This is a genomic window from Photobacterium sp. DNB23_23_1, assembly GCF_052873815.1.
The window spans coordinates 1-56,992 of record NZ_JBNNXT010000003.1; the positions used below are offsets into that span (position 1 = coordinate 1).

A 56,992-nucleotide genomic window follows, 5' to 3' on the forward strand; every position below is an offset into this window, starting at 1 on the left:
AGCGGTAGTTCAGTTGGTTAGAATACCGGCCTGTCACGCCGGGGGTCGCGGGTTCGAGTCCCGTCCGCTCCGCCACTTATTCAGACAGAGTTAAGTCTTTAAAATAACTACAGGGGTATAGCTCCAATTGGCAGAGCAGCGGATTCCAAATCCGCGTGTTGGGAGTTCGAATCTCTCTACCCCTGCCACCTTCGAAAGCCTCGACAGAAATGTCGGGGCTTTTTTGCATATGTTGCTTCTGCAAAGCAATGTTGGGAGAACTAGGCGTCCCCTTTCTCGTCGCGCGCTCAAATCTCCGGATTGCCGGCCCAGTCCCTCTATCACATTCAAGGCTCTACACTGCGTGTCACGGCGGAAATACTGGAGCCTTTATTGTTTTGGCTGTGAGGGCTAAAGCAGCGATACTCTTCTTTCAGTAACTTTCCTCTATTTATCAATACTGTGATTCGGTTTTGGAAATTCAGTTTGATCTCCAGTGTTTTGGCAGTAGAATGAATAATGTATTAGGGGTGTAGCTCCAATTGGCAGAGCAGCGGATTCCAAATCCGCGTGTTGGGAGTTCGAATCTCTCCACCCCTGCCATATACCGAAGCCTCAGTCGAAAGACTGGGGCTTTTTCGTATCTAAACGATTATTTCCACTTGTTGTTAATAGGGATAAGCGATAGCATTTGTCCATTGTCATCGCTTCAAGGCGTTGACGGGTGATGGAGTTCCACCTTTAACCGCTCAACCGAGATAATGACTCCTGCTGTAGTAGGATAGATCCGTCTATGGTGGGGCTTGTTATTTGCCATAGCATCTATCCTTATGAGTAATCCGAGATAAAGATAGAGATGGTATGGCACACCCATTAAGTTCAAATCCTAAAATTTTCGTCCAAATCCTTCGTTGGACACTTCTTATTATTCCGGTTGCCGTTATTGTCGGCTCGCTGAATGCATTTTTCCTGTGGATCCTCAGTGTTGCGACTGCAACACGTATCGATAACCCGTGGCTTATTTATCTATTGCCCTTGGCGGGAATTGTGATTGTCTATTGCTACCGTAATTTGGGAAAAAACTCCGAGGGTGGTAACAACCTTATCATGGATGAGATCCACGAACCCGGTGCAGGCATTCCAGCACGTATGGCACCTTTAGTATTAATTACAACCGTACTAACCCACTTGTTCGGTGGCTCGGCTGGCCGTGAGGGGACTGCTGTGCAAATTGGTGGCGCATCGACTCACTGGTTGGCACGTAAATTTAAGTTAAATGAGTCTGATACCCGCCTTATTTTAATTGCTGGCGTAGCCGCTGGCTTTGGAGCTGTATTTGGTACCCCTCTGACTGGTGCTATTTTTGCCCTTGAGGTGTTAGCTATAGGTCGCTTGCGTTACGATGCAATCATTCCTGCCTTGTTCGCTGCAATACTGGCAGATGTGGTTTGTTCTGCCTGGGGCGTGCACCATACTCATTATCGAATCGATTTTCTTGAAAACATCACCTTGTTTGAGCATGCGGTTAAAGTGGACTTGTGGATAATTGCCAAGATTGTTGTTGCAGCGGTAGCATTTGGGTTGGCGGGGTATTTGTTCGGTGAACTAACCCATGCCTTCAAAGATATCTTTAAGGCTACCCTGAAAAATCCGTATCTGATTGTAATGGTCGGTGGTTTAATCGTTATTGGTGCTGTGCAGCTAATTGGTAACTATGACTATATTGGTCTGGGTGTTTACTCAAGCCGAGAAGGTGGTGTCAGTATCTTAACGGCCTTCCAAGAGGGAGGTGCCGAATGGTATAGCTGGTTAATCAAGCTGTTGTTGACGGCAATCACCCTTGCTGCTGGTTATAAGGGCGGTGAGGTCACACCGCTGTTTTTTGTTGGCGCAACTCTGGGTAATACCATGGCTTGGGTGCTAGGTGCTCCGGTTGACTTGTTTGCTGCTCTTGGTTTCTTGGCGGTATTTGCCGCTGCGACCAATACGCCATTGGCTTGTACCATTATGGGCGTTGAGCTATTTGGGGCCGAACATATGTTGTATTTTGCCATTGCTTGCTATACCGCTTATTTCTTCAGTGGCCACACCGGGATCTATTCATCGCAACGAGTGGCGGTACCTAAGTTGCTTGACTTGGATGGTGCGCCGAAGATCACCCATAAGCTGGGCGAGTTGAGAGAAACCCATTCCTCATTGCTTAAATTACTTGTGAAACGCTTCAAATAATTTTGTTTTAACGTGGCGTGTTATGCAAAGGTAACAATGTTTTTGCCAATTAAGTATTAATTTTGTGGGTTCTATCTTGCCGTGGTTGAACCCCTTTCATATACTGCTATTTCAACTTGTCGGAGTGCCATTTGGCTGAGACCGCATTGCGGGATCCGTAGAACCTGATCAGGCTAATACCTGCGAAGGGAACAAGAGAGACTCTTCTGTATCACTGTATCCACAGTATCAGACGAAACTATACACCCTACGTATAGCCTCTTGTTTACGCACCCATCCGCCAAGCAACTTCCCCTTTATGGACAAAAAAGGAAATTGCTATGTCGAATCGCAAACAAGCGAGACTGGAAGCGAAACAATTTATCGATTCACTGACCATTCAAGCCTACCCTAACTCCCGGAAAGTTTATGTTACCGGTAGTCGCGAAGATATTCGTGTACCAATGCGTGAAATTACTTTGGCTGATAGCTTAATTGGTGGTACCAAAGACGATCCCGTTTTTGAGCCCAATGAAGCAATCCGTGTTTATGACACTTCAGGCTTTTATACGGATCCGGATCAACCCGCAGATATCTATGCTGGCCTGCCCAAATTGCGTGAGGCATGGATTGAGGATCGGGGGGATACCGAGCACCTTGATGAGCTAAGTTCGCAATATTCCAAAGCCCGTTTGGCCGATGACACACTTGATGAACTGCGCTTTGAACAGCAGGCGCGTATCCGTCGCGCCAAGATCGGTACCAATGTCACCCAGTTGCACTATGCCCGCCAAGGGATCATTACGCCCGAAATGGAGTTTATCGCCATTCGTGAAAACATGGGGCGTGCGAAATATCGCGATGAGGTGCTAAACCAACAGCATCCGGGCATGGCTTTTGGTGCTAACCTTCCTGAAGAAATCACGCCTGAATTTGTCCGCCGCGAAGTTGCCGAAGGCCGGGCAATTATCCCTTGTAATATCAATCATCCGGAATCTGAACCGATGATCATTGGCCGGAATTTTTTGGTCAAGGTTAATGCCAATATCGGCAATTCGTCGGTTAGTTCATCTATCGAAGAAGAGGTTGAGAAGTTAGTGTGGTCTACCCGGTGGGGCGGCGACACGGTGATGGATCTCTCAACCGGCCGAAATATTCACGAAACCCGCGAGTGGATCATTCGTAACAGCCCGGTTCCGATTGGTACCGTACCTATGTATCAGGCACTGGAGAAGGTCAATGGTATTGCTGAGAGCCTCAACTGGGAGGTGTTCCGCGATACCCTGCTTGAGCAAGCGGAGCAGGGCGTTGATTACTTCACTATCCATGCCGGTGTCTTATTGCGCTATGTCCCAATGACGGCCAAAAGGCTCACTGGTATTGTCTCGCGCGGTGGTTCGATCATGGCCAAATGGTGTTTGGCTCATCATCAGGAAAGCTTCTTGTATGAGCATTTCCGCGAGATTTGTGAGATCTGTGCTCAGTACGATATTGCCCTATCGTTAGGGGATGGCCTGCGTCCGGGGTCGGTGGCTGATGCCAATGATGAGGCGCAGTTTAGTGAGCTACGTACTCTGGGTGAGCTGACCAAGATCGCGTGGGAATACGATGTCCAGGTAATGATCGAAGGGCCTGGCCATGTACCGATGCACATGATTAAGGAAAACATGGAAGAGCAGCTCAAGCACTGCGATGAAGCGCCGTTTTATACCTTAGGACCTCTGACTACTGATATTGCTCCGGGCTATGACCATATTACCTCAGGCATCGGTGCTGCCACGATCGGCTGGTACGGTTGTGCCATGCTGTGCTACGTCACTCCTAAAGAACACCTCGGCTTACCGAATAAAGAAGATGTAAAGGTGGGGCTGATCACGTACAAGCTGTGTGCCCATGCGGCAGACTTAGCAAAAGGCCACCCTGGCGCTCAAGTACGTGATAACGCCTTGTCGAAGGCTCGCTTTGAGTTCCGTTGGGAAGATCAATTTAATCTGGCTTTAGACCCTGAAACGGCTCGAGCCTACCATGATGAAACACTCCCTCAGGAATCCGGCAAGATCGCGCATTTCTGTTCAATGTGCGGACCGAAATTCTGCTCGATGAAGATTTCACAAGAAGTTCGTGACTATGCGAAAGGGCTGGAAAAAGAAGGTGATTTAGCAGTGAAGGTGTTGGATGACCCACTTGAAGGCATGCAGCAAAAAGCCGATGAATTCCGGGCCAGGGGAAGTGAGCTTTATCACCCAATTAAAGAGGAAAGTTAATGAACGCGTTGTGTTTACCCGATCACTTAGCGCCATTGCTGATGCACATTGAGCCATTGTTGGCCGCTGCTGAAAAATATCAGCTCGGTGAGGCCGTTAGTATGGAGTGGAGCGGATCGGAGGTGGTAGACATTCACTTAGAAGGCATCGCCTTCACGGTGGCGTTTAATCCGTCCGAAGCGATGAACCATGAAGTAGAGGTGCGTGATCAGTGGATCGCCCCTTACCCATCATTGGCAGAGATGCAGCAGTTGGTGGCGGAGAATCCGGCGCTGGTTGTTTGTGGGCTACCGACAGAGCGGGGTTGTGTCGATATGTGGCACCATCTCGGTGAAGCCCGTGCCGTGTATTGTCATCATGCAGGCGCCAGTGAGCCGCAGCGGGCGATGTTGCTGGCTGCTCTAGCATTGGACTACCCGCTTGAAGATGCGGTAACCCTGTCGCGCGCCCATGCCCGTGGCTATTTGGAAAGTCACTCGGATGGCTATGGTGAAACCGGCTGGCCGATGGTGCGCTCGCTTTTCCCGCGCCCACTTACTGTCAATCATCCAGAAAGCAGCGCGCTTGGCTGGGTAAGCAGAGAAGTTGCTGTGCCGCCGTTTGCCACGGTCGAGCGCGATAAGCTGGCGTTGTATCCAGTTGTCGATACCGCTGATTGGGTAATCCGCTTGCTCGATTTGGGGGTGAAGACGACCCAGCTACGGATCAAAGATCCGTCCGAGCCGACACTGGCCACCCAGATCAACTGTATCGTTGAGGCTGGCAGGCAACATGGTGCTCAGGTATTTGTGAATGATTACTGGCAACTGGCAATCGATAATCAGGCTTATGGTATCCACTTGGGGCAGGAAGATCTGGAAACGGCTGATCTGGCGGCTATCCAACAAGCTGGACTTCGTCTCGGCCTGTCAACCCATGGTTACTACGAGATCCTTCGAGCGGCCGAATTTGCCCCAAGCTATATTGCATTGGGCCATATCTTTCCGACTACAACCAAAGACATGCCATCCAAACCGCAAGGGTTGAACCGTTTAGCGCTATATCAGAAGTTAATTGGCGATGCTTTCCCGACTGTCGCGATTGGCGGTATTGATTTATCGCGTGCCGAGCGGGTGTGGCGTACAGGGGTGAGCAGTGTAGCGGTTGTACGCGCCATTACCCAAGCGGATGATCCGGCACAGGCTGTTGCGGCATTTGATGACATCTTGGTCCGTAACCCAGCCGAATAGGAAGGCAATCATGCTCAGTGATCAGGAATTTCTGCGCTATAACCGTCAGATCATGCTGCCGCAGATCGGCGAGGCTGGTCAGCAATCATTGACCAGCGCTCAGGTGTTGTTAGTCGGTGCGGGCGGCTTGGGATCGGCGGCGGCTTTATACCTTGCTGGTGCAGGGATCGGGAATCTAGTGATTGCCGATGATGATACCGTCGATAGCTCTAATCTGCAGCGTCAGGTTATTTACCGCGATAGCGATCAAGGCAAAGCCAAGGCTGCTATGGCGGCAGAGCAGTTGCAGGCGTTAAACCCACATATTCGTATCCGGGCCGTTAAGGCTCGACTGGCTGATCAACGGTTGGCAATGGAAGTCTCGTTGGCTGATGTTGTCCTTGATTGTTCCGATAACCTAGAGACCCGCTATGCCGTCAACCAAGCCTGCTTCAAAGCCAATACACCGCTGATCTCGGGGGCAGCTATTCGCTGGCAGGGTCAACTGATGGCGTTTGATTTTCGCCAGGGTAAGGGGCCGTGCTACCACTGTTTGTTCCCGCGTCAGGAAGGGGCTGTTGATGAGCCACAAAATTGCAGCAATTCAGGGATTGCCGGGCCGGTGGTTGGCACCGTGGGTAACTTGCAGGCACTGGAAACTATTAAATTACTGACCGGTGCTGGCGAAGTGGGCTTTGGCTCCCTGCGTCAGTTCGACGGTCTGACGATGGGCTGGCAAGCCTTTCAATTACCAACAGATAGATCGTGCCCAGTTTGCGGGACGGGAGAATAAAACCACTATGACAACAGCAACTCTGATCCAAGTTCGGGTCAATGATAAACCGGTTGAGGTGCCTGAAGGGCAGTCTCTCGGTGCCCTGCTGATCCAACTGGAAATGCCGCTTCAGGCCACTGCGGTAGCGCTTAATGAAGATATTGTTGCCCGCAGTGAGTGGGACGTAACAGTACTAAGCACCGGCGATCGCATCGCCTTGTTCCAAGCGATTGCAGGAGGATAAATGCTAACTATCGCTGATAAGACGTTCTCGTCACGGCTGTTTACCGGTACCGGTAAGTACGCCAACCGCCACGCGATGGCGGAATCGATCATTGCCTCCGGCTCTGAGCTAGTCACCATGGCCTTGAAACGTGTGGATATTGAAAGCCGCGATGATGATATTCTTGCCCCGTTGGTTGAGGCAGGGGTCAATCTATTGCCAAATACTTCCGGTGCAAAAAATGCCAAGGAAGCGGTATTCGCAGCCAAACTGGCCCGTGAAGCTCTGGGGACTAATTGGCTCAAGCTGGAAATCCACCCAGATCCTAAGTACTTGATGCCTGACCCGATAGAGACCCTGGCGGCTGCCGAAGAGCTGGTGCGTGAAGGTTTCATTGTTCTACCTTATTGCCATGCCGACCCGGTATTGTGTAAGCGTTTAGAAGAGGTTGGGTGTGCTGCGGTCATGCCACTAGGAGCGCCGATTGGTTCCAATAAAGGGCTGGCCTCGCGCGATTTTCTTGAAATTATCATTGATCAGGCAAGAGTACCTGTGATTGTTGATGCCGGTATTGGCGCGCCGTCCCATGCAGCTGAAGCGATGGAGATGGGAGCGGATGCGGTATTGGTGAACACGGCGATAGCGGCTGCTGCTGATCCGGTTGTGATGGGGCGGGCCTTTAAGCTAGCAGTCGAGAGTGGCCGGATGGCGTATGAGGCCGGTTTGGCGGGGACGGTTAACCATGCTATAGCCTCAAGCCCTTTAACCGCTTTCTTGGATCAGCCTGCTTAAGGAGCCTGCAATGAGTTTCGTGGATGAGTGGAAGCAGTTTGATTGGGATGACATCCGGCTGTCTATCTATGGCAAGACAGCGGCGGATGTTGAGCGGGCGCTGCGCAAACCAAAACGCGATCTGGAAGATTTCAAAGCCCTGATCTCGCCGGCAGCAGAACCTTATCTCGAGCAGATGGCACAGCAGTCGGCGGCGTTGACCCGTAAGCGGTTCGGTCATACGGTGTCGTTTTACATTCCGTTATACCTGTCCAACCTGTGCGCCAATGCGTGCACCTACTGTGGTTTTTCGATGGAAAACCGTATCAAGCGCCGTACTTTGAATATGGCTGAAGTAGAGCGTGAATGTGAGGCGATCAAGGCTAAACAGTTCGACAGTATCTTACTGGTTACAGGTGAGCACGAGCGTAAGGTCGGGATGGAATACTTCCGAGAAGCACTGCCGGCGATCAAATCCCATTTCAGCTATTTGGCAATGGAAGTCCAGCCGCTGGAGCAGGATGAATATGCTGAGCTGAAAACCCTTGGTTTGGATGCGGTGATGGTCTATCAAGAAACCTACAGCGCGCCGACTTATGCCCAGCATCACTTACGCGGCAACAAAATGGATTTTGAGTACCGGTTGGCCACGCCTGATCGCTTGGCAAAAGCCGGGATTGATAAGATCGGGATCGGTGCCCTGATTGGCCTGGAAGAGTGGCGTACTGACTGCTTTTTTGCCGCTGCGCATCTTGACTACCTTGAGCGTACCTACTGGCAAACACGTTATTCGATTTCCTTCCCGCGACTGCGTCCGTGTGAGGGCGGCTTGCAGCCCAAATCGGTGATGAATGATCGCCAATTGGTGCAGCTGATCTGTGCTTACCGACTGTTTAACCCGGAGGTTGAGCTGTCGCTGTCGACCCGAGAATCGGCACAGTTTCGTGATAATGTGTTGCCATTGGGGATCACCACTATGTCGGCCGAGTCCAAGACCCAACCGGGTGGTTATGCTGACGATGTACCGGAGTTGGAGCAGTTTGCGATCAGCGATGAGCGCCCGGCAGCCGACGTCGCCGCAGCGGTCAAGCAGCGTGGATTTGAGGTGGTGTGGAAGGACTGGCACCACGCGTATTCTGGCTAACAGGCAGATCGAGTGGTTTAAATTAAAGATAAAAAAACACCCGCACAGGTTATCTGTGCGGGTGTTTTTCATTTTGTTGTTAGCGTTATGTCATTAACGCAATTATTAACGCGTTAGCGGCGCTGTCGCTTGTTCTAGCCACGCCAGATCGTCACCTTGCAGCGATGGGCTAAGCACATCGAAAACGCTCTGGTGGTAGTTGTTTAGCCAGTTAAGCTCAGCGTCAGTCATCAGCGCCAGATCAACCAAGCGACGGTCGATAGGGGCACGGGTCAGAGATTCAAAGCCCATCACTGTCATGTCACCCGCGGTTTCCACTTCCACAACCAGCTCCAAGTTTTCGATGCGGATCCCAAAAGCATCAGCCCGGTAGTAGCCCGGTTCGTTTGACAGCACCATGCCCGGAAGCAGGGCGGTTGGGTTGTATACTTTGGCAATACGTTGCGGGCCCTCATGGACACTCAGGAAGTGACCGACACCGTGACCGGTACCGTGGTCGTAATCAAAGCCATAGGCCCACAAATGTTGGCGGGCAAGGGCGTCTAGCTGTGAACCGGTAGTGCCTTTCGGGAAGCGAGCAGATGCCAAACCAATATGGCCTTTCAATACTAGGGTAAAGGTTTGCTTCACCTCGTCACCCGGCTCGCCGATAGCGATAGTACGGGTGATGTCGGTCGTACCGTCTGGATACTGGCCGCCTGAATCAACCAAGTAGACGTTGTCCATCTCCAGCACACTCGGCTCTGGCTGGTTATTGTGGTTGTAGTGACACATGGCTGCGTTACCGGCTGCGGCAGAAATCGTATCGAAGCTGACATCGGTACAGCTGCTGTCTTCGCTGCGGAATTGCCACAGTTTGTCCGACAGGGTGCCTTCGTCCAGTAAGTTGCCTTGAGCCACTTGGCTATCTACCCAGGCAAGGAATTTGCTGACTGCCACGCCATCGCGGATGTGGCAGGCTTTCATACCGGCAATTTCCGTTGGGTTCTTGGCGGCTTTCGGCAGTAGGCAAGGATCGGCAGCTTCTAGCAGTGTGGCATTTGTATCACGCAAGGTTTGGCTCGCCCAAGCATTGCTGGTGGCCGGATCAACCAACACTGTTTTACCGGATAGCTGTTGGAGGCCGGTTTCCAGTGCTTCCGGAGTATTGACGCGTACGCCTTCGCCAACATGGGTGGCGAAGCCTTCTGGCAAGCGATTTGGATCAATATAGAAGTCGACGCTTTGATCGGCGTGAAGTAGTGCCGTTGATAGTAGAACCGGCAGGCTAGGTACATCACTACCACGAATGTTAAGCAGCCAAGCAATGCTGTCTAGCTGGGTCAGCAGTACTGCATCGGCTTTTTGTTTGGTGATCTCGGTGGCAATCAGCTCTCGCTTGTCGCTGCTGCTCTGGCCGACAAAATCTAGTCCCATCAGTTTGGCCTGCGACAAGGTCGCTTCAGGGCGATCTGACCAAAATAGCTCGATTGGGTTTTCGCCAATGCTGACCAACTCCAGTTCACCCGCAACTTGTATTTGGGTGCGGGTTAGCCATGCCGCGTTGTGCAGACGCGGGTCAATCGCCACTTTGCTGTTTGGTGACAGGTTGTCCAATGCCCATTGAACGGGAGGCTCGTCAATCAAGTGGCGGTATTCGTATACATCACCCGGTACTTGCTTGCGGACCTGAACGACATAGCGGCCATCGACAAACATGGCTGCCTTGTCGCGGGCAATCACTGCCATACCTGCCGAGCCAGTAAAGCTGGTTGCCCAGTGCAGGCGCTCGTTATGGGCCGGGATATATTCGCCCAGGTATTCATCTTCGTGGGGGATCAAAAGGGCGTCGAGCTGGTTTGCTTCCAGCCACTGACGGATCTGCGCGACGCGTTGCGAGATAACTGCTTGCATGTGTGTATTTTTCCTTTCACTGAGTCACCGTCCATGTGACGGCTATAATGTCAGCCTGAATAACAAATACCCCTGCCTCCTGAATATTGACAGGAAATGTTGGCTGTTCAGGCTGATCTCCTTAAATTAGCGCTTTTGCGTAATAGCTGCAATTAGCTAACAGATAAATCACCGCAGCGTGAGGTGATAACTTACGGTAACTAGCTATGTTATCGTGTTTTTTCTCGATATTGGTGCCAATAGAAGGGGTCATAGGAGGAAGTGTTGAAGTAACCAACCCAGCACGTTGAGGGATAGCCTGGCGGGCTTTGTAAGTGGTATGGCATTTCTTTCCCGTAAATGAAGTGATATTCCCAAATGGAAAATCGGTGTTGAATATATACCATTTCTATTCATATCTTGAACACCGTAAACTGCCGCCATTGCTCAATAGGATAAGACTATGCAACCGAAATACTCTGCGGACAAACGGCTGGTGGCCTTGATGGTGACTTTGGTGTTGTTTAGCCCGCTTGCCATTGATATCTACCTTCCCGCGCTGCCGGCGATGGCGGAAACTTTTGCGGTCGATCTGACCCGGGTTCAAGATACCGTGACTTGGTTTATGTTCAGTCTGGGTCTTGGCCAGTTGGTAGCTGGTCCGCTGGCTGACCGATTTGGCCGTCGCCCTATAGCTTTAGCCGGTATCGTGATTTATGGCGCAAGTGCCACACTGGCGTATGTTGCTCAATCTTTGGATATGTTGTTGGTTGCCCGTTTATTACAGGGCTTTGGTGCCTGTGCAACATCGGTGGCGGCCTTTGCGGCGGTGCGGGACAGCTTCGGTCCAGAGAAAAGCGGCCGGATGATCAGCTACCTCAATGGTGCGATCTGCTTTATCCCAGCTTTAGCCCCCTTGCTGGGTACCTGGTTGACTCATCAGTTTGGCTGGCGTGCCAACTTCAGCTTCATGGCTGGCTTTGCGCTGGTGGCGGGCTTATTTATCTTGCTGCTGTTTCGTGAAACCCGCCCGGCCGATACCGATGTATCCGGCTCGACAATAAGCTTATCGCGTTACTGGTCTGTCCTTAGAGAACCGACTTTCTTGTACCATGCTAGCCTGTGTATGTTAGCAATGGCTGTGATCCTTGCCTATGTCACCTCGGCACCCGCGTGGTTGATGGTCGAGCTTGGCCAGAGCATGAACCAGTTTACCTTGTGGTTCGGTATCAATGCCGCGCTGAACATTCTGGCCTGCATGGTTGTACCGAAATACATTGACCGCTTTGGCTCGCGAATGACGCTGAATACTGGCCTGGTGATCTTAGTGCTGGCTGGCATGCTGATGCTGCTGGTCGGTCATATTGTCGAAGCTTGGGCCTTTATGGCACCGATCTTCATGTCCTCGTTCGGCTTTGCCTTTGTGCTTGGTTCCGCGGCGGGCAAAGCACTGGCCCCGTTTGGTGATCGTGCCGGTACGGCTGCTGCATTGCTGGGCTTGTTCCAGATGAGTGGCGCTGGTGCGATGGTAAGCCTGACCCAACGCTTGGGCTTGAGTTCGCCGGACTTAATGGTGTTGCAGATGTGGTTGTTGGTCCCAGGTTTGTTGCTGTTGTGGACCAAGTTCGGCCGTCGCTGGCACGCGCCTGTGACCGCCTAACAGAAAATGCTCAATAACAAAAAGACGCCGTCCCTTTAAGGCGCAGGGTCTCGACAACCCATACTTGCTCGCTTGCCTGCCACTTTAGTGGCAGGCTTTTTTATGCTTGCAATACGGAGTTAAGATTAAGCCGGCGTTTCGGTTTGCTGTTTTTTACCTTTCCACTGCTGGATAAGTAGGCCGAAAACAATCAGCACTAGGCCAACCAAGGTTGACGGGTGGATCTCCTCGCCGATAATCGTCGCCAGTAGCATCAGCGAGATAAACGGGGAAATGAAAATCAGGTTGCTGATCCGCGCCGTGTTACGAGTCAGCTTGAGCGCGTTGATCCACAGTACAAAGGTGATCCCCATCTCGAACAAGCCGACATAGCTCACCGCTGCCCAGCCTTGCCAAGGGATTGCGGTCCAGCCACCGATATAAAGGCTCAAGCCTATAGAAAAAGGCAATGAAACCAAAAAACCCAGCAGGACCGCAAGCACTGCATCGGCTTGGTTTTTGGTGTTGAGGATCCAATACATAGCCCACAATAGGGTCGACAGTAGTGCCAGCGCCACACCGGTCGGGTTATCAAACTGCAATGCCATAACATCGCCCTTGGTGGCAATGATCACCACACCGAGGTAGCCCAGCGCACAGGCCGCCCAGTCTTGCTTGCGGATTTTCTGGCCGAGGAAGACTGCGGCCATCAGCGTCAGGGTAATTGCCCAACTGTAGTTGAGCGGCTGGGCCTGGGATGCGGGTAGTAGATCGTAGGCTTTGAAGAGCACCAGATAGTAGGCAAAAGGGTTGATGAGGCCGAGCAACAAGTAGTAATGCGGTCTGGCCATAAAGGTACGGCCTAGTAGGTGGAGCTTGCCTTGGTACAGAGCGATACCTGCAAGAGCGATAGCAGACACCACACTGGCGGCAACCAGCATCTGAACTGGGGTAAAGAAATCAAGGGTGATCTTAAAAGCGGTAGCAACTGTCGACCACAGCAAGACAGCCGCCAGGCCATACCCGAGCGCATAACGTTCGTTCATTGTTCATCCATAATCAATTGCTGCTTTGGCAAGGCAGCTGAGGGTTATATAGGGAGTCAGTCTATTCGATTGCATCGACGTCGACCAGAAAATTGCGATAAGGGATGTGAGCTTGCTGCGAAGGACGTTTCTGCGCTAGAGAGGCTGGACATTTATCCAGTATCCTCTTAGCCTTATTGGCAAAAGCAGATCAATTGCTGGTTAATCAACGAGTCAGGAACAAAGCATGATGAATGAGTGGCTGTCGGGGTACGGCTTGGCTATCGTGACCGGTGTTTCCGGGGCCACGGTCGCAGGGGCTATTGCGGCATGGCTGGTAAACAACCGCTGGCAACAGCAAATGCAGCTTCTGCGTCAGCAGGCAGAGAGCGAGCTGAAGTTGGCACAAAACCGCGAACAGCATTACCAGAGCCAGCTTAGTGAGCGTAACCAGGAGCTCGATGAAATGGATGTTGAACGCGATCGGCTCACGGCCGAGTTGCGCCAGATGCATGGTCGCCTTGCGGCGTCGTTGGAGAAAATGCGCCATTTCGAGGCGCTCAAAAACGAGAAGCAATATCTAGCCGAACAGCTGGAAAACGGCCGGATGGCCAATGCCGGTCTAGAAGCGGATTTACGCGAGCAGGAAGCCCGTCATTTTGAAGAGCAGAAAGCGGCCGATGACAAGATTGCCCTGCTGGAAAATGCTGAAGAGCGGCTGCGTGTGCAGTTTGAAAGCTTGGCCAATCGCTTGTTCGAGCAAAAGACCCGTACTGTCGATCAGCAAAACCGGATCAGCATCGAAGGGCTGTTGGGTCCGCTGCGTGAGCAGCTTGATGGATTCCGCAAGCAGGTCAATGACAACTTCAACCAAGAAGCCCGCGAACGCCATACCTTGGTCCATGAAATCAATAACCTCAAGCAGCTCAATGAGCAGATGGCGCGTGAAGCGGTCAACCTGACCCAGGCTCTGAAAGGGGACAACAAGGCGCAAGGTAATTGGGGAGAGGTCGTATTGGCTCGGGTACTGAGTGACTCCGGACTGCGTGAAGGGCATGAATACCAGACCCAGATCAACCTCGAAAATGGGGACGGCAAGCGCTATCAACCTGACGTGGTTGTCCATCTACCGCAAAGCAAAGATGTTGTTATCGATGCCAAGATGTCGCTGATCGCTTACGAGCGCTTTTTCAATGCTGACAATATTGCCGAGCAGGATCTGGCCCTGGGTGAGCACGTTGCCTCGGTGCGCAGCCATATCCGGGGATTGAGCCGCAAGGATTATCATCAGCTGCACGGAGTTGAAAGCCTTGATTACGTGCTGATGTTTATTCCGGTTGAGCCAGCGTTTCAGGCCGCCATTCAATCTGATCCGCGCCTGATCCGTGATGCGATGGATCAGAACATTATGTTGGTCAGCCCAACCACTTTGCTGGTGGCACTGCGGACCATCAATAACCTGTGGCGTAATGAGCGCCAGAACCAGAATGCCAAGCAAATTGCCGATAGGGCCAGCAAGCTTTACGATAAGTTGCGGCTGTTTGTCACCGACATGGAAACCATGGGCGCGTCGCTGGATAAGGCCAGGCAGAGCTATCAGGGCGCGATGAACAAGTTGGTCACGGGGCGGGGCAATGTGATCCGCCAGGCAGAAGGGTTCCGCCAGTTAGGGGTGGAGGTCAAGCGTGATATCAATCCGGTATTGACCGAAAGGGCGATGCTGGGAGCGGCTGATGACGAGGCTTTGCCCGAGGGCATTACCGAGATTGGCGAGGGTAGTCCAACAGCATAATTGTGCGGTGTGGAGTTAGATGCAGGTTGTGCTTTGAGCAAACCTCAACCATCAAGTACACTAGGCGAAATAATACGTTAACCACGACGGAAGTAGTATGACGGACACCACACTAGAGACGACCCATTTTGGCTACCGGACTGTAGCCAAGGACGACAAGGCAGAAATGGTTGCAGAGGTATTTCACTCGGTAGCTGCTAAGTACGACATTATGAATGACTTGATGTCGATGGGTGTCCATCGGGTGTGGAAGCGCTTTACCATTGACTGCAGTGGTGTTCGCCGTGGTCACAGGGTGCTCGATTTGGGTGGAGGTACCGGTGATCTGACCGCTAAGTTCTCGCGCATTGTGGGCGATGACGGTCAGGTGATCTTGGCCGATATCAATAACTCGATGCTGAAAGTGGGCCGCAGCAAACTGCGTGATAACGGTATTGTCGGCAACGTGGGCTATGTTCAGGCCAATGCCGAAGAGCTACCTTTCCCGGATGACTACTTTGACTGTATTACCATCAGCTTCTGTCTGCGTAACGTGACCGACAAGGATAAAGCATTGCGTTCGATGTACCGCGTGCTTAAGCCGGGTGGCCGTCTGTTGGTACTGGAGTTCTCCAAGCCGATTGTCGAGCCACTGTCGAAAGTCTATGACGCCTACTCATTCCACCTGTTGCCAAAAATGGGCGAAGTGATTGCTAACGATGCCGAAAGCTATCGCTACCTGGCCGAGTCTATCCGGATGCATCCTGACCAAGATACCTTGGAAGGAATGATGCAAAATGCAGGTTTCGAGCAGACGAACTATTACAACCTGACCGGTGGTATTGTTGCCCTACACCGTGGCTACAAATTCTGAGGAACCCATGCCTGTTGATGTGTTTGTAACCGGGGTGATAGAGACCTCACTCAATGCCTTGCTGAAGGATGATGAAGACAGCCAGCGTCGCCTTGCCCGACTGAAGGGGAAGGTGATTGGCGTGACCATTAATGAATTTGGCAAGCAACTTTATTTTGTTTTCAGCCAGCAAATTGATGTTCTCGGTGCCTATGAAGGCGACGTCGATTGTCAACTGGCGCTTAACCTGTCTGTTTTGCCGGAGCTCCGCCAGCAAGCTAACCTGACCCAGCTGATCAAGGCCGACAAGCTATCGCTCGAGGGGGATATCCAGCTGGCCCAGCAGTTCTCGACCTTGCTAAGTGGCCTGAAGCCGGACGTTGAAGAAACATTATCGCAATATACCGGTGATATTGTTGCCCATACGTTGGTCAGTGGCGCTAAACAGGGCGCACGATTTATCCAGCAAGGTGTGGTTAAACGCCAGCGCGATTTGGCCGAGGTGATCACCGAGGAGTGGCGCTTAGCCCCGCAGGCGCTGGAAATAGCGTATTTTGCCGATCAGGTCGACGACTTGAAAACGGACGTAGCACGCAGTGAAGCACGGTTGAACCGCCTAATGGAGCAAGTGCTTTAATGATGGTGTTATCCGAAATTAAGCGTCTGTATCAGATCACCGCTGTCCAGCTGCGCTATGGGTTGGATGAATTATTGCCTGAAGATCCACGGCTGGAATTGCCAAAGGTGATGCGCAAGTCCCTGTTCTGGATCCGCAATGAGCACCCTGATAAACCATTGGGCGAACGCCTGCGGTTAGCACTTCAAGAGCTAGGACCGGTATGGATCAAATTCGGCCAGATGATGTCGACTCGTCGTGACTTGTTCCCGCCGCACATCGCCGATCAGCTGGCGCTGCTGCAAGATCAGGTGGCGTCGTTTGACGGGCGTTTGGCCAAGGATCAGATGGAAAAAGCCTTGGGTGGCCCACTGGAGACATGGTTCAACGATTTCGATGAAGTGCCGTTGGCTTCGGCATCCATCGCCCAGGTTCATACCGCAACGTTGAAAGAAACCGGTAAGGAAGTGGTGCTCAAAGTGATCCGTCCGGATATCTTGCCGGTGATCAAAGCCGATATTACCTTGATGTACCGAATGGCCGGTTTGCTTGAGAAGATACTGCCGGATGCCCGTCGCTTACGTCCTGTTGAGGTAGTACGAGAGTACGAAAAAACCTTGCTCGATGAATTGAACCTGATGCGCGAAGCTGCCAATGGTATTCAGCTAAGGCGCAACTTTGAAGACAGCGATATGCTGTATGTTCCTGAAGTGTATACCGACTTGAGCCGGGAAAACCTGCTGGTAATGGAGCGTATCTATGGCATTCAGGTGTCGGATATCGATGCGCTGGTGGCCAACGGTACCGACATGAAACTGTTGTCGGAGAATGCAGTGACAATTTTCTTCACTCAGGTATTTCGTGACAGCTTCTTCCATGCCGACATGCACCCTGGCAATATTTTTGTGGCTCGGGAAAATCCGGAAAACCCGCAGTGGATTGCTCTTGACTGTGGTATCGTCGGTAGCCTGAACCGGGAAGACAAACGCTATCTGGCTGAGAACCTGCTGGCATTTTTCAACCGGGACTACCGCAAGGTCGCTGAGTTGCACGTTGATTCTGGCTGGGTACCGGAAGATACCAACATCGATGAATTTGAATTTGCGATTCGCACCGTGTGCGAGCCGATTTTCGAGAAGCCGCTGGCCGAGATTTCGTTTGGCCATGTGTTGCTGAATTTGTTCAATACCGCACGCCGCTTCAATATGGAAGTGCAGCCACAGTTGGTATTGCTGCAAAAAACCTTATTATATGTCGAAGGGTTGGGGCGTCAGCTGTATCCGCAACTTGATTTGTGGGATACCGCCAAGCCTTTCCTGGAAGACTGGATGTCCCGTCAGGTTGGCCCGCAGGCCGTGATCGACGGGGTGAAAACCCGGGCGCCATTCTGGGCAGAGAAGTTACCGGAGCTTCCGGAATTACTCTACGATAGTTTGCGCCAAGGTAATGCGCTTAACCAACGTATCGATAAACTCTATGATAATTTCATGGAGAGTCGACGTTACCAGGGCCAGGCACGGTTCTACTTTGGCATTGGTGCAACTCTGGTTGTATGTTCTGCCATACTTTTTAGTAATCACGTAGAAACCTATTCGGCCATTAGCGCTGCAATGGGGGTCACGTTTTGGTTACTTGGGTGGCGTGCTTGCCGTAAATAGACGGTAAAGTATGCAGCCAACATATATACAATTTGTTATTAACCACAATTAGCTGAGGTAAAACAAGCATGGGTGGTATCAGTATCTGGCAATTGCTAATCATTGCACTAATTATAGTTCTGTTGTTCGGAACCAAGAAGTTGCGCACTCTGGGCGGTGACTTGGGTTCTGCCGTAAAAGGTTTCAAGAAGGCGATCGGCGATGAGGAGCCTTCAGCTGAGAAGAAAGACGCCGCAGCTGATGCGGATTTCGATCAGAAGAAACTAGCGGACGAACAGCAGGCTGGCCAGGCTCAGAAGAGCCAAAAAGACAAAGAGCAGGTTTAACACGTGTTTGATATCGGGTTCTGGGAACTAATACTGATCTCCGTGGTGGGATTGGTTGTACTGGGGCCGGAACGCCTGCCTGTCGCGATCCGTACGGTATCGCGCTGGGTTGGAGCTGCACGTAATATGGCGAACTCGGTCAAGGATGAACTGAACCAGGAGCTCAAGCTTCAGGAACTTCAGGAAAACTTGAAAAAAGCCGAGCAAATGGGGATGAAAGATCTCTCGCCAGAGCTGAGGGATACTGTGGAGGAGCTGAAAAAAGCGGCCTCGGATGTGCAGCGCCCTTATGCCGACAAGAAAGACGAGCAGCCCTCGGCGACGACCTCTCAAAAGCAGGATTAATATAAGTCACTATGTCTACTGTTGAAGATACGCAACCGCTATTCAGCCACTTACTTGAGCTGCGTAACCGTTTGTTGCGTTCCATCCTGAGTGTCATTGTGGTTTTTCTTGGCTTGGTATGGTTTGCCAACGACATCTATGCATTTATGTCCGCTCCCTTGGTAGAACGTCTACCTGAAGGGGCGAGCATGATTGCGACGGATGTGGCATCACCATTCTTTACGCCAATTAAGCTCACATTGGTGACCTCGGTGTTTATCGCCGTGCCGATGATCTTGTATCAGGTTTGGGCTTTCGTGGCACCGGGTCTGTATAAGCATGAGCGCAAGCTGATCATGCCGCTGCTGTTTTCCAGCTCGCTGCTGTTCTATGCTGGCGTGTCTTTTGCTTATTTCGTGGTGTTCCCACTGGTGTTTAGTTTCTTTACCAGTGCCGCCCCTGAAGGGATCACGGTAGCGACAGATATTGCCAGCTACCTCGATTTTGTCTTAGCATTGTTCATGGCATTCGGTATTGCCTTTGAAATTCCGGTCGCCATTATCTTGCTATGTTGGACAGGGGCGACGGATCCGGAAAGCCTGCGTACCAAGCGGCCGTATATCGTTGTTTCTGCCTTTGTGGTGGGTATGATGCTGACACCGCCGGATATGATTTCGCAGACGCTACTGGCTATCCCAATGTGCTTGCTGTTTGAAGTTGGCTTGTTCTTCGCTCGCTTCTATGTGCGTAAGCCAGAAGAAGATGATGCAGCCGAAGAGCAGTAAGGCATCTTATAGCTTGTGTCATAGGCAATAAAAAACCGGCTGAGGCCGGTTTTTTATATCTGGAGCCTGTTATACCAACCTACATAAATATTTGATCAACGACTTATCCAGATTGGTATTAGATCTCGTCACCCCATTTATCAACAATTGATTCAGCCAGTGCTTTGTCTTTCACGAGCAGGCTGAAGTGGTTTTTATTTTGCTCTTCACCACCGTCAACAATCGTTAGGATGTTGCTGTCCTTGGTAACCAACTTGATGTACATATCGTTGTCACCTTCAGGGAAATCAAGAATTAACTCGCTATTCTCGATTCGCCAGCCAATGGTGAAGTCTTCCTCACCCTCTTCAGAAATAACAACGTTCTTGTCCTTGCTAAAGGCCATCGCAGCCAGCATTGGATAAGGTTTGTGATCGGTAGAGTCATCAGAGAGGAAGTACCATGTTTGATCGGCAATCATTGCTTCTGTGATCGCTGGGAACTTAAACTCCTCGTCAGTAATATCAACCCTTGTCCAGAAGTTAAGATCATTCTGTGGGGTAACCGCGAGGCTAGTTTGCTCGGACACATAGATGAACTCTTCGATGCTCTCTTCACCGTCCTCAACATGGACAAGTGAATTGCCTTCGATGGTGTATGCTTCTGTCATCGACGCACCAGTGTCGTCAACGACAGTTAGCGTACCGTCTTGCAAAGTGATCATAAAAATACCCTCGTCTTGCGCATAGTATTTATTCATGCTGACAAAGCTAAGGGTTTGACCTTCAAGGTAATCGTTTAGAGACGCAATGATCGGTTTGCTTTCAACGGTGCCATCGTCATTGATTTCAATGACGATGTCATCGAGCTCGTGACCGTTATTGATGCTGTCTTCGATAACGTTTGCGATGTCATCAGCTGACTCTGACAGCGCTTTAGAATCGTTGTCTGCCAAGCTTGGCGCCAGTTCATTGGTCAGGCTGCGTGCCATTAGGTGGGCTTTCTTAGCGGCATCTGCGCTGCCATCTTGCGCTTTGGCTGCAACATAGTCACCGGCAACCACGGCGGAGTCGAGATTTAACTCTGTCGCCAATGCCTCAACGGTTTTGTTTTGTAGCTTGGCAATCGTGGTAAAAGGTGTCACCACCTCGCTCTGGGCATGTGCAATCAGCTCATAGCTGTTACCCAGTTTTCCTGCTTTATCGCTATCTGCCGTCTGGCCGGCAATCGCTTGGGCGATGACGGCGTATTTCGCATCTTCTGCCTTGATAGTGATAGCGCCATTGCTGTCTGTTAGCCCGACAGCCTCACCACTGTCACATGAGCTATTGCTATTTCGATCCACACATACTTGCGCTTGGGAAAGGTAGCCGTCGATCACTTTGACTTGCTTAGCGGTCGGTTCGACAGGGGTAGAGGGATCGGATGAATCACTGCCACAGCCCGTTAGCGATAGGGCGGCAATCATAGAAGCTGCAATAGCTGAGTATTTAAACTGCATCGTTTTTCCTTAATGCAAAGTGTTGTTGTTATTGTATTTTTCTGTGTCAGCGCTAAAGTGCTCTGAGCGGTGCAGATATATAGAGCTTTTACCTCTTTCATTCAACAACTTATGAGGGTTAACGTGATTAACAGCTCAATAATGCTGCTGCTTGTGTGGTTATATCCCTTTAGGGTATATCTCGGGGCGGTCCGATAAGGTGGCTGAGGGAAGGGGCTGGCGAAACTGGTAATAAAAAAGCCAGCGGGAAAAGCGCTGGCTTTGTGAATTAAAAAATGGCTTTCTGTTAGAAGAAAATGTGCGCCATCATCGCGATAACCGGTAGGGTCACCAAGGTACGCAGGATGAAGATCATGAATAGCTCCCACGGCTTGACCGGGATTTTACTGCCGATCAGTAGCGCACCGATTTCAGACATGTAGATCAGTTGGGTCACCGACATGGCAGCAATCACAAAGCGGGTCAGATCGCTCTCAATGCCCGAGGCCAGAATCGATGGCAGGAACATGTCGGCAAAGCCTACAACGATGGTTTCAGAAGCTGCAGCTGCTTCAGGAATACGCAGTAGCTCCAAAAACGGAATGAACGGTTGGCCCAGCAGGCTAAATACCGGCGTGTTTTCGGCGATGACTAAAGCAATGGTACCGATCGCCATGACCACAGGCAGCACGCCAAAGATCATATCAATCGCATTTTTAACCCCTTCAACTACCATGCTACGCAGGCTCTTTACTTGCGACGCTTTTTCTAGTGCTTGCTCAAGGCCAAAGCCAACCACTGTTTTTCCTTCTGGTAGGGCTTCAATGTCCCCCTTTACTGGCTCACCATCGATATAGCGGTCTTTCTTCCACGATAGCGGTGGCAGGCGAGGGACAATCACTGCGGCAGCTAGGCCAGCCAAGCAGACTGTCATATAGAAGGGGGCAAACATGTGCTCCAGGTTCACCTGAGCAATGACCACGAGGCTGAAAGTAATCGATACCGCGGTGAACGTGGTACCGATAACTGCCGCTTCACGCTCGGTGTAGATTTTGCTTTCGTACTGCTTGCTGGTCATCAGTACGCCGACACTGCCATCACCCAACCATGAAGCAATACAGTTCACTGCCGAACGGCCCGGAAGGTTGAACAGCGGGCGCATAACCCGGGTGAACAGGGCACCAACAAACTCAAGCAAACCAAAGTTAAGCAACAGGGGTAATAGTAAACCGGCAAAAAGGAAAACAGAGAAGAGAACTGGTAAGAGATCATTGAGTACCAGACCACCGGTATCACCGTGGTGGATCATTTCAGGGCCGATGCCGAAATAGGTCATTACGACAAAAATTGCACCCAACTGCTGGACCACGAACCAAGGCAAAGACGGGTTAAGCAGGCCGCTCAAAAAGCTGCTCTCTAGCACCGCTTTTGGCTTTAATAGCTTGGTGGCAATTGATGCGACAGCGGTAAGGGCGATCACAAAGGTCACCATGGCTGGAAGCATATCACCGAATACGGCCTGGACAGATTTAGCCAGGATAGCAATAGGGATTGTCAGTGAATCCTGGTAACTGACAGGTGCCATGAAAAGGAAGACACCGAGAAGTGACGGTAGAGCGAACATGAGCCATGGATTCTTCTTACCGCTTTGGGAAATAACCTGATCCTGCATACTTGGCCTTTAACTGATTGATAAGTTAAGAGTAAATAAACGCTTTATTCTCTTTGGAATAAATATTCACTGATCTTCCATAATCAGGACGGGCAAGATTACCGTTTTTCAGCGTGAAATGGAATTATTTTAGCCAATATATGCGGTTTTATTCATTATTATTCGCTATTGAATGATAGTTATGGTGAAGGATCCTGCTGGTTATTCCTGAGCAATTTGAATGATATGCTGCTATTTGCTGTGCTTCCGTCAACAAAAAAAGAGCTCAAAGAGCTCCTTTTTTTATCGTTCAAATGGACTGATAGACTTTGCATATCAGCGCACCCGTTAAATGCCGTCAATTAACGCATGGTAACGAATTCTTCGCTGCCAGTAGGGTGGATAGCCACAACTGAGTCGAAGTCCGCCTTAGTTGCGCCCATCTTCATCGCGACACCGAAGCCTTGGATCATTTCGTCAACGGTATAGCCGATACCGTGCAGGCCAACCACTTTCTCGTCCGGGCCGGCGCAAACCAGTTTCATTTTGCATGGCTGGCGATGTGCGGTAACTGCGGTATACATGGCAGTAAAGCCCGATTGGTATACCTTGACGTTTGCTTCACCAAACTCGGCAATGGCTTCAGCCTCTGTCTGGCCGATTGTGCCGATTGGCGGGTGGCTGAAGACCACGGTTGGAACCAGCTTGTAGTCCATTTTGGCGTCTGACTTGTTATTGAACAGGCGCTCAGATAGTTGGCGACCGGCCTTAACAGCAACAGGTGTTAGTTCGATACCGCCTTCCATAATGTCACCAACACAGTAGATGCCTTCAACGTTGGTTTGCTGGTACTCGTCAACCTTGATGTAGCCACGGTCATTGGTTTCAACGCCCGTTGCCGCCAGGTTGATCTTGCTGGTTGTCGGGTTGCGGCCGATTGCCCAAATCAGTAAATCGGTATTGTGCGACTCACCGTTTTCGAAATGCAGGGTAACCGAACCATCGGCTTCCTTGACCACTTCTTTTGGTACGCTGTGGGTATGAAGGGTTGGGCCTTCTTTGTCCATGACTTCAACCAGGGTGTCGATGATCATCGGGTCGAAGCTGCGTAGCGGCGACTCTTTACGGACGAACAGGTGAGTATCGGTACCCAGTGCGCTCAGTACGCCGGCAATTTCAACAGCAATGTAACCAGCACCGATAACAGCAGTACGTTTAGGTTGCTCGTTGAGCTCGAAGAAGCCGTTTGAGTCGATACCGTACTCGGCGCCCGGTACGTTCGGGATCGTTGGCTCCCCACCGACGGCGATCAGGATGTGATCTGCAGTGTAGTGCTCGCCGTTTACTTCAATGGTTTTTGCATCGACAAACGTAGCAAAACCATTGATCACATCAATTTTGTTTTTGCCCAGCACGTTGTCGTAAGCGGTGTGGATACGGCTGATGTAAGCTTCACGGCTCTCAACCAGTTTGCCCCAGTCAAAGCTTTTGACATCAACGTCAAAACCGTAGTCTTTGGCGTAAAGGTGCATAGCCTCAGCAATTTGGGCGCCGTGCCACATTACTTTCTTCGGCACGCAACCGACATTGACACAGGTTCCACCCAGTGCCTTGGCTTCGACCAGTGCCACCTTGGCACCGTACATAGCCGCACGGTTTGCCGAGGCAATACCGCCACTGCCGCCGCCGATACAGATGTAATCAAAATGCTTTGCCATGACTTTACTCCACTATTTTTTTGATTTAGTAACAGCTCCTGCTGTGCTTGTCCTAGTGTAATCAAGAATGGGAAGAGTTACGAGAGGGGGGGATCGAGAAAGTTGGAACAAAAACTAGCAGGTATAAAGAAGGCGGATAAACCTCCGCCTTACAAGCTGTTACCGGATAATTTGCGTTTATTCCGGTACAATCCATTCCACTTTGCAGTGGCCGTGGTTTGGTGCGATGGCCTCTTTCAGCCATGGTAAAATGGCTTGCATCTGGCCTTCCAGTTTCCAAGGTGGGTTGATCACGATCATGCCCGATGCGGTCATGCCGCGCTCCTCGGTATCGGGCTCGACACCCAGCTCGATCTGTAAAATCTTGCGGATACCCAGATCTTCCAGACCCTTGAGCATCTTGTCGATATTCTCGCGGTAAACCACCGGGTACCAGATCGCATAGGTGCCGGTCGCCCAGCGCTTATGGCTTTCTTTGATTGCCTTAACCACATCCATGTACTCGTGCTTGAGCTCGTACGGTGGGTCAATCAGTACCACACCCCGGCGCTCTTTCGGTGGCAAGCTGCCTTTTAGGCGGGCAAACGCATCTTCTTTGTAGATGCGTACTTGGCGGTCGCCTCGGAATTCTTGCAGAAGCAGTGGGAAGTCACTCGGGTGCAGCTCGGTCAAGACCATACGGTCTTGCTCGCGGAGTTGGGCGCGGGCAACTTTTGGTGAGCCTGGGTAGTAGCGCAGCTCATCACCTTGGTTCAGTACCTTGATCGCGTCGATATAGCTGGCAATTTCTGCCGGGATATCGTCACGCTGCCAAATCCGGGCAATACCTTGTTTGAACTCACCGGTTTTTTCACTGCGCTCATCCTGAAGATCGTAACGGCCAACACCGGAGTGGGTGTCATGGTAGACGAACGGCTTGTCCTTTTGTTTCAGGGCATCCAGGATCAGGCTCTGGACAATGTGCTTGACCACATCGGCATGGTTGCCGGCATGGAAACTATGGCGGTAGCTCAGCATGGCTGGGATCTCGACAGAATAGGGATAAATTGGGTCAGTATTATCGCCAATTGGCGAGGAATAGCCAGCAACCGTGATGACTTTCATGCTTGAGATGTTAATCCTAGGTTAAAATAAGAGTGCGGCGTTACGATTTAGTGCGATGAAAGGATTGAATTTACGCTGTTCAAGACGCATTTAATAAAGGACAACTAATTTAAGGAATTGCGCATGACTAACCCATTACTGTCGATGACGGATCTACCTCCGTTTTCGCTTATCCAACCCGAACATGTCAAACCTGCTGTCGAGCAGGCGATTGCTGATTGCCGGGCTGCAGTGGAGCAAGTTCTGGCCGCTGATACGGCGCCAAGCTGGGAGACAATCTGCGTGCCGCTATCCGAAACGGATGATCGCCTGAGCCGGATCTGGTCACCTATCGGCCACCTCAACGGAGTGAAAAACAGCAATGAACTGCGCGAAGCTTACGAGAGCTGCCTGCCGATGCTGTCGGATTATGGTACCTGGGTTGGTCAGCACAAGGGCCTGTATGAAGCATTCAAGGCGATTAAAGCCGATGATAGCTTTGCCGAGCTAAGCCAAGCCCAGAAAAAATCTATTACAGATGCGCTAAAAGAGTTTGAATTATCGGGCATTGGCCTGCCAGCCAAAGAGCAGCACCGTTACGGTGAGATCAGCAAGCGCTTGTCTGAGTTGTCATCGACGTTCAGCAATAATGTGTTGGATGCGACCATGGGCTGGAGCAAGCTGGTGAGCGATGAGGCCGAGCTGGGTGGCTTACCGGAGTCGGCGTTGCAGGCAGCCAAGGCCACAGCCGAAGCCAAGGAGCAGGAAGGCTACCTGTTTACCTTAGATATCCCGTCGTACCTGCCGGTGATGACTTACTGCGAAAACCGCGAATTGCGTCAGGAAATGTATGAAGCCTTCGTGACCCGCGCTTCCGACCGTGGGCCGAATGCCGGCAAATGGGACAACAGCGAGATCATTGCCGAGAAGCTCAAGTTGACCCATGAAATTGCCCGCCTGTTAGGTTTCAATACCTACAGCGAGAAATCACTGGCGACCAAAATGGCGGAAACGCCGGAGCAGGTGCTTGGCTTCTTGAATGACTTGGCGAGCCGCGCCAAGCCGCAGGGCGAGCGTGAAGTGGCAGAGCTGCGTGAATATGCCAGTACCGAGTTTGGTGCCGAGCAACTGGAGCCATGGGATTTTTCCTTCTACGCCGAGAAGCTTAAACAGCACCGCTACAGCATTTCTGATGAGCAGCTACGACCTTATTTCCCTGAGCAGAAAGTCGTTGCCGGCTTGTTCGAAGTGCTGAAGCGCGTGTTCGGTATGGCTGTCACAGAACGTACCGGCGTCGATACCTGGCATGAGTCGGTGAAGTTCTACGATATCTTCGATAGTCAAGGTCAATTGCGCGGCAGCTTTTACCTTGATCTCTATGCCCGAGAGCATAAGCGTGGTGGTGCCTGGATGGATGAGTGTATGGTTCGCCGTACCCGTCAGGATGGCAGCCTGCAAACGCCAGTGGCCTACTTGACCTGTAACTTCAACAAGCCGGTTGGCGATAAACCTGCGCTGTTTACCCATGACGAAGTGGTCACCTTGTTCCACGAAACTGGCCACGGTATCCACCATATGCTGACCCAGATCGATGTACCCGCTGTATCGGGTATCAACGGTGTGCCATGGGATGCGGTAGAGCTGCCAAGCCAGTTCCTGGAGAACTGGTGCTGGGAAGAAGAGGCGCTGGCTTTTATCTCCGGCCATTACGAGACCGGTGAGCCATTGCCGAAAGCCATGCTGGACAAGATGTTAGCGGCGAAGAACTTCCAGTCAGCAATGGGGATCCTACGCCAGCTTGAGTTCGGTCTTTTCGACTTCACCCTGTACACCGAGTATGACCCAGAAGTCGGTGCCAAAGTACTGGATACCCTGGCGGATATAAAGACCCGCGTGTCGGTGGTCCCAAGCCCTGAGTTTGGTCGCTTCCCGAACAGTTTCAGTCATATCTTCGCCGGTGGTTATAGCGCTGGTTACTACAGCTACCTGTGGGCCGAGCTACTGTCGTCGGACGCTTACTCGCGCTTCGAGGAGGAGGGGATCTTCAATACCCAGACCGGTGCAGACTTCCTCGATTGCATCCTAGAGCGCGGCGGCAGCGAGGAGCCGATGGATTTGTTCAAGCGTTTCCGTGGTCGTGAGCCGAGCATTGATGCTTTGCTCCGCCACAGCGGCATCACCGGATAATGAGCTGATTGGGCTGGTTATTTCACCCCAGCCCAGCATCGGACATGCTCTGGGGTGAAATCCCTGCGCCGAATCAGCCATTATGCTTGAGTTTTGTTGGTGAAGTTTTTGGTCGTGCTCATTGATGGTTATCAACTCCGCGGCAAAGAAAAACGGTCAGATAATAAAAAAGCACCCCTCAGGGTGCTTTTTTTTGTCAGTGGTGCGGGTTACTCGCTGGCGATGATGGTCAGCGGCCAGCCCATGTCGCTTTGGCGGGTGGCTTCTTGCTGCAGTTCGGCATCGGTCAGCGGGTTGGTAGCCAGCCAACTGGCTGGCAGTGTTAGGCTCAGGGTATTGCCCTGTGTCGTCAGGGTGAACGGCGGCTGGTGGCTGCTGTCACGGCGGTGACACAACATCACGGCCAGGCGCAGCAGACGCAGCAGGCGAGTAGCACTTTGGGCCGACAGGGCGTGTTGCTCTGGTAGGCTGGTCAGGTTCTCGCGGTAGCGGCGTAGCAGTTCACCGATCAGGTGTTTCTGGGCCCGGGTGAAACCGGGTAGGTCACTATGATGGATCAGGTAGGCGGCATGTTCACCGCTTTTCTTGAACTCAATCATGGTGCCAATTTCATGCAGGGCGGTACAGGCATCCAGCAGGTAATGGGCTTGTGACTCCAGGTTCCATTCTGTCTGGCAGCTGCCAAGTAGGGCCCGTGCTGTGTTGCTGACATTGCTGGCATGGACACTGTCGAGCTGGAAGCGGGTCTGCAGACTTTGCAAGGTACGCTCACGGACATTGTTGTGGCGCATCTGGCTCATCATTTCATACACCATGCCTTCGCGCAGTGCGCCACCGGCAAGGGTCATCGACTCGATTCCCAGTGACTCGAAAATCGCGATAAGGATAGACAGTCCGCTAGGGAATACCAAGGCACGCTCGAGGGTCAGCCCCTCGATATCCAGATCTTCCAGGCGCTCATACTGCATGGCCTGGCGTTGCATCCGCTTGAGTTTCTGTAGGGTGATGATTTCATCCATCCCCTGTGCCAGCATGATTTCTTGCAGGGCCTGTACGGTACCGCTGGCACCGACGCAGGTTTGCCAGCCTAAGGTCTGGTATTGCTCGACAATAGGGGCAATAGCTGCTTTGGCCGCCGTGATGGCGGCATCAAAGTTGGCCTCGGTGAGGTAGCGGTCTTTGAAATAGCGCTCAAGCCAGGTCACGCAGCCTATTTTCAGGCTGGTCAGGGCGCTGGCATCAAACCCCTCGCCAATGATCACTTCGGTGCTGGCTCCGCCAATATCGACTACCAGACGTTTGCCACAACCGCCTGAGGTATGGGCAACTCCCTGGTAGATGATCCGGGCTTCTTCTTCGCCTGGAATGATATCAACCGGGTAGCCGAGGATAGTCTCGGCTTTGGAAAGAAAGGCCTCGGCATTGACGGCAGTGCGCAGTGCGGCAGTCCCGACAATACGGATGTTGCTTGCCGGAATATCCTGCAGGCGTTCGGCAAATATGCTGAGGCAGCCCCACCCCCGTTGCATTGCCTCAATACTCAGCTCGCTTTCGCTGTTGAGGCCGGCTGCCAGGCGGACTTTGCGCTTGATCTTGGCCAGGGTCTGGACGGTGCCTGCGACCTCCCTGACAATCCACATGTGGAAGCTGTTAGAGCCAAGGTCAATGGCGGCATACAAGGGCGATACTGTTCTTTCCATAGGCATATCTATCTTTTACTGCTGCTTGTTCTGCGGTGGACGGCGACGGCTGCGCTGGCGCGACTGGCCTTGACGCTGTGAACCACCACCACTGCGACGGTTGCCACCTTGGCGTGGTGAGCGAGGTACGCTAACTGCCGGTGGTAGGTCATCTAGCAAGGCTTCCGAGTCATATTTCGACAGCGGGATAGGGTGCTCGATGTAGGTTTCGATCGCTGGCAGGTTAATGGCATATTGTTCACAGGCAAAGCTGATTGAATGGCCACTGGCGCCAGCACGACCAGTACGGCCGATACGGTGCACGTAATCTTCGGCATCGTCAGGTAGATCGTAGTTGAATACGTGGGTTACCTGTGGAATGTGCAGGCCACGGGCCGCGACATCGGTTGCCACAAGGATATCCACTTCTCCTTGAGTGAACTGCTCCAGAATACGAACGCGCTTCTTCTGCGGGACGTCACCCGTTAGCAAACCAACACGGTGTTTATCAGCCGCTAGGTGAGCCCAGATGTCTTCACAGCGGTGCTTGGTGTTGGCAAAGATGATAGCGCGGTCTGGCCATTCTTCTTCGATCAAGCTCTGAAGCAGGCGCATCTTCTCTTGGTTCGATGGGTAGAATAGTTCTTCCTGGATACGGTGACCGGTCTTCTGCTCTGGCTCGACAACCACACTCTCAGGCGAGTTCATGTGTTCGAAGGCTAGTTCTTTGACGCGGTACGATAGGGTCGCTGAAAACAGCATGTTCAAACGCTCCTGCGGAGCAGGCATGCGACGGAACAAGAAGCGGATGTCCTTGATAAAGCCAAGGTCAAACATACGGTCAGCTTCATCCAGAACCACAGCCTGGATAGAGCGCAGATCGATCACGCGCTGCTTGTAGAAATCAATGATACGGCCACAGGTGCCAATCAAGATATCGACACCGGCTTCGAGGGTTTTCTGTTGTTTCTCGTATGCTTCACCGCCGTAGGCAAGACCTGCTTTTAGGCCGGTGCTTTCAAGCATTGGCTTGGCATCGTTGTAAATCTGGATCGCCAGTTCACGGGTTGGTGCCATAATAATGGCACGAGGATGGTTTTGTTTGCGATCCTCTTTTGCTGGGTTTAGCAGCAGGTAGTTGAAAGTCGCGGTCAGGAAAGCCAGGGTTTTCCCTGTGCCTGTTTGAGCCTGACCAGCAATGTCACGGCCGGAGAGCACTACCGGCAATGCCAGCGCCTGGATAGGCGTACAATTATGGAAGTTATTCGCTTCCAATCCTTGTAAAACCCGAGGGTCTAAACCCAGGTCGGCAAATTTTTGCTCTGTGATGTGAGTCGTCTTCATTCGTATAGAATATCAGCTTAGGGTTGCAATACGAAACGGATTCCATTCAAATAGGACAACGATTTGCTGGTTAAAATCAAATCAGCTAACAAAATCAACCATTGGAGTGGAAGATGAGCGACAAGATTGTGCAGCTGACAGACGCAAGTTTCGATAGCGATGTAATTGCTGCTGCAGGCCCGGTACTAGTCGATTTTTGGGCTGAATGGTGTGGTCCTTGTAAAATGATTGCCCCAATTCTTGATGAAATCGCGGATGAGTACGAAGGTAAGCTGACTATCGGTAAATTGAATATCGACCAAAACGCAGCGACACCACCAAAATTCGGTATCCGTGGTATCCCAACTCTGTTACTGTTCAAGGACGGTAGCGTAGCGGCAACCAAAGTAGGTGCCCTGTCAAAGAGCCAGCTTAAAGAGTTCCTAGACGCGAACCTATAAGCAACTCTGCTTCGAACCGTGCACAATTTCTCGTTGTGCATGGTTTGACTTGCGTCTATGCTAGACGGATGAGATCTTTAGTGCTAACTTATTGCACGTAAATTGTAAATTCGTTCATTCCTTGACCAGCCCCTTTGGTCAGCTTTATCTCAATTAACATAGAACCCCAATTTTGACTGACAAGAAACCCACCACTATGAATCTTACTGAACTGAAGAACCAACCGATTTCAAAGTTGGTTGCGCTTGGCGAAAGCTTAGGACTGGAAAACCTGGCGCGTTTGAGAAAACAAGACATCATCTTTGCGATTCTCAAGCAGCATGCGAAAAGTGGTGAGGACATTTTTGGCGATGGTGTTCTAGAAATCCTTCAAGATGGCTTCGGCTTCCTCCGCTCTGCAGACAGTTCTTACCTCGCCGGTCCAGATGATATCTACGTTTCTCCTAGCCAAATCCGCCGCTTCAACCTTCGCACTGGTGATACCATTGCCGGCAAAATCCGCCCGCCGAAAGACGGTGAGCGTTACTTTGCCCTGTTGAAGGTTAACGAAGTTAACTACGATAAACCTGATAACGCGCGTAACAAGATCCTGTTCGAAAACCTGACGCCACTGCACGCCAATGAGCGTATGCGCATGGAGCGCGGTAACGGTTCAACCGAAGACATCACGGCACGTGTTCTTGATTTGGCTTCGCCAATCGGTAAAGGCCAACGTGGCTTGATTGTTGCTCCGCCAAAAGCGGGTAAGACCATGTTGCTGCAGAATATCGCCCAGAGCATCGCCCACAACCACCCTGAGTGTGAGTTGATGGTATTGCTAATCGATGAGCGTCCGGAAGAAGTAACCGAGATGCAGCGTCTGGTTAAGGGTGAAGTGGTTGCGTCGACCTTTGATGAGCCGGCATCACGCCACGTTCAAGTGGCTGAAATGGTGATTGAGAAAGCCAAGCGTCTGGTTGAGCACAAGAAAGATGTTGTCATCCTGCTTGATTCGATTACCCGTCTGGCGCGTGCTTACAACACCGTTATCCCATCATCAGGTAAAGTACTTACCGGTGGTGTTGATGCCAACGCCCTTCACCGTCCTAAGCGTTTCTTCGGTGCTGCACGTAACGTAGAAGAAGGCGGTAGTCTGACCATCATTGCAACAGCACTGGTTGATACCGGTTCTAAGATGGATGAAGTTATTTACGAAGAATTCAAGGGTACAGGTAACATGGAACTGCACCTGTCTCGTAAGATCGCTGAAAAGCGTGTCTTCCCGGCGATTGACTTCAACCGTTCTGGTACCCGTCGTGAAGAGCTACTGGCGAAGACTGACGAGCTGCAGAAAATGTGGATCTTGCGTAAGATTGTCCACCCAATGGGTGAAACGGACAGCATGGAATTTTTGATCGATAAGTTATCGATGACCAAGACCAACGATGAGTTCTTCAACGCGATGCGTCGCCAGTAGTCCTAATACTGAAGCGCCGTTCTGTCGAACGTCTCACAGTTTTGAAAAACGCCACATCTTGTGGCGTTTTTTATTTTTGATACACTGGTAATCGTAATTGATCGATGTTCAATTGCTAGCTTTGCTAGTCATTGCCCCTCATCGGTCGATATACTGTGTTTGTTATCAAATTGTGACAGCGGATCGGGATGATCCAGATAACCGACAACCCTTTAATCACCAAGGAGGTGACATGCGACTAGGAAGGTGCATGCTGATAGGCTTGCTGGCAACCTCATTGGTTGCGGCTAAGACCACTGCCCAGAGCGTTGAAGTCACGGAGCTGGAGGTCGAGCAGGTCCTGTCTTCCCAACAGGTTCACAATCAGGTGTCGTCTTTGCGCGCCTACTACAACCGCAGTGACTTTGATTCGCTGGAATCTCATCTGACCCAAATCCCTCCCTTGCAGCAGGAAGCCGTGCGCAGCCAGCTGATTGACCACGCAACTGCCTTTGGCGAGCTGGATCAGGCTAAAGCCGACTGGCTCGAAGCGCAGACGGCCCGTATGCCAGCATTTAACGTGGTTGAGCAGGGTGATGGTTATCTGGTGACCAAGTCGGCGTTCCATTACGGCGCGAAAGCACGCAGCCTAGTGATCCGCTGGCAACAGCAGCTGTTAGTTCAGCAGATGATCGAGCAGGCAGAGGGCGGCGAGCTGCAACTATCGCAATGGCTGACCGGTGATATCCATACCCAAACTACCCGGCGCGATATTTTTCTCGCCCAGTTGCCTGAATTATCCGAAATGGCTGTGGACGTGCTGGCCGAGCAATTTACGTCGGACAGCAAACTAGTTTGGTTGCCTGACAATGCTGTGATTGCGGCCGTGGCGGCTGCCTCTGGCGATGAGGGGGTCTACCATTTGTTGTGGCGGCGTCGCAGTGATCAATACAGTCTGGCCGAGCTTAACCGGTTGGCCGAATTGGCACCGCAGCCTACAGCCACCAAGCAGCTGATGGCGGCGACGATTAACCCGACATTGAAGCTTCAGGCTTATCGTGCCCTGATCACGCTTAAGCCTTTGCCTGTAGCGACCAGGGATTTTCTTAGTGACAAACTGAGCGAAGTCGATGATGGCGAACTGGTGGCGGCCGAGCTTGTCCGTAGTGGCTATCTTGACTGGCTCGAGCACCTGGCGTCAGTCAGCCGCAACCAGGTACTTCAGAATAATTTCCGCTCGGCAGTTGCCCAGCTCCCCTAGGCCGGATTTTCCGCTGTCCTAGGGTTAACAAGTCGTTATAATGTTTGATAATGATTATTTGTACCCGGTGTCTGTAACCAGCACCGGGCGCTGGTGTATTTAGGATAGGTAACCGCAAACCGATGAAGTTCAAGGATCTGCGAGAGTTTATTGACTATCTGGAACAGCAGGGCGAGCTCAAGCGTATCTCGCAGCCTGTCGACCCGGATCAGGAGATCACCGAAATTTGTGATCGTACCCTGCGTGCCGGCGGGCCGGCATTGTTGTTCGAAAATCCAGTTGGTTTTGACATGCCGGTACTGGCCAATTTGTTTGGTACTCCGGGCCGTGTTGCCATGGGGATGGGCCGAACCGAAGTCCGCGAGTTACGTGAGGTCGGCAAGTTACTGGCTTATCTGAAAGAACCTGAGCCGCCGAAGGGTTTCCGCGAAGCGCTGGATAAGCTCCCGGTGTTCCGGCAGGTATTGAATATGCCGGTTAAGCGGCTGCGCAGTGCCCCGTGTCAGGACATTGTCTGGCAGGGCGACGACGTCGATTTGGATAAAATTCCGGTGATGAGTTGCTGGCCTGATGATGTGGCACCGCTGCTTACCTGGGGGCTGACCATCACCAAAGGACCCAATAAAAAGCGCCAGAACCTCGGAATTTACCGTCAGCAGAAGATCGGTAAGAACAAGATCATCATGCGTTGGCTGGCCCACCGAGGTGGTGCTCTGGATTTGCGTGACTGGATGGACACCCACCCGGGTGAACGGTTCCCGGTGACGGTGGCCTTCGGCGCCGATCCGGCTACGATTCTTGGGGCGGTGACGCCGATCCCTGATACCTTGTCGGAGTACGCTTTTGCTGGCCTACTGCGCGGGCGTAAAAGCGAAGTGGTCAAGAGCCTGAGCAATGAGCTGGAAGTACCGGCCAGCGCTGAAATCGTGCTTGAAGGTTATATCGACCCGAACGAGTTTGCCGATGAAGGACCATACGGTGACCATACTGGTTACTACAACGAAGTTGAACGCCACCATGTGTTTACGATTACCCATGTGACCATGCGCAAAGATCCTATCTATCACAGCACCTATACCGGCCGTCCGCCTGACGAGCCAGCGGTACTCGGGGTAGCATTGAACGAAGTGTTCGTACCTATCTTGCAAAAGCAGTTCCCAGAGATTGTCGATTTTTACCTGCCGCCTGAAGGGTGTTCCTACCGCATGGCCGTGGTGTCGATGAAGAAGCAGTACCCAGGCCATGCCAAGCGGGTGATGATGGGAGTTTGGTCCTTCCTGCGCCAGTTTATGTACACCAAGTTCGTGATTGTGGTCGATGAAGACGTTGATACCCGTGATTGGGGGAGCGTGGTCGGTGCGATGACCCGAAATATGGATCCGGTACGCGATACCCTCCTGATCGATAACACGCCGATAGATTCGTTGGATTTTGCCTCTCCGGTGGTCGGTCTTGGCTCCAAGATGGGACTGGATGCGACCCGGAAGTGGGAAGCTGAAACCGCCAGTGCGATTGCTTATTCCCGTCCGCAAACCGAGTTGGATCACCTCACTCTGGAACAGGATATCAAGCAGCAGTTTGCTGACGTGATTGATTGCTATCTGCCGCAGACGGCCGAATGTGGCGGTATGGCCATTGTTACCATCAAGAAGGAAAAAGCCGGTCAGGCATTGCAAGTGATGGAGGGGATCTGGGCGCGTTTGTTTGAGCAAGCCGATATCAAGTTCATCATTGTCTGCGACGGGGATGTCGATGCCCGCGACTGGAATGATGTGATTTGGGCGATTACCACCCGGATGGATCCGAGCCGTGATACCCTGATGGTAAACTCAGTTAATGGGCTGGGAGCGAAGGTTGGCTTTGATGCTACCAATAAACTGGCGGGTGAGGCTGCTCGTGAATGGGGAACACCGATTACCAAGTCGGCTGAAGTGGTTGCCCGCATCGATGCCATCTGGGATGAACTGGGGATCCTGAGTTAGTCTTGTTAGTAAGTTCAGCCTGTAACCCAAGTACGTAAATAAAGTTTGATTAGCAAGGTCCGGCTGAAACCGGGCGCGAGAAAATAATATGTACCAAGTCCGCCTGCTGCCTCATGATGTAATGTTTACCATTGACGGTGAACAAACTGTTCTTGAGGCCGCGCTCAACGCAGGCATTGCTTTTCCCAACCGTTGTCAGGTCGGCGCCTGTGCCATGTGTATGTGCCGCAAACAGCAGGGGACGATCCGCTATCAGCTCGAGCCCATGCTCACCGAGAAGGAGCAGGCTGAAGGCTGGATATTTGCGTGTCAGGCAATGGCAAGCAGTGATTTGGTGCTCCAGCTAGATTAGAGGAAGAGAATGTCTATCAAATGCGAAGTAACATCCATTGAGCCGTTAGCCTGTAATACGTTTCGTATCCTGCTGCGCCCAGAGACAAAAATTGATTTCAAAGCGGGTCAGTACCTATTGGCTGTGATGGGTGAGAAGGACAAACGTCCGTTTTCTATCGCTAGCAGCCCGTGCCGTGAAGGCGAGCTGGAGCTGCATATTGGTGCTGCTGAGCACAACGCTTATGCTATCGAGGTGGTGGAGAGCATGAAAGCCGCACTTGCGGCAGGCACATCGATTGAGGTCGAAGCGCCGCACGGCGATGCGTGGGTGCGAGAAGACAGCGACAAGCCGTTGCTGCTGATTGCGGGTGGCACCGGTTTCTCCTATGTTCGCAGCATCTTGGACAACTGCCTGAGCCGCGGCGTCAGCCAGCCGATCTTTGTTTACTGGGGCGGTCGTGATGAATGCCAACTGTATGCGAATGATGAACTGAATGCACTGGCAGAACAGCACGGTAACCTGACGTATGTCCCTGTGGTAGAGACGGCACCCGCCGACTGGCAGGGTAAGGTAGGTAACGTATTGGAGGCGGTCAGCGATGATTTTGTCAGCTTGTCAGCCTATGATATCTACATCTGTGGCCGCTTCGAAATGGCGGGTGCGGCACGCGAGCAGTTTTCGGCCGAGAAAGGCGCCGAGCGCGAGCGCATGTTTGCCGACGCGTATTCGTTTATTTGACGAGAAGCTCGGCTCTTGGGTGAGTGGCTAAAGGCGATCGGAAGAGCAAGAGCTTGGCGGTTAGGCTGTATGAAACAAAATGCCAATAGCCAATAGATAAAACCAAAGGCGAACCCATAAGGTTCGCCTTTGTTGTATGTGACGTTGCTATCTCTATACCGTGTCTTAAGCCCTTGCCATTTCCACCTTGCGTTTGACCCAGGTTTCGTTGAACCAAAGCGAAGCAACAATGATGATCCCGCCGATAGCAAGGCGAAGGTAGTCGACATCGCGGTTCCAGATGACGAGATTGACGATAAGGCCCGCAGGAACCAAGGCATTGTTCATGATCGCCAATGCACCGGCATTGACCAACGTCGCCCCCTTGTTCCATAAGTAATAGCCAAGGCCCGAAGCCACCGTGCCCAAATAGATCAAGATACCCCACTGGGTATTGCTGGTTGGCAGTTGCTCGGTATTACCAAACAGCAGGAACATTGGCAGAGCGACACAAACAGCCCCGAGGTAGAACAGGCCAAACACCGTATGCTGCGGGATGTCTTGCTGTTCTTGCTCCATGAGGCGTTTGTAGCCCACTTGGCCGATGGCAAAGCTCAGGTTGGCCCCTTGGACAATGAGAAAGCCAGTGATGAAGTTCTCGTTGATCCCTTCGAACTTGATCACCGCCGCTCCCAGTACCGCTATCGCGGCAGTGGCCAAATACCAGATCGAAAACCGGCGGTGCAGCATGTCATAGATCAGGGTGACATAAATCGGGGTGAAAATGGTGAACAGCAATACTTCCGGTACGCTCAGGTAGAGGAAGGACTGGTAGTAAAAGCAGTACATGATCCCGAGCTGGAAGGCACCGACAGCCATGATTTTGAGCGCCAGCGAGAGATGGAGGTGTTTGCTTCGCAGGAAGGGCAAGAAGATCAAGGCAGCCAGGCTGACACGGGTGAGCACCGAGAACCAGGCGTCGACCTGACCAGCCAGGTAGACCCCGATCAGGCTAAAGGAAAAGGCCCAGAGCAGGGTAACAGCAGATAAATATCCCATAGTGTTTTTCAGGGGGTGATTGGTTGAATGATGGAGCAAGTGTAGCGAAAAAAAGAGGACGGAAATACAACCAAATTGTACGGTTAACGCCACGGGAGGGTGTTGCAACGGCTACAGGCTTGGTGATCTGACCAAGCCTGTAAGGCGTAATTAGGAAGGTTCACGCAACTATTTGAGAGGGATCATCAGCATGTCGACCGGGGAGCGGTTAATCAGCTGTTTGGCTGAGCTGAGGATTTTGCTCCAGAAGTCTTGGTGATGGCCGCAAACGACCAGCTCGATGTGCATATCGTCGATGGCGTGGCAGATCTCTTCGCTAAGGTCACCGCTGCCGACTAAGGTGTGGGACACCGGGTAGTTGGCCTTGTCGGCCAGTGCTTGAAGTTGTTTCTGGGCTTCGTCTGCCATGCGGTGCTGGGCATCGGACAGGTTGATATCAATCAGGCCGGTATAGAGCTCGGCGTAGTTGACGTCGATATGGATGAGCGACAATTTGGCGTCCAGTGCCTTGGCGAGCTCAGCTGCTTTGCTGACGATGACGTGGCTGTCGTCAGACAGATCGATAGCAACCAGAATATGTTTGTAAGCCATAGTTTTCACTCCTTGACTTAAGGGCTTTGCTTCATGCTAGCACCTAATTTAGGGAAAAAATATTACCGTGATCGCAACTTGTTCGGCCATTTTACGAAATAATTCTAGCAGTGGAATTACTTGAATTTTTGAAGTATTTCAATCTAATTCTCTAGATTGATAAAAAGTTGTCATAGATTCTTTGCCGCATTGCACGATGAGTTGCATTCTTACGTTGGCATTGTGACAATGGTGAAAACAGCGTATTCATACCACCCATTGAGATTGGTATACACTAAAATAGATAGGAGTAGTGCGATGTTAGCTCAAGCAATGGTTGATAAACTCAACGAGCAAATCAACTTAGAGTTCTTTTCTTCCAACCTATACCTGCAGATGAGTGCATGGTGTGAAGACAAGGGCTTTGATGGTGCGGCAGAGTTTTTGCGCAAGCATGCCGTTGAGGAAATGGAACATATGCAGCGATTGTTCACTTACGTTAGTGAAACAGGTGCAATGCCGATCCTTGGCTCCATTGAAGCGCCAAAGCATGAGTTTTCATCGTTGGGTGACGTGTTCCGAGAAACTTACGAACACGAGCAGCTGATCACCGATAAGATCAACAAGCTGGCGCATGTTGCGTTTACTACCCAAGACTACTCGACGTTTAACTTCTTGCAGTGGTATGTGGCAGAGCAACACGAAGAAGAAAAACTGTTCAAAGGCATTATCGATAAGATCGAGTTGGTTGGCGAAGACGGCAAAGCCTTGTTCTTCATTGACAAAGACCTAGCCGCAATGGCGAAAACTGGATCGACATCAATTATGGATTCACCAGCTGGCTAATAAATTCGAGGGGCAGTGATGCCCCCTCACCAAACTATGGCCAGCTGATCCGTCACGTTGTTCGGGGGCTATATTATGAGTGGTGACGCAATTGTACTCGCACTTTTTTTGGTCGCTGTGGTGAATGTGTCTCGCTATGTCAGTACCTTGCGTACTTTGCTAGCGGTCATGCGCGAATGCGACCCTCTTCTTTACCAGCAGGTCGACGGCCGTGGGTTTTTCTCATCCCAAGGCAATGTCACCAAGCAAATCCGGTTATTCCACTATATTCGGAGCCACCAATACCATAATCACCATGATCCGGTGTTTATGGATAAATGCTCGAAGGTGAGGCGGCTATTTATCCTCTCCAGTACTTATCTGATGATATTTTTAGTCTCTATTTTTGTGGTGGCATACCTCGGTATTTAATTCATTATTGATAAAACCAGCGCTATAAAGGACTGGCTACTATGGCCAACGATTAAATATGAAACTAAGTCAGCTAGCCTGTTTTTCTAGGTGGTTGTTATGAAGCGTATTTATCATTGGTGCATTGCAAAGTGGGGGAAACCAAGATTGGATACCCAACGTGGCTTGGTGTTGATGCTCTGTGCTTGCTTGCCGGGGCTTGGCTGTTGGTGACCCGACACCTGTGGACTGTTGCTGAATATTTGGACTTTATTGCTATTTCTATTCGTTGTGTAGGTGGGTAGAATAGCGCCGTTGATAAGGGATGCTGGCCAATTAAGGTTACCGCATCCCTTTTTTATTCGTTTTGCTTGGGTCGTTAACGGTAGAGATATGGCAGAAAAGTTCGATGTAGTAATTATTGGCGCAGGGGCTGCTGGCTTAATGTGTGCGGCCGAGGCGGGCAAGCGTGGACGCTCTGTGCTAGTTGTTGATCACGGCAAAAAACCGGGCCGTAAGATCCTGATCTCTGGCGGTGGCCGTTGTAACTTTACCAACTACGACGTGGTAGCTGGCAACTTCGTTTGCCGTAATCCGCACTTTGTGAAATCGGCTTTGTCCCAATACACCAACTGGGACTTTATCTCGATGATCGCCAAGCATGAGATCGCTTTCGAAGAGCGCGACCACGGCCAGCTATTCTGTGAAGAATCAGCAAAGGAGATTGTGGCCATGCTACTGGCCGAGTGTGACTTGCCGACGGTACAACAGCGCTATCAGGTCGATGTTCACGGTATTTCCAAAACCGAGGGTGGCTTTAGCCTCAAGCTCAATACCGATTTGGTGGAGTGTGAGTCGCTGGTGGTCGCCACCGGCGGCCTGTCGATGCCAAAACTGGGGGCTACCCCGTTTGGCTATCAGGTTGCCGATCAGTTTGGTTTGAAGATGGTGCCGACCACTGCAGGCTTAGTGCCGTTTACCCTGCATAAGGAAGACAAAGAAGCGTTTGCCGAACTATCGGGTATTGCTATCCCAGCGTTAGTCGAAGCCGAAGACGGTACGACTTTCCGTGAAAACCTACTGTTTACCCACCGTGGCCTGTCTGGGCCAGTCATTTTGCAGATCTCCTCCTACTGGACGCCGGGGCAAAAAGTCACGGTTGATTTGTTGCCGGATCTGGGCTTGGAAGAGACCTTGAATACCATGCGTGACAAGCACCCAAACCAGAGTCTGAAAAACTCGCTGTCCCGTTTGCTGCCAAAGCGCTTGATTGAAGTGTTGATCGAGCGTGGTGATCTGGTTGATAAGCCGCTCAAGCAATTCAACCCGAAAGAGATTACGGCGATGGCCAACTACTTCCATCAGTGGACGATTGCCCCGAATGGTACTGAAGGCTATCGAACTGCTGAGGTGACCTTGGGCGGCGTGGATACTGATGAACTGTCATCGAAAACCATGGAAGCTAAAAAAGTGCCGGGTCTGTATTTTGCCGGTGAGGTGATGGATGTCAGTGGTTGGCTGGGGGGATATAACTTCCAATGGGCGTGGAGCTCAGGTTTTGTTGCCGGTCAGCATGCTTAGGTGATACTGCGCGACAAATATCTTAAGCGCTATTTATGATTTGACCACAGCGGTGCATTTGCACCGCTGTGTTTTTTGGCTTGATGCTAGCGTCGATAATTTTTGTTTTAATGATTCCATCGATTGTTGGTTGTTAACCATTGATTTACCCAAGTCATACCATAATTTTACGACTGTAAGTTGGTGGTAAGTTTTTACTAAATTTACTAGCAACCTTCTCTGAAATGCCTATAATCCGCGCACTTTTTATGATTTCCCCATCTCTTAGCGGAGTAGAGCTTAAATGAATAAAATCGCATCAAAAGCGATCGTAATGACCCTTCTTGCGACGTCTCTTTCTGGTTGTATTGGTCAAATGGGCACCTCTCAGCTGGTCACCAAAGCGAACCTGAGTGCGGTGGATAACCGTTATGGTCGTGCTGGCCTGTTTGTACTGCTTAGCCCTATTTACGGTATTGCGGCGACGGCGGATCTCTTCATCTTCAACACCGTTGAATTCTGGACAGGCAAGAATCCAGTCACAGGTAAGTCACCAGCTGTAGCAGATACACCTGTTGATGCGATTTTCAAGGTTAATGACCAGCTAGACCCATCTCTGACTACAGTGCCATTGGCAAGTGTTCAGAACAGCGATATTGAAGCAGCAAGCTTCCGCCAGGTGGATGCGCGCACGCTGGAAATGAATGTGGTTTACCAAAGTGGTGAGCAGGCAGTGCTTCGCGGTGAGCGTGCCGGCGATGATGTGAACTTCTACCTTGATGGTGAATTTATTACAGCTGTCAGCGTGGCTGAGCTGAGCCAGTACGCGAACAACCAAGCGTAATCATCTGGCTGGTTGGATGGTAGAAAATCGGGAGCCATGGGCTCCCGGTTTTGTTTCTGGGTTTTCTTATCGTTGTATTTTAGGGTTGGGTGACCGGTTGTAGCCCTTGCCAGAGGATCTGGAATGCCCCTTGTTGGTATTGTGTCTGCTGACCCAGTTCAGGTTGCTCGATAAACAGCTGGGCTGTGCTCAGGAAGTGTTGGCGAAAAAAGCTGAGGACCAGCGGCACCGGTAAGGGAGCTAGCTGCCCTTGGCGTTGCGCTTGTTCGACCCTTTCACCAATGAAGCCCATGGTCGTTAGCATTAGATCTTGGTGGCGGCTTATAGGGTAGGCTGGGTCGTGGTTGAGCTGGAGCATCAGTTTGAGTTGGTTGGGATGGGTTACCGCCCACTCCAACGCTCGGCTCCATAGCTGCTGAAGTTGATCTTCTAATGCTGTGGTATCGGGCGGGGCGGATAATACCTGGGCCAAATCTTGCTTGGCCTCAAGGTACAGGGTATCTACCAAGTCTTGTTTGTTGGCAAAGTGGTGGAACAGGGTGCCAGTGGCGACCCCCGCCTTACGAGCAATGCTGGCGGTCGATGTTGCCTGTACCCCGTTGGCAACAAACAGGGCCAGTGCGTTATCAAGTAATTGCTGTCTTTTCATTGTGCTCCTGCTTGCACTGTATTTTTAGCGCATAAAGAAAGCCAACATCAGCTTTTGCCACCAGCGATTATAAGGGGGTTTGATCAGCCCTGTGGTGGAGAACTTATGCTGTTTCAGCACTGTTTTGGCCTTAGAGAAGGTAAGGAAGCCTTCTTTGCCGTGGTAATGCCCCATTCCGGACGGGCCAATACCTCCAAACGGGGCATCATCGGCCGCTACTTGCAACAGGGTTTCGTTGATTGCCATCCCGCCTGATATCGTTCCGTCACGGACCTGCTGTTGGGCGGCTGGATCCTGGCTCATTAAATACAGTGCCAGTGGGCGCGAACGTTGCTTAATAAAATCCATGGCATCGGCCAGCTTATTGTATTCAACAACTGGTAGCAGCGGGCCGAAAATTTCTTCCTGCATGACTGTTGCCTGCGCTGGAACATGGCTGAGCAGGTGGGGGACCAACCGGTGGTGAGCATCGCTGCGCGCTTTCTCGTGGCACGGAAAGACATTGGCCCCGAGCTGCTTGGCCTCGTCAAGCCACTGGCACAGACGTTGGTATTGGCGGTCGTTGATCACTGAGGCAAAATCCGGATTGTCCACCCCACCAGGATAATGGCGGTTGAATTGTTCGATAAAGCTGTCGATAAAGGCTTGGGCTTGCCCTTTGGGCACCAGAATATAGTCGGGGGCAACACAGATCTGCCCGGCATTCATGCATTTACCGAATAATGTTCGTTCTACTGCCAAGGCGATAGACATGTCTTGCGCGACAATGACCGGCGATTTTCCTCCCAACTCGAGGGTCACAGGTGTCAGGTTATCGGCAGCAGATCGCATTACATGGTGGCCGATAGCGGTAGAGCCGGTAAACAGCAGGTGGTCAAACGGCAGCTGGGTGAAGTGGGCTGCGGCATCAGCCTCGCCCTCGAACACCGCCACGTGATCGGACTGGAAGGTTTCCTCAATGAGAGTACGGAGCACCTGATTGGTGGCAGGGGTAAATTCGCTCAGTTTGATCATCGCCCGGTTGCCTGCGGCCAAAGCTGAAATCAACGGCCCGAGGCTGAGCATCACCGGGAAGTTCCACGGCACGACGATACCCACTACACCGACCGGTTGGTAGTGGACGGCGACCTTGGCGGGGAAGAGCATCAATCCGGCATGGCGTTTGGATGGTTTCATCCAGCCTTTGAGTTTTTTCAGGGTGTAGTTGATGTTATTGATGCAGGGGACAATATCGGCGACAAGGGAGTCTTGGCAGTGACGCTGGCCATAATCCTTGGCCAGAGCTTGGCAGAGCGTCTCCCGGTGCTGTTTGATGGCGCGCTTGAGGGCGGTTAGCTGGCTTTTACGTTCGTCAAGAGAAGGCATGGCTGCTTCTCTGAAGGCCTCTTGCTGGGCGGTAAGCGTGCGGTCCATGTCGGTGCAGTATGCTGGCTGGATCTGGGTATTCTCGGCCACAGTCATCGGTGGGTCTCCCTATCAATAAAACCGACTAGTCAGTCGGTTTTAGTATAGAAGACTTTCCCTGACGCGGCGCTGGAAATTCCCTTTATTATTTTTTGTGGCCACTTTTATCGGCGTGGAACACTTCAATAAAGGCATTAAAGTATTGTTGTAACTGCTCGGCATCTTGGTTGAAGCCTGTGGTTTCGAGCAAGGCGATCCCGGCTTCGCAGGTACACAGGTTGCCTGCTTGTTGATTACGGCGCAAGGCGTAAGCCGAATCGCCCTTTGGGGTGAACGCTATACGCGGCAAGCTAGCCAGCCACGGGCTGCGGCGGATCATCTTGCGCGCTTCCTGCCAGGTGGCATCGATCAGGATAAATAGTGCTGTTTTGCCGTCACTGGATTGGTATGGCACCGCAGGCATGTTGTCATCACCAGGGAACAGCAACCACGGTTGGTACTGGGGATCGGCTAGCATATCCAGCAGCGCTTGCGGAGGGGTGACTCGATCCCATATTTGGCGTAGGCAGTGGGGCAGGCTGCGCTCCATCAACTGGCCAGTGTTGGTGTCTTTGCCCATTTCCTTTGGGTGGGTGAGCAAGACAAAAGCATGCGAACAGGCCAGAGTCGGCTCGGCATCACAGATGCAATTGTGGTGAAAGCCGCAGCGTGGGCAGGGTGTGGTCATGATGGTCAGTCTGGCCTAAGGGTTATGCCACGGAGTGTGGCATAACCGAAAGGAAAAGTGGAAGGCTTCTTGCTTTAAGAGCGGTCTACTCTTGGATTGGACTGAGTTTGTCGAGGGTCAGGCCACTTTCGCCCAGATCATAGGTTTCACCGTTAATGACCTCTTGGCGGGTCGACAATTGGCCACCTTCACGGGTAAATAGCCTTTCACTGATCAATCGGCGGCCTTGATACTGGGCCATAGTGACTTTTATCTTGCCATTGCCGGCTTGTTGCCAGAAGCCCTTCTCGCTCAGCCCCGGCTGTCCATCACTGTAGCTGTACGCGGTGACCGCCGAGTGATCCGGCAGCAGGTTTAGTGTGGTTGTCAGGACTGTGACACCCAAATCGCTGTGGCCCTGATATTGGCCGACCCAATGCTGGGTAACATCGGTGGCTCCGAGTGTGGCGCAACCGGTATATTCCGTGCCTTGCCATATCAGCGTCGACTGCCAGCCATAAAGGGCATCGCTCATGGTGTCGTTGCACTGGGCCTGAGTCATGGTCAGGGTGAAGTCTCTCCCCTTGTAAGTTTGCTGCCCTGAGCGGATATCGCGGCTGGAAATCGCCTGCTGCTGGGTCGGGTAGCTGATCCGGCTGAGAGAAACGGTGTCCTCGGCGATTTCGACAGTCCAGCCTGGTTCATTGCCAAATGCCCGTGTCTTACGTGGCGGTTGCTGGCAGGCCTGATTCATCTCGCTGGCCAGTAAATTGATTTGTTTGACGTTGAAACGGGCATTGTAGCTGGCGGCAAATCCCTCTTCCGGTGCCGGTTCGAGATAACCGATAAACTCGCCGTACATCGGCTCGTATCCGCGTGGTGCGACCGCATTAGCGGCAGGCAGATCACCGGCTGGCAGATGCAGCCAATACTGTTGATTGCTACCACATGGCTGGATGCTGCGGCTTTCGTGGCCGAAGACGACCTGACCGCGCAGCATAAAAGCCTGTACCTTGCCGCTACTGGTGGACACGTCAGGGGTGGTTAGCGCTTCTTCTTCTGGCGTTGGACCGGTGGCAGGATCACTGGCACAGCCTGCTAGCAGCAGGGCGGCGGCTATTGGTACCAGGGGCAGTTGTCGGCATATCATCGGGATCCCTCGTTGTGATAGGCTGGGTATAAAGTCAGTTATACCAGATAAATAAAAGAGTATCAGAATGGCGTATTGGTTATTCAAGACAGAGCCGGACACCTTTTCGATAGACACGCTCAAGCAGCAAAAAGTTTCCTGCTGGGAAGGTGTCAGGAACTATCAGGCGCGAAATATGATGCGTGATGCTATAAAGCTAGGGGATCAGGTGTTGATTTACCATTCTTCCTGCAAGGATGTCGGTGTGGTGGGGATTGCCGAGGTGGTGCGCGAAGCCTATCCAGACCATTTCCAGTTTGATCCTGAGGGGCCGTATTTCGACCCGAAATCCGCCCCGGACAATCCGCGCTGGATCATGGTGGATATCGAATATCGCCGTCACTTGCGTCTTGTGTCATTGAAGCGGATGAAAGCCAATCCCGCTTTGTCTGAGATGCCGCTGGTCAAGCGGGGCAATCGCCTCAGTATCATGCCCGTTAGCGAAGACCAATGGCATGAAATCCTGCAGATGACCGGGCAGTTTTAACACCGCGGCACAAAAGGAAGCAGCTCAACTGCTTCCTGATCGTTTTTCCGCTGTGGGCCTTACTTAAGAAAACGTTCACTGAGGTAGTGGGCCACTGCCTCATCGCTGCAGTCGCCGATCATCTCGTTGTCGGGCAGGGCTGCCTTGACCTTGGCATGGGAAGTACCCATTACTAAGCCCTTGCCAGCCATGGTTAGCATCTCGACATCGTTCATCCCGTCACCGAAGGCAATACAATCAGCCAACGCATAGCCCTTTTCTTTGGCAACGGCTTCCAGAGCATGGCCTTTGGATACACCTGTATCCATGACTTCAAGACACCACGGGGTCGAAAAGGCGACATTGGCCTGGTTGCCAAACTCGGCGTTGATTTTATTTTCCCACTCCACCAACTTGTCATGATCGCGGTCGTCGCGGGTGAAGAAAAGCTTGGCCACGCCTTCTAGCGGTGGGTTCTCGACATCAAACAGCTGGTAGCTGAAGCTATCATGGAACTCGCGTAGGGTTGGATCTTCCTGGTTCAGCAGCCAATCATCGTTGCGGTAGATATGGATTCTCAGCTCCGGATCCTGTTTGGTCATCGCAATGATGCCGGTAATGACCTCGGGTTGGACATCCTGCTTGAAGATCACTTCGTTCTTGCAGTTGTGTACCCGGGCGCCGTTGGAGGTGATCATGTAAGCCGGGATCCCCAATTGCTCGCGCAGCCCCGCTACATCAATGTGGTGACGGCCGGTGGCGAAGATGAAGTCTTTACCCTGGTGGTGAAGCTGGTTGAGGGTATCTTTAGTAAATGGGGCAATCTTATGGTCTGGTGTTAGCAGAGTGCCATCCAGATCCGATGCAATAATTTGGTACATGAAACCTCTCGCGGTAGAAACAGAGGCCCAACGCCGAAGCACTGGGGGAACAGTGCAATATTAAACCAGTTCCCCCAAGAGAAAGGAGGCTATTTTATCCGTTGGGTATTTCCGCTTTCCGGAAATGCTCCAGGGCAGAGATCAGCGCCGGACTGCGGTAGGTATCGGTCTCGAACAGCAGCTCGTGGCGAGCGCCTTCAATAACCTTGAACTGGCAGTCACGGTTGGCTTGCACCATGGCCTGATGAAACTGTTGCTGGGCGGCATTATCGATGATGGTATCTTCGCTGGCCTGTAGCAGTAGGATCGGGGTGGAAATGCTGCCCGCCTCGCTGATGCAGCGCTTGGCCGCCGCCAAACCTTGCCACACCCAACGGGCGCTCGGGCCACCGACTTTCAGTTCCGGCTTGTGCTCGTAGAGATCTCGAAACCACTGGTAGCGAACCTTGCTCTGGGTCAACGGGTTGTTGCTAAAGGGTTTGGGGTAATAGGGAACCTGTCCCGGCGCATAGCTTGGCTGGCCCTGCAGCTGTTCCATCGCCCGGGCAAGGGGCGAGGCAATAGGGCGCATCCACTTGTTGATGTTGATGCCGTGCATCGGAGCGCTGAGTACTGCCCGCTCAATAGAACCGGGATGGCGGGCCAGATACAGGCTGGTAATTGTTCCCCCCATCGAGTGGCCGAGCATAAATAGCTGTTGGTAGCCTTTGGGCTTGACCACTGACTCGATGAAGGTGTCTAAATCGTTAACATAGTCATCGAAGTGGCCGACATGGCCCAACTCGGTATCTTCGGCTATTCGGTCGGAGACGCCTTGGCCCCTATGGTCAAGGGCAAAAATATCGTAGCCCTGGCGAACGAGGTCATAAAAAAGCTCTTGGTATTTCCAGTAGCTTTCAACCCGGCCGTTAACCACAATAATGGCTTTATCTGGATTGTTGCCGGTCAAGGCGACCCAGCCAATATTGGTGTGGTTGCTTCCCTGGAACATGCCCTCTTGACGCTGTTGCCACAGGTTGGCGACGGGCCCGGCCATGGTCTCTTCAAAGCAGCTTTCTTGGGATAGATCAAAAAAAGAGGGGGGCTGGACAGTCATTTATCATCTCGGTTAACAGCATCTGGGCCAAGTATAACCCAATGCCATACAAGATGTTGCCATAAGGCGCTACAGCTTTGGGGGGGATTAGATCCCCCCACTTCCGCCCGTACGCTTACTGCCGTACAAATTGGCTCAGAGCCTTCACCGTTTCGGTTAGAGCTGGATTTAGTGTCTTGTTGGCCGGGTAACATAACCCGAGCCGGCGAAACATCCGTGGCCCATCAAGCGGGACGGTGACCAGCTCCTTGGCGGTCTCCAGCACCCCGGTTGGTAGGAAGGAAATGCCAAGGCCGGCCTGTACCAGATGCATCACTTGAGTTTTATGCTCGGCCTTGGCAACCAGATTGACCGCCAGCCCGTCGCAGGCTAGTAGGCCGATAGTTTGCTGGTGGGCTTCGCACGGCGGGCATTCGATAAAATCATGCTGGTGGAGCTGTTCCGGTTTGACCTTGTCCAGTTTGGCCAGCGGATGGGATGGCAGCATGCACAGAACATAATCCTCCTCCCACAGCGGCAGAAAAATCTCACCGTTTTGTTTGAACATATCGAGCGTCAGGCGCGCATCCGCGGGCACATCATGATCTACCAATTCTAATAGTACATTCGGAATATGTTCATTGAGGCAGCGGAAAACCCTGGCAAGGGCGGCTTGGCTCAGGTCGGGGAAATTGGCTAACTTGAGTGGCAGGCACTCAGTGCGCTGCTGGAACAACACCGGTAGACGATTGACGTCCCCGAGCAACCTGACGGCCAGTGGATAAAGGTAATGGGCCTCGTCGGTCAGGTTGACCCCTTTCTTGTGACGCTCGAACAAGGTGGTATTGAGCTCAGCTTCTAGCTGTTTGATGGCGTTGGATATCGATGGCTGGGAGACAAAGCAGCGCTCGGCAGCGAGGGTGATGTTCTTCTCTTCGTAGACGGTGACAAAAAAGCGCAGGAGGCGGAGATCCATGGGAGTGCTCAAGCTGGCAAGTGATGGAGCTTATGATAGCAAAGCGCCTTGAAAAATAACGCTATTGAGGATGTGAGTGTGGGGCTGAAAATACAAAGCCGGGCATAAGCCCGGCTTTGGTAACAGAGTGTCGTGTTAGCCTACGCTGTAGTAGGTCGCAGCGCCTGGACCAACAGGCACACCGAATACGAATACCCATACGTAGAACATCAGGCTCCAGCCAACGATGAAGACGAGTGAGTAAGGCAGCATGGTGGAGATCAGCGTACCTAGGCCTAGGTTCTTCTTGTAGCGAGTTGCTACCGCTAGGATCATACCAAAGTAGCTCATCATCGGCGTGATAATGTTGGTCACCGAGTCACCGATACGGTAAGCCGCCTGAATGGTTTCCGGTGCATAGCCAACCAGCATTAGCATAGGGACAAAGATCGGTGCCGTTACCGCCCACTGTGCCGATGCCGAACCTAGCATTAGGTTGATGAAGCCACACATCAGGATGAAGGCAAAGAACAGTGCTGGGCCAGTCAGACCGATTGACTGCAGGAAGTCAGCACCGCCAACGGCGAACACCTGTCCGAAGTTAGTCCAGCTAAAGAAAGCCACGAACTGAGCGGCGAAGAACACCAGTACGATGTACATGCCCATTGAAGACATGGATTTTGACATCGCATCAATCACATCGCGGTCATTCTTCATGGTGCCGACAACTTTACCGTAGACAAAGCCAGGAACAGCGAAGAAAACGAAGATGAAGGCGACGATACCTTTCAAGAACGGTGAACCTGCAACCATGCCCGTTTCAGGGTGACGCAAGATACCATTTTCCGGCACGATGGTCAGTGCTAGCATGCCTGCCACAACAAGAGCGGCAAGACCTGCCATTTTCAGGCCTTTCTTCTCAAGAGCGGTGATTTTGCCAAGCTTGTCGCTACCGAGATCTTCACTGGCTTCTTCCGGGTTGTATTTACCCAGTTTCGGTTCAACAATCTTTTCGGTAACAAACGCACCCATGATGGTGATAGCAAAGGTTGATGCAAACATGAAGTACCAGTTAGCCTCAGGGCCAACAGAGTAGTTCGGATCGATCATTTGTGCTGCTGTCTGGGTAATGCCCGATAGCAACGGGTCAACCGTACCAAGCAGAAGGTTAGCACTGTAGCCACCAGATACACCGGCAAACGCCGCAGCTAGACCTGCTAGCGGGTGGCGGCCCAGAGAGTGGAATAGCATAGCTGCTAGCGGTACCAGTACCACGTAGCCTAGCTCAGACGCTGTGTTTGAAATGATACCGGCGAAAATAACCACGAAGGTTACCATGCGCTTTGATGCGCCCATAACCAAACCACGCATAGCTGATGACAGCATGCCTGAGTGCTCGGCAATCGCCACACCCAACATAGCGACCAGTACGGTACCTAGAGGGGCAAAACCGGTGAAGTTGGTTACCAAGTTAGCAACGATTCGTTGTAGGCCTTCTGCATTGAATAGGCTTACAACATGAATCATCCCGTCAGCAGCCCGGCCCGCTGCGCCTTCTGGGCGTGGGTCGACGACAGAGACGCCGAAGTAGCCGGCAATACCGGATAGCACCAGAATAGCCACACAGAAAAGGGCAAAAAGGGTAATTGGGTGTGGTAGCAGGTTGCCTAGCCACTCGACGGTATCTAGAAAACGGGTAAATAACGTTTTCTTCGGTTGTTGTTGTGTTTGCGGTGAAGCAGATGAATGCATCACGACCTCCATTTATCGTTTTAATCCCATCAATGGGTACATCTTTTGTCGCGTGGAAGGTTACGCCATTGTTAACGTCACAAACAAGATATAATTGTGTCAAAATATGTCGATTGCTTATTTTTTGTCTGGTTATTGTTAATTTTTGGTTTTTTTGTGCTGTTTGTGTGATGGTTATTCCGTTTGTTAGTGTTGATTTTTATGAAATAGGTTGTCCATTTTTGGTTTGTTAACCTTTGCTCAATAACCGGATATCAATTGATTAGAAATAGCAGCCCGAAAAAGCCGTGCTTATATTCACAAAAAGGGTAATTTTCCTCCAATTAAATTCGCCTGGTAGCATTATATTAACGGCCGGTTATCATTTTTAGTGGGGCACAGATTGGAAGTAAGGGTATCCATAGCTAAAACTTATGATAAGCAGAGGTAATCGATATTTTTCACTAAGGGATTAGACCGTTATAGTAGCGCCCATCTGCTGGTGGCCACTGGTAATATCCTGGCGGGAAAACGCCCGGGGTGATTGTCTCTTTCTATATAAGGTGAAACTATGTCTAAGTCTCTCGTTGTGATCACTGGCGCAAGTTCTGGTATTGGTGAGGCGACAGCCAGAACATTATCAGCACAAGGTCACCCTCTATTATTGCTGGCTCGTCGTATTGATCGAATGACGGCGTTGAGGCTGCCAAATACCCTTTGCCGCCAAGTGGATGTAACCGATGCCCCGGCATTTTCTGCGGCAATAGAGGAAGCGGAAGCTCAGTTCGGCCCGGTGGATTGTCTGATCAATAATGCTGGAATGATGTTGCTTGGCCTTGCCCATGAGCAAGATCCCGCTGAATGGAAAACGATGTTTGATGTTAACGTGCTGGGCCTGCTAAACGGTATTCATGCGGTGCTGGCCAAGATGAAAGCACGCCAGGGCGGGACCGTGATCAATATCAGCTCGGTGGCTGGTCGCAAGACGTTCCCTAACCATGCCGCTTATTGTGGTACCAAGTTCGCGGTTCATGCAATTACTGAAAATATTCGTGAAGAAGTGGCTGACGACAACGTGCGCTTTATTACGATTGCTCCTGGCGCGGTGGACACCGAACTGCTAAGCCACACTACCAGTGATGCGATTAAAGCGGGCTATGAAGAGTGGAAAGACGGGATGGGGGGAGTCATTGCGCCGCAGGATATTGCCAATGCCATTAATTATGCTTATCAGCAGCCGCAGCATCTGTGTATTCGTGAAATCGTGTTGGCTGCGACTCGTCAACAGCCATAAGGGTTAGCAGAGATGTGTTTATTCTGAATGTCAGTGTTGGGTGATTTTGTCTGCAAATCCACGCCTATTCAGTTACTTAATATTAATCGCCTGCTATATTCAAAAGGGTATCCCAACGGGATACCCTTTTTAGTTTGTGCAGTGAGGGGGCTGGGGTGAGGGAGAAGGTTCGTTTTTTTGATGTGTTGCGCTGTGTCGCCGCTGTCGCGGTGGTAGTCATACACGTACTGGGCCCTTATCGAGATCAGTTTGGAGTGATGCCCGATAGCGGTTGGGTAACCGCGACCACTTTTAATAGTTTCAGCCGCTGGGCAGTACCCATCTTTATTATGATCACTGGCGCCTTGATGTTGACTGACACCCGGCCGTTTGAACTTGGCTATTATGTCCGCCGTCGACTCGGTAAGGTATTGCTGCCTTTTCTGGTATGGTCGGTGTTTTATGCTTGGTTATCAGGCGTGTCGCCTGCGGGGTTTAATGGTGATGTGGCGCTCGAAACGTTAAAGGCACTGCCGGTACATGAAACCTACTACCACCTTGGGTTTTTCTATTACTTTATCCCGCTCTATTTCGTTGTGCCTTTCCTGCGCCACTTTGTCCAGCATTACGACAGGCAGACGACACTGGCCCTGACCTGGGTATGGCTGGCTCTGACAACCTCGTTCCTGTTCAAAATTGATGGCCCTTGGAACCATGAGCTGGTTTTGTATAGTGGTTACTTACTGTTTGGCTACTGCGTGTATCAGCTGCGTTGGCCGAGCTTGAAGTGGCTACTGCCTCTGGGTATCGTAGCGCTGCTGCTAACCGATGCCATGGTGTTGAGCAATAGTTTTGCTGCCGGGGAATACCAGGTTGGCCGCTGGATGTCTTACAAAACACTCAATACCGCGCTTATCGCCGCAATGATTTTTGCGCTGGGCAGGTATGTGGCAGATAAGATCAGCGAAGGCTGGCTTGATAAGCTGGCCTTTATGAGCCGCTATAGCCTTGGGATCTATTTACTTCACCCTATCTTTTTATGGCCAGTAAGGGCGTATGACTGGTACTTCCTGCCACCGGTGCTGATGATCCCGTTCTGGACGGTGATCATCACGGCATTGGCCCTTGCTGCCAGCTGGCTATTGGGAAAAAGCCCTAAAACCGCTTGGTTAGTGCCTTGAGTTTGAGGCCAAAAAGCTCACTCATCCCGGTGTCGAGCAAAGTGGCGGAATGTGACGCCTTGGTAGGTCATGATTCCCTTATCTCCTGGGTTAAGGGCATGGAAATAATGGATACCCACCATAAACTCACGTTTTGGCCCGCCTTTTGTCGGCTGCACATAAATCCAGTATTCCTCGTCGTCCTCCCCCTGGCGAGCACCAATAACCGGTGAGCTTTGCTTGTCGAGGATCTGGACTTCGGCTTGCTTTTCCGGGGCATTCTCACCCACGGTGTGTTGGCGGTAGACTCGGATGAAGCAAAATATAGCAATGGCTAGCAGAGCTAGGATGATAATGGGAACGCTGGTTGGCATAGGACTTCCTTGTTGTACGCAACGAGAACTCATTATTGGGCAAGTCTTGATTACTGGATATGATCAGTCGTAAAAAGCGTGATCGCTGCAAGTATGGTTTTAATGGATATACGACCCAGTCCTGCAAGTATTCCTTGGTGGTATCTGCGCTCTCTGGGAGACGCAGTACTTTGCTTTAGTGCAAAGTCGAGGTAAGTTAGTAGAAAGAGTGAGCAAGGAAGAGATTAGATGGCAAACATTGAGTTAGTGGTAACACGTTCAAGGCGGATTGAAAGCCTATTGCGTGAGCATTACCATGCTGAGGGCAAGGGCTTGCACCAGCTGATCACTAGTTGTGAAGAACGCCTGCCACACGAAATTATTCCAAAGTTACGTTTTATAGCTTCTGTCCGTAACAAAACCGTGCATGAAGAAGGGTATAAACTCGACGACAAGAAAGGGTTTATTGCTGCTTGTAATGCCTGCGAAAAGGAACTTACCCCGCGAAGTGGCCGTTTTGTCTGGACGGCAGCTGTATTATTGGTTGTTGGGGTGACTGCGCTGGCAATATGGTTCTATTCCCTTCATTGGCACCGGATCGATTTGACCCCTTAACGGGTGGTAAGGTCAACAGTCTGTGGTATAGACTTCTCTGGCGAATGGAATTTATTGGATAAAACAAAAAAGGTGCCGAAAGGCACCTTTTTTTTGAATTTTTTTTGCTTAATAAATCACTGGCAGCGTCATTAATCCGACAACCACTGCGATCATCATAAGGCCTTGTTTTTGTGAAGGTGTGAACATGCAGAGGCTCCTTGTAGCTGCTGAGTTGATGTTGTAAATAAGAATAGCACTTATTTTATGCTTTTATCAAGCTGAATTGTCATATTGTTGTCATAAAAATAATTTATGGAGGCTGGTTTGAGCCTTGTATGGTTAAGTGAACTGTGTTTTTTGGCGTGGTTGAAAATTGTTCTGATTGAGGTGGTTGATGGCTTGTTGTTTTTAATCTATTGGTTTTTATGTTTTTTTTATTGTGTAGTGGTTGTTTTTTTATTGTGATTTTTTGGTTTTTGTATTTTTGCTTTAAAATTGGCGTCAAGCGTCCTTGCTGATCGAAAGTGGTATTAATTGCTGTCTTTCAACTTGTCGATTAGTCACTTTTAACGAGCTATAAGCTTTTGAAGTGCATATTTGCGTTGGTTTTATGTATTTGCCTTAAGTGATTAGCGCTAAGTACTGTTTTTGACTGGGGCGTGGTTAAATTACGGTAAAGATATTTTTTTGTCTTTTATCTTTTTGTATTTTAGGGCTTTTAACTGTTGTTCTGGAGGGGGTACTCGGTGTTTTGGCTTTGCTTTTGAGTGTGCTGACTAGTGCTATAGACAAAAAAGAAGGTTTAAGCCATGCCAAACGTTTGCTATTTCGTTTTTCTAATCGGTGATATCAAGATGTTCATAGAAGATCCGCTGAGTTGATGATAAATATGATTCGCCGCTAGTTATTGACCTTCCTTGCTAGACAATCGCCTGTTAGATCCTAAACTGTGCTAGCCACTGAGTGCTCAGCATTTTGCCCTGTGCAATTCCATAATAATAACGGTGAAACTATGTGGGTTTGGTTAGCCATTTCTCTTTCTGCTCTTCTACACATCACAGCCGCGTACCATGGTCCCCGCTGGCAATTTTATCTATTCAAGCCTGTTACTTTGCTAATGTTGCTTGTCGTCGCGTGGCCGGCTGGTGATGGCGGGATCTATCACTTGGCTATCTTGTTGGGGCTGGTATTGTCTGTTGTGGGCGATGTTTTTCTTATGTGGCCCAAAGATCGGTTTATCCCCGGCTTGGTGGCCTTCGCCCTGGCGCATATCAGTTATTCTGTGGCGTTCTGGTCCCAGCTTGGTAGCCAGATTGTTTGGTGGCTGCCTGCTATGCTGGCTGCCGCCGGTGTGATTGTTTTCCTGTTGTTACTGCCCTCGCTGGGAAAGATGCTGATACCGGTTGCTGTCTATATTGCCGTTATCTCCCAAATGGCCTGGGCGGCCGGTGAATTTTGGCTAACCACAGCAACAACGCCGGCACTGTTGGCTTTTGTTGGGGCGGCAATCTTTATGTTTTCCGATCTCTGTTTGGCGATTGATCGCTTTCGTGGGCCGTTTAAAGCGGCAACCTCAATGATCATGACCAGCTATTTTCTTGCCCAGTCGTTATTTGTTGCCACCTTGCTGGCCGTGTAGTGACTGATAAATGAAACTATTCCAGCCATTAGCCTGTCTGTAGATCATACTGGTAGCAGGCAACAGGTATGGGGAAGGCTATGTCAGAAGTGTGGTGTAAAATCTACGATGCCGGTAACGCCCTTGAAGCGCATAGCCTTAAGGGGATGCTGGAAGCCAGGCAAATTGAGGTTCAGCTCAGCGGCGAGGGGCTAGGTGCCGCCGCCGGTGAGCTGCCAGCCAATGTGGTAGAAGTCGGCTTATGGGTAAAAGCGTCTCAGCAATCCAGTGCCCAGTTATTGTTAGAGCAGTATGAACATGCCGATCCGTCGGGGTGGTTCTGCCCGGTTTGTGGGGAGGCCAATGGCAGCCAGTTCGAATTGTGTTGGCAGTGCGGGCAGGACAGGTTGGCGGAGCTATAAACATACATATAAAATGCATTAATTTGTTTTTGGTCAAATATTCCGCTGCAGGTGGCCGTTACAATGGTGAAATTGTGCGGTGAAGAGAATACTTACGATGAGTGATAATCAAGTTCATGCCCATAACCTGTTGAATATGTTATTGGCCGCTGAAACCCCATATACCTTTGCTAGCCTGAAGCAGGCGATTGTTGCTGAATATGGCGAAGATGTGCGTTTCTATACGTGCAGCCAGCAAGACCTGACATTTGATGCTTTGATGACTTTCCTATTAGATCGTCGTAAGGTGCTACAGGACGGCGAGTATGTCGCGGCAAACCGTGAACGGATGTGCAACCACTAGTTCTGTTTTTAGTTGGCTAGCGCCCGCTAGCCGCTTTGATACATGGGTGGTAAAAATATCGCCACCCTGCTGATGCTTTGTTATACTCCTCCGCCTCTGATTGGCTTTCTGGCTGATCGTTCTTAATTCTTAATACTTCTTTTACTTTTTCTCTATCTGAGGTCTGCTCT

At 51.3% G+C, this 56,992-nt stretch carries 53 protein-coding genes, 2 tRNA genes and 2 riboswitches; of the genes, 36 read left to right on the forward strand and 19 right to left on the reverse strand.

Annotation, left to right across the window (positions count from 1 at the left end; genetic code table 11):
- Nucleotides 1–111 precede the first annotated feature (111 nt).
- The 9 genes from ACVA53_RS02885 (at nt 112) to thiH (ending at nt 8,572) form a co-directional block, all read left to right on the forward strand.
- Nucleotides 112–188, forward strand: a tRNA-Trp gene (locus ACVA53_RS02885).
- 317 nt (nt 189–505) lie between these two features.
- Nucleotides 506–582 (forward strand) — tRNA-Trp (locus ACVA53_RS02890).
- 111 nt (nt 583–693) lie between these two features.
- Nucleotides 694–757: riboswitch (Fluoride riboswitch) on the forward strand.
- An 83-nt stretch (nt 758–840) separates the two neighbouring features.
- Nucleotides 841–2,208 (forward strand): voltage-gated chloride channel family protein, encoded by a 1,368-nt coding sequence (locus ACVA53_RS02895; protein WP_446504461.1) that lies wholly within the window; start codon nt 841–843, stop codon nt 2,206–2,208.
- A 110-nt stretch (nt 2,209–2,318) separates the two neighbouring features.
- A riboswitch (TPP riboswitch) is annotated at nt 2,319–2,416 on the forward strand.
- 112 nt (nt 2,417–2,528) lie between these two features.
- A complete protein-coding gene (gene thiC, locus ACVA53_RS02900; RefSeq protein WP_446504462.1) occupies nt 2,529–4,451 on the forward strand; it encodes a phosphomethylpyrimidine synthase ThiC in 1,923 nt (640 codons plus the stop codon).
- The gene (gene thiE / locus ACVA53_RS02905; RefSeq protein ID WP_446504463.1) at nt 4,451–5,680 is read left to right on the forward strand and encodes a thiamine phosphate synthase; all 1,230 of its coding nucleotides are present in this window, start codon (nt 4,451–4,453) and stop codon (nt 5,678–5,680) included. Before thiC ends, thiE begins: the two co-directional genes overlap by 1 nt.
- A 10-nt stretch (nt 5,681–5,690) precedes the next feature.
- Complete coding sequence (locus ACVA53_RS02910) at nt 5,691–6,452, forward strand: HesA/MoeB/ThiF family protein (protein ID WP_255044766.1); 762 nt, start codon at nt 5,691–5,693, stop codon at nt 6,450–6,452.
- Nucleotides 6,453–6,459: 7 nt separating this feature from the next.
- Entirely contained in the window at nt 6,460–6,678 is a 219-nt protein-coding gene (gene thiS, locus ACVA53_RS02915; protein ID WP_255044767.1) for a sulfur carrier protein ThiS, read from the forward strand.
- Nucleotides 6,679–7,449, forward strand: coding sequence for a thiazole synthase (locus tag ACVA53_RS02920; protein ID WP_255044768.1), 771 nt, complete (start codon nt 6,679–6,681; stop codon nt 7,447–7,449). It begins immediately after the preceding gene.
- Nucleotides 7,450–7,459: 10 nt separating this feature from the next.
- Nucleotides 7,460–8,572 carry a 2-iminoacetate synthase ThiH gene (gene thiH / locus ACVA53_RS02925; RefSeq protein WP_446504464.1) on the forward strand — a complete coding sequence of 371 codons (1,113 nt, stop codon included), beginning with the start codon at nt 7,460–7,462 and terminating at the stop codon, nt 8,570–8,572.
- 105 nt (nt 8,573–8,677) lie between these two features.
- Here the strand turns inward: thiH and ACVA53_RS02930 are convergent, their stop codons facing one another.
- Complete coding sequence (locus tag ACVA53_RS02930) at nt 8,678–10,465, reverse strand: aminopeptidase P family protein (protein WP_446504465.1); 1,788 nt, start codon at nt 10,463–10,465, stop codon at nt 8,678–8,680.
- A gap of 442 nt (nt 10,466–10,907) precedes the next feature.
- Between ACVA53_RS02930 and ACVA53_RS02935 the strand changes: the two genes are divergently transcribed.
- The gene (locus ACVA53_RS02935; protein ID WP_255044771.1) at nt 10,908–12,104 is read left to right on the forward strand and encodes a multidrug effflux MFS transporter; all 1,197 of its coding nucleotides are present in this window, start codon (nt 10,908–10,910) and stop codon (nt 12,102–12,104) included.
- Nucleotides 12,105–12,229: 125 nt separating this feature from the next.
- Here the strand turns inward: ACVA53_RS02935 and ACVA53_RS02940 are convergent, their stop codons facing one another.
- On the reverse strand, nt 12,230–13,129 hold the full coding sequence (locus tag ACVA53_RS02940; protein ID WP_255044772.1) for a DMT family transporter: 900 nt from the start codon (nt 13,127–13,129) through the stop codon (nt 12,230–12,232).
- Nucleotides 13,130–13,358: 229 nt separating this feature from the next.
- Between ACVA53_RS02940 and rmuC the strand changes: the two genes are divergently transcribed.
- The 7 genes from rmuC (at nt 13,359) to tatC (ending at nt 19,441) form a co-directional block, all read left to right on the forward strand.
- A complete protein-coding gene (gene rmuC, locus ACVA53_RS02945; RefSeq protein WP_255044780.1) occupies nt 13,359–14,900 on the forward strand; it encodes a DNA recombination protein RmuC in 1,542 nt (513 codons plus the stop codon).
- 97 nt (nt 14,901–14,997) lie between these two features.
- Nucleotides 14,998–15,753 (forward strand): bifunctional demethylmenaquinone methyltransferase/2-methoxy-6-polyprenyl-1,4-benzoquinol methylase UbiE, encoded by a 756-nt coding sequence (gene ubiE, locus ACVA53_RS02950; RefSeq protein ID WP_255044773.1) that lies wholly within the window; start codon nt 14,998–15,000, stop codon nt 15,751–15,753.
- Between the two features lie 7 nt (nt 15,754–15,760).
- Nucleotides 15,761–16,369 carry a ubiquinone biosynthesis accessory factor UbiJ gene (locus ACVA53_RS02955; protein ID WP_255044774.1) on the forward strand — a complete coding sequence of 203 codons (609 nt, stop codon included), beginning with the start codon at nt 15,761–15,763 and terminating at the stop codon, nt 16,367–16,369.
- Between the two features lie 2 nt (nt 16,370–16,371).
- Complete coding sequence (gene ubiB / locus ACVA53_RS02960) at nt 16,372–18,006, forward strand: ubiquinone biosynthesis regulatory protein kinase UbiB (RefSeq protein WP_255044781.1); 1,635 nt, start codon at nt 16,372–16,374, stop codon at nt 18,004–18,006.
- Nucleotides 18,007–18,074: 68 nt separating this feature from the next.
- Nucleotides 18,075–18,332, forward strand: a complete 258-nt coding sequence (tatA, locus tag ACVA53_RS02965) for a Sec-independent protein translocase subunit TatA (RefSeq protein ID WP_255044775.1) — start codon at nt 18,075–18,077, stop codon at nt 18,330–18,332.
- A 3-nt stretch (nt 18,333–18,335) separates the two neighbouring features.
- Nucleotides 18,336–18,677: a Sec-independent protein translocase protein TatB gene (gene tatB / locus ACVA53_RS02970; RefSeq protein ID WP_255044776.1), complete on the forward strand. Its 342-nt coding sequence runs from the start codon at nt 18,336–18,338 to the stop codon at nt 18,675–18,677.
- An 11-nt stretch (nt 18,678–18,688) separates the two neighbouring features.
- Nucleotides 18,689–19,441: a Sec-independent protein translocase subunit TatC gene (tatC, locus tag ACVA53_RS02975; protein ID WP_255044777.1), complete on the forward strand. Its 753-nt coding sequence runs from the start codon at nt 18,689–18,691 to the stop codon at nt 19,439–19,441.
- 118 nt (nt 19,442–19,559) lie between these two features.
- Here tatC and ACVA53_RS02980 read toward each other — a convergent pair whose 3' ends face one another.
- The 4 genes from ACVA53_RS02980 to ACVA53_RS02995 form a co-directional block, all read right to left on the reverse strand.
- A complete protein-coding gene (locus tag ACVA53_RS02980; protein WP_446504466.1) occupies nt 19,560–20,921 on the reverse strand; it encodes a hypothetical protein in 1,362 nt (453 codons plus the stop codon).
- 286 nt (nt 20,922–21,207) lie between these two features.
- Nucleotides 21,208–22,572 (reverse strand): YjiH family protein, encoded by a 1,365-nt coding sequence (locus tag ACVA53_RS02985; protein WP_255040243.1) that lies wholly within the window; start codon nt 22,570–22,572, stop codon nt 21,208–21,210.
- Nucleotides 22,573–22,913: 341 nt separating this feature from the next.
- The gene (gene gorA, locus ACVA53_RS02990) at nt 22,914–24,269 is read right to left on the reverse strand and encodes a glutathione-disulfide reductase (protein WP_446504467.1); all 1,356 of its coding nucleotides are present in this window, start codon (nt 24,267–24,269) and stop codon (nt 22,914–22,916) included.
- A gap of 177 nt (nt 24,270–24,446) precedes the next feature.
- Nucleotides 24,447–25,286, reverse strand: a complete 840-nt coding sequence (locus tag ACVA53_RS02995; RefSeq protein ID WP_255040417.1) for a 23S rRNA (adenine(2030)-N(6))-methyltransferase RlmJ — start codon at nt 25,284–25,286, stop codon at nt 24,447–24,449.
- 210 nt (nt 25,287–25,496) lie between these two features.
- Here ACVA53_RS02995 and prlC point away from each other — a divergent pair, with 210 nt between their 5' ends.
- Entirely contained in the window at nt 25,497–27,539 is a 2,043-nt protein-coding gene (prlC, locus tag ACVA53_RS03000; RefSeq protein WP_446504468.1) for an oligopeptidase A, read from the forward strand.
- 209 nt (nt 27,540–27,748) lie between these two features.
- Here prlC and gppA read toward each other — a convergent pair whose 3' ends face one another.
- Together gppA and rhlB are read right to left on the reverse strand one after the other, a co-directional pair.
- Nucleotides 27,749–29,239, reverse strand: coding sequence for a guanosine-5'-triphosphate,3'-diphosphate diphosphatase (gene gppA, locus ACVA53_RS03005; RefSeq protein ID WP_255040246.1), 1,491 nt, complete (start codon nt 29,237–29,239; stop codon nt 27,749–27,751).
- A gap of 15 nt (nt 29,240–29,254) precedes the next feature.
- Complete coding sequence (rhlB, locus tag ACVA53_RS03010) at nt 29,255–30,562, reverse strand: ATP-dependent RNA helicase RhlB (RefSeq protein ID WP_255040247.1); 1,308 nt, start codon at nt 30,560–30,562, stop codon at nt 29,255–29,257.
- Between the two features lie 113 nt (nt 30,563–30,675).
- Between rhlB and trxA the strand changes: the two genes are divergently transcribed.
- From trxA to fre, 6 genes are all read left to right on the forward strand, one after another.
- Nucleotides 30,676–31,002: a thioredoxin TrxA gene (trxA, locus tag ACVA53_RS03015; protein WP_107349672.1), complete on the forward strand. Its 327-nt coding sequence runs from the start codon at nt 30,676–30,678 to the stop codon at nt 31,000–31,002.
- 196 nt (nt 31,003–31,198) lie between these two features.
- On the forward strand, nt 31,199–32,458 hold the full coding sequence (gene rho, locus ACVA53_RS03020; RefSeq protein ID WP_255040248.1) for a transcription termination factor Rho: 1,260 nt from the start codon (nt 31,199–31,201) through the stop codon (nt 32,456–32,458).
- Between the two features lie 232 nt (nt 32,459–32,690).
- Complete coding sequence (locus tag ACVA53_RS03025) at nt 32,691–33,698, forward strand: hypothetical protein (protein ID WP_255040249.1); 1,008 nt, start codon at nt 32,691–32,693, stop codon at nt 33,696–33,698.
- A 122-nt stretch (nt 33,699–33,820) separates the two neighbouring features.
- On the forward strand, nt 33,821–35,680 hold the full coding sequence (gene ubiD, locus ACVA53_RS03030; RefSeq protein ID WP_446504469.1) for a 4-hydroxy-3-polyprenylbenzoate decarboxylase: 1,860 nt from the start codon (nt 33,821–33,823) through the stop codon (nt 35,678–35,680).
- A gap of 88 nt (nt 35,681–35,768) precedes the next feature.
- Nucleotides 35,769–36,032 (forward strand): 2Fe-2S iron-sulfur cluster-binding protein, encoded by a 264-nt coding sequence (locus ACVA53_RS03035; protein ID WP_255040251.1) that lies wholly within the window; start codon nt 35,769–35,771, stop codon nt 36,030–36,032.
- A 9-nt stretch (nt 36,033–36,041) separates the two neighbouring features.
- Nucleotides 36,042–36,752, forward strand: coding sequence for an NAD(P)H-flavin reductase (gene fre, locus ACVA53_RS03040; RefSeq protein WP_446504470.1), 711 nt, complete (start codon nt 36,042–36,044; stop codon nt 36,750–36,752).
- A gap of 165 nt (nt 36,753–36,917) precedes the next feature.
- Here fre and ACVA53_RS03045 read toward each other — a convergent pair whose 3' ends face one another.
- Both ACVA53_RS03045 and ACVA53_RS03050 read right to left on the reverse strand, forming a co-directional pair.
- Nucleotides 36,918–37,790 (reverse strand): carboxylate/amino acid/amine transporter, encoded by an 873-nt coding sequence (locus ACVA53_RS03045; RefSeq protein ID WP_255040253.1) that lies wholly within the window; start codon nt 37,788–37,790, stop codon nt 36,918–36,920.
- A 168-nt stretch (nt 37,791–37,958) separates the two neighbouring features.
- Nucleotides 37,959–38,381 (reverse strand): universal stress protein, encoded by a 423-nt coding sequence (locus ACVA53_RS03050; RefSeq protein ID WP_255040254.1) that lies wholly within the window; start codon nt 38,379–38,381, stop codon nt 37,959–37,961.
- 297 nt (nt 38,382–38,678) lie between these two features.
- On the opposite strand from ACVA53_RS03050, the gene ftnA reads away from it, so the two are divergent.
- The 5 genes from ftnA (at nt 38,679) to ACVA53_RS03075 (ending at nt 42,000) form a co-directional block, all read left to right on the forward strand.
- Nucleotides 38,679–39,206, forward strand: a complete 528-nt coding sequence (ftnA, locus tag ACVA53_RS03055; RefSeq protein WP_255040255.1) for a non-heme ferritin — start codon at nt 38,679–38,681, stop codon at nt 39,204–39,206.
- Between the two features lie 72 nt (nt 39,207–39,278).
- On the forward strand, nt 39,279–39,617 hold the full coding sequence (gene uspB / locus ACVA53_RS03060) for a universal stress protein UspB (protein WP_446504524.1): 339 nt from the start codon (nt 39,279–39,281) through the stop codon (nt 39,615–39,617).
- A gap of 131 nt (nt 39,618–39,748) precedes the next feature.
- Nucleotides 39,749–39,901 (forward strand): hypothetical protein, encoded by a 153-nt coding sequence (locus tag ACVA53_RS03065; protein ID WP_255040256.1) that lies wholly within the window; start codon nt 39,749–39,751, stop codon nt 39,899–39,901.
- 88 nt (nt 39,902–39,989) lie between these two features.
- Nucleotides 39,990–41,177 (forward strand): NAD(P)/FAD-dependent oxidoreductase, encoded by a 1,188-nt coding sequence (locus tag ACVA53_RS03070; protein ID WP_446504471.1) that lies wholly within the window; start codon nt 39,990–39,992, stop codon nt 41,175–41,177.
- A gap of 283 nt (nt 41,178–41,460) precedes the next feature.
- Nucleotides 41,461–42,000: a DUF3332 domain-containing protein gene (locus ACVA53_RS03075; protein WP_255040258.1), complete on the forward strand. Its 540-nt coding sequence runs from the start codon at nt 41,461–41,463 to the stop codon at nt 41,998–42,000.
- A 79-nt stretch (nt 42,001–42,079) separates the two neighbouring features.
- Here ACVA53_RS03075 and ACVA53_RS03080 read toward each other — a convergent pair whose 3' ends face one another.
- The 4 genes from ACVA53_RS03080 to ACVA53_RS03095 all read right to left on the reverse strand — a co-directional run bounded on the left by ACVA53_RS03080 (nt 42,080) and on the right by ACVA53_RS03095 (nt 45,909).
- Nucleotides 42,080–42,649 carry a TetR/AcrR family transcriptional regulator gene (locus tag ACVA53_RS03080; RefSeq protein ID WP_255040259.1) on the reverse strand — a complete coding sequence of 190 codons (570 nt, stop codon included), beginning with the start codon at nt 42,647–42,649 and terminating at the stop codon, nt 42,080–42,082.
- 24 nt (nt 42,650–42,673) lie between these two features.
- Nucleotides 42,674–44,104, reverse strand: coding sequence for a coniferyl aldehyde dehydrogenase (locus ACVA53_RS03085; protein WP_446504525.1), 1,431 nt, complete (start codon nt 44,102–44,104; stop codon nt 42,674–42,676).
- 94 nt (nt 44,105–44,198) lie between these two features.
- Complete coding sequence (locus ACVA53_RS03090) at nt 44,199–44,780, reverse strand: tRNA-uridine aminocarboxypropyltransferase (RefSeq protein ID WP_446504472.1); 582 nt, start codon at nt 44,778–44,780, stop codon at nt 44,199–44,201.
- 85 nt (nt 44,781–44,865) lie between these two features.
- Nucleotides 44,866–45,909: a COG3650 family protein gene (locus tag ACVA53_RS03095; protein ID WP_446504473.1), complete on the reverse strand. Its 1,044-nt coding sequence runs from the start codon at nt 45,907–45,909 to the stop codon at nt 44,866–44,868.
- A 67-nt stretch (nt 45,910–45,976) separates the two neighbouring features.
- Between ACVA53_RS03095 and ACVA53_RS03100 the strand changes: the two genes are divergently transcribed.
- Nucleotides 45,977–46,435, forward strand: a complete 459-nt coding sequence (locus tag ACVA53_RS03100; RefSeq protein WP_255040263.1) for an EVE domain-containing protein — start codon at nt 45,977–45,979, stop codon at nt 46,433–46,435.
- Between the two features lie 59 nt (nt 46,436–46,494).
- On the opposite strand, the gene ACVA53_RS03105 is transcribed toward ACVA53_RS03100, so the two are convergent.
- From ACVA53_RS03105 to ACVA53_RS03120, 4 genes are all read right to left on the reverse strand, one after another.
- Nucleotides 46,495–47,295 (reverse strand): Cof-type HAD-IIB family hydrolase, encoded by an 801-nt coding sequence (locus ACVA53_RS03105; RefSeq protein WP_255040264.1) that lies wholly within the window; start codon nt 47,293–47,295, stop codon nt 46,495–46,497.
- A 94-nt stretch (nt 47,296–47,389) separates the two neighbouring features.
- Nucleotides 47,390–48,391, reverse strand: coding sequence for an alpha/beta fold hydrolase (locus tag ACVA53_RS03110; RefSeq protein ID WP_446504474.1), 1,002 nt, complete (start codon nt 48,389–48,391; stop codon nt 47,390–47,392).
- 115 nt (nt 48,392–48,506) lie between these two features.
- Nucleotides 48,507–49,346: a LysR family transcriptional regulator gene (locus tag ACVA53_RS03115; RefSeq protein ID WP_255040266.1), complete on the reverse strand. Its 840-nt coding sequence runs from the start codon at nt 49,344–49,346 to the stop codon at nt 48,507–48,509.
- Between the two features lie 135 nt (nt 49,347–49,481).
- Complete coding sequence (locus ACVA53_RS03120; RefSeq protein WP_255040267.1) at nt 49,482–51,077, reverse strand: AbgT family transporter; 1,596 nt, start codon at nt 51,075–51,077, stop codon at nt 49,482–49,484.
- Nucleotides 51,078–51,627: 550 nt separating this feature from the next.
- Between ACVA53_RS03120 and ACVA53_RS03125 the strand changes: the two genes are divergently transcribed.
- Complete coding sequence (locus ACVA53_RS03125) at nt 51,628–52,350, forward strand: SDR family oxidoreductase (protein WP_446504475.1); 723 nt, start codon at nt 51,628–51,630, stop codon at nt 52,348–52,350.
- Between the two features lie 155 nt (nt 52,351–52,505).
- Nucleotides 52,506–53,510, forward strand: coding sequence for an acyltransferase (locus tag ACVA53_RS03130; protein ID WP_255040269.1), 1,005 nt, complete (start codon nt 52,506–52,508; stop codon nt 53,508–53,510).
- Nucleotides 53,511–53,527: 17 nt separating this feature from the next.
- Here ACVA53_RS03130 and ACVA53_RS03135 read toward each other — a convergent pair whose 3' ends face one another.
- Nucleotides 53,528–53,863 carry a DUF2500 domain-containing protein gene (locus ACVA53_RS03135; RefSeq protein WP_255040270.1) on the reverse strand — a complete coding sequence of 112 codons (336 nt, stop codon included), beginning with the start codon at nt 53,861–53,863 and terminating at the stop codon, nt 53,528–53,530.
- Nucleotides 53,864–54,091: 228 nt separating this feature from the next.
- Between ACVA53_RS03135 and ACVA53_RS03140 the strand changes: the two genes are divergently transcribed.
- The 4 genes from ACVA53_RS03140 to ACVA53_RS03155 all read left to right on the forward strand — a co-directional run bounded on the left by ACVA53_RS03140 (nt 54,092) and on the right by ACVA53_RS03155 (nt 56,822).
- On the forward strand, nt 54,092–54,457 hold the full coding sequence (locus ACVA53_RS03140) for a DUF4145 domain-containing protein (protein WP_255040271.1): 366 nt from the start codon (nt 54,092–54,094) through the stop codon (nt 54,455–54,457).
- 994 nt (nt 54,458–55,451) lie between these two features.
- Nucleotides 55,452–56,078 carry a lysoplasmalogenase gene (locus tag ACVA53_RS03145; RefSeq protein ID WP_255040272.1) on the forward strand — a complete coding sequence of 209 codons (627 nt, stop codon included), beginning with the start codon at nt 55,452–55,454 and terminating at the stop codon, nt 56,076–56,078.
- A gap of 80 nt (nt 56,079–56,158) precedes the next feature.
- Nucleotides 56,159–56,479: a putative signal transducing protein gene (locus ACVA53_RS03150; protein ID WP_255040273.1), complete on the forward strand. Its 321-nt coding sequence runs from the start codon at nt 56,159–56,161 to the stop codon at nt 56,477–56,479.
- 97 nt (nt 56,480–56,576) lie between these two features.
- Nucleotides 56,577–56,822 carry a YecH family metal-binding protein gene (locus tag ACVA53_RS03155; RefSeq protein WP_255040274.1) on the forward strand — a complete coding sequence of 82 codons (246 nt, stop codon included), beginning with the start codon at nt 56,577–56,579 and terminating at the stop codon, nt 56,820–56,822.
- Nucleotides 56,823–56,992: the final 170 nt, after the last annotated feature.

Coding starts and splice junctions, on each gene's coding strand:
- ACVA53_RS02895 (WP_446504461.1), top strand. CDS start 841: ATGGCACACCCATTAAGTTCAAATCCTAAAATTTTCGTCCAAATCCTT.
- thiC (WP_446504462.1), top strand. CDS start 2,529: ATGTCGAATCGCAAACAAGCGAGACTGGAAGCGAAACAATTTATCGAT.
- thiE (WP_446504463.1), top strand. CDS start 4,451: ATGAACGCGTTGTGTTTACCCGATCACTTAGCGCCATTGCTGATGCAC.
- ACVA53_RS02910 (WP_255044766.1), top strand. CDS start 5,691: ATGCTCAGTGATCAGGAATTTCTGCGCTATAACCGTCAGATCATGCTG.
- thiS (WP_255044767.1), top strand. CDS start 6,460: ATGACAACAGCAACTCTGATCCAAGTTCGGGTCAATGATAAACCGGTT.
- ACVA53_RS02920 (WP_255044768.1), top strand. CDS start 6,679: ATGCTAACTATCGCTGATAAGACGTTCTCGTCACGGCTGTTTACCGGT.
- thiH (WP_446504464.1), top strand. CDS start 7,460: ATGAGTTTCGTGGATGAGTGGAAGCAGTTTGATTGGGATGACATCCGG.
- ACVA53_RS02930 (WP_446504465.1), bottom strand. CDS start 10,465: ATGCAAGCAGTTATCTCGCAACGCGTCGCGCAGATCCGTCAGTGGCTG.
- ACVA53_RS02935 (WP_255044771.1), top strand. CDS start 10,908: ATGCAACCGAAATACTCTGCGGACAAACGGCTGGTGGCCTTGATGGTG.
- ACVA53_RS02940 (WP_255044772.1), bottom strand. CDS start 13,129: ATGAACGAACGTTATGCGCTCGGGTATGGCCTGGCGGCTGTCTTGCTG.
- rmuC (WP_255044780.1), top strand. CDS start 13,359: ATGAATGAGTGGCTGTCGGGGTACGGCTTGGCTATCGTGACCGGTGTT.
- ubiE (WP_255044773.1), top strand. CDS start 14,998: ATGACGGACACCACACTAGAGACGACCCATTTTGGCTACCGGACTGTA.
- ACVA53_RS02955 (WP_255044774.1), top strand. CDS start 15,761: ATGCCTGTTGATGTGTTTGTAACCGGGGTGATAGAGACCTCACTCAAT.
- ubiB (WP_255044781.1), top strand. CDS start 16,372: ATGGTGTTATCCGAAATTAAGCGTCTGTATCAGATCACCGCTGTCCAG.
- tatA (WP_255044775.1), top strand. CDS start 18,075: ATGGGTGGTATCAGTATCTGGCAATTGCTAATCATTGCACTAATTATA.
- tatC (WP_255044777.1), top strand. CDS start 18,689: ATGTCTACTGTTGAAGATACGCAACCGCTATTCAGCCACTTACTTGAG.
- ACVA53_RS02980 (WP_446504466.1), bottom strand. CDS start 20,921: ATGCAGTTTAAATACTCAGCTATTGCAGCTTCTATGATTGCCGCCCTA.
- ACVA53_RS02985 (WP_255040243.1), bottom strand. CDS start 22,572: ATGCAGGATCAGGTTATTTCCCAAAGCGGTAAGAAGAATCCATGGCTC.
- gorA (WP_446504467.1), bottom strand. CDS start 24,269: ATGGCAAAGCATTTTGATTACATCTGTATCGGCGGCGGCAGTGGCGGT.
- ACVA53_RS02995 (WP_255040417.1), bottom strand. CDS start 25,286: ATGCTGAGCTACCGCCATAGTTTCCATGCCGGCAACCATGCCGATGTG.
- prlC (WP_446504468.1), top strand. CDS start 25,497: ATGACTAACCCATTACTGTCGATGACGGATCTACCTCCGTTTTCGCTT.
- gppA (WP_255040246.1), bottom strand. CDS start 29,239: ATGGAAAGAACAGTATCGCCCTTGTATGCCGCCATTGACCTTGGCTCT.
- rhlB (WP_255040247.1), bottom strand. CDS start 30,562: ATGAAGACGACTCACATCACAGAGCAAAAATTTGCCGACCTGGGTTTA.
- trxA (WP_107349672.1), top strand. CDS start 30,676: ATGAGCGACAAGATTGTGCAGCTGACAGACGCAAGTTTCGATAGCGAT.
- rho (WP_255040248.1), top strand. CDS start 31,199: ATGAATCTTACTGAACTGAAGAACCAACCGATTTCAAAGTTGGTTGCG.
- ACVA53_RS03025 (WP_255040249.1), top strand. CDS start 32,691: ATGCGACTAGGAAGGTGCATGCTGATAGGCTTGCTGGCAACCTCATTG.
- ubiD (WP_446504469.1), top strand. CDS start 33,821: ATGAAGTTCAAGGATCTGCGAGAGTTTATTGACTATCTGGAACAGCAG.
- ACVA53_RS03035 (WP_255040251.1), top strand. CDS start 35,769: ATGTACCAAGTCCGCCTGCTGCCTCATGATGTAATGTTTACCATTGAC.
- fre (WP_446504470.1), top strand. CDS start 36,042: ATGTCTATCAAATGCGAAGTAACATCCATTGAGCCGTTAGCCTGTAAT.
- ACVA53_RS03045 (WP_255040253.1), bottom strand. CDS start 37,790: ATGGGATATTTATCTGCTGTTACCCTGCTCTGGGCCTTTTCCTTTAGC.
- ACVA53_RS03050 (WP_255040254.1), bottom strand. CDS start 38,381: ATGGCTTACAAACATATTCTGGTTGCTATCGATCTGTCTGACGACAGC.
- ftnA (WP_255040255.1), top strand. CDS start 38,679: ATGTTAGCTCAAGCAATGGTTGATAAACTCAACGAGCAAATCAACTTA.
- ACVA53_RS03070 (WP_446504471.1), top strand. CDS start 39,990: ATGGCAGAAAAGTTCGATGTAGTAATTATTGGCGCAGGGGCTGCTGGC.
- ACVA53_RS03075 (WP_255040258.1), top strand. CDS start 41,461: ATGAATAAAATCGCATCAAAAGCGATCGTAATGACCCTTCTTGCGACG.
- ACVA53_RS03080 (WP_255040259.1), bottom strand. CDS start 42,649: ATGAAAAGACAGCAATTACTTGATAACGCACTGGCCCTGTTTGTTGCC.
- ACVA53_RS03090 (WP_446504472.1), bottom strand. CDS start 44,780: ATGACCACACCCTGCCCACGCTGCGGCTTTCACCACAATTGCATCTGT.
- ACVA53_RS03095 (WP_446504473.1), bottom strand. CDS start 45,909: ATGATATGCCGACAACTGCCCCTGGTACCAATAGCCGCCGCCCTGCTG.
- ACVA53_RS03100 (WP_255040263.1), top strand. CDS start 45,977: ATGGCGTATTGGTTATTCAAGACAGAGCCGGACACCTTTTCGATAGAC.
- ACVA53_RS03105 (WP_255040264.1), bottom strand. CDS start 47,295: ATGTACCAAATTATTGCATCGGATCTGGATGGCACTCTGCTAACACCA.
- ACVA53_RS03110 (WP_446504474.1), bottom strand. CDS start 48,391: ATGACTGTCCAGCCCCCCTCTTTTTTTGATCTATCCCAAGAAAGCTGC.
- ACVA53_RS03115 (WP_255040266.1), bottom strand. CDS start 49,346: ATGGATCTCCGCCTCCTGCGCTTTTTTGTCACCGTCTACGAAGAGAAG.
- ACVA53_RS03120 (WP_255040267.1), bottom strand. CDS start 51,077: ATGCATTCATCTGCTTCACCGCAAACACAACAACAACCGAAGAAAACG.
- ACVA53_RS03125 (WP_446504475.1), top strand. CDS start 51,628: ATGTCTAAGTCTCTCGTTGTGATCACTGGCGCAAGTTCTGGTATTGGT.
- ACVA53_RS03135 (WP_255040270.1), bottom strand. CDS start 53,863: ATGCCAACCAGCGTTCCCATTATCATCCTAGCTCTGCTAGCCATTGCT.
- ACVA53_RS03140 (WP_255040271.1), top strand. CDS start 54,092: ATGGCAAACATTGAGTTAGTGGTAACACGTTCAAGGCGGATTGAAAGC.
- ACVA53_RS03145 (WP_255040272.1), top strand. CDS start 55,452: ATGTGGGTTTGGTTAGCCATTTCTCTTTCTGCTCTTCTACACATCACA.
- ACVA53_RS03150 (WP_255040273.1), top strand. CDS start 56,159: ATGTCAGAAGTGTGGTGTAAAATCTACGATGCCGGTAACGCCCTTGAA.
- ACVA53_RS03155 (WP_255040274.1), top strand. CDS start 56,577: ATGAGTGATAATCAAGTTCATGCCCATAACCTGTTGAATATGTTATTG.